This is a genomic window from Klebsiella sp. D5A, assembly GCF_001620885.1.
Classification (GTDB): domain Bacteria; phylum Pseudomonadota; class Gammaproteobacteria; order Enterobacterales; family Enterobacteriaceae; genus Klebsiella; species Klebsiella variicola.
This window is the reverse complement of sequence record NZ_LOAR01000016.1, coordinates 1-56540: the sequence shown is the minus strand read 5'-3', so window position 1 is coordinate 56540 and position 56540 is coordinate 1. Positions and strand designations below refer to the sequence as shown.

Sequence of the window (56540 nt, the reverse complement as noted above, 5' to 3'; positions counted from 1 at the left end):
TCTTTCGTGCCCAACCGATAGATTCCAGCCCCATAAGGGAAATCTGATTAATGTTGGAGAACACTCGGCCAACGAACTCTACAATATCATCCAATTCTGTATAGTTAGCCAGTGTCGGAATAACTCTAAGTTCGATATTAATCCCTGAGTTTCCTGCATTGATTAACCCCTTAACCGTTTCATTAAATGCGCCATCACTCCCTACCAGATGATCATGCACAAGTGGTCTTGATGAGTAGAGCGGGATACCAAAGGTGATTTTGATCTTTTTGCTTCGCTTTGCCATTTCCTGAGTAAAGTTGATATCAGCAAATTTGCGTCCGTTTGTTAAAACATGCAAAGCAGTATCTGGTGAATTCTCGATGATAAAATCAATGAAGTGAAGGAAATCATCTCCATACAGCAAAGGTTCTCCACCGCTGACCCCAACAACTCCATCCAAACCAAATGAAGCTATAGCAAGAGCTGATTGGGTAAGTAGCCAGTCATCATTTGATTTCTTTGGTGGCTGCGAACAAAACAGACACAAGTTATTGCAGCGTTCTGTTACTAAGACAGTATTATGATTGGCTCTGCGGGACAGAATTACGCGTATCATATTGCCATTGTTGATTATCCCAATATCTCCATCTTCAATTGACTCATATAATTCAGTGCTAATAACAGAGAAATCAAAGCATGGTTGAATGGCATCATTATTGCCTTCAGCAACTACCAGTAAATTGGGCAAAAAGAATAAAGGGTTCATTGGTTTTTGTTTGCATAACCGATAGAACCCCGTGGGCACATTCTTTTTTGAAGCAAAATGAAAGATATCGTTCCTAATAACCTCAGACATATGCCCATCCTTTTAGCATCTCAGCCTTCCGACCACCTTCTGAGATGCAGTTCATCAGATACCTGAACATCCCCTTGTGATACTGACAAAACGTTGAACGACTCCTATCACCAACAGGCTCACCCTGTACACTTATGTTCTGGCATGGATCTGCACCGCAAAATGGTTGATATGCACATGTATCACAACCTGGCAGAGCAAAATTGAACGATGAACTCAACACTGCGTTATAGTAAGGACTCTTAGAAAATGATAGCGTTTTAACCTCACCCGCACTGAACTCCGTTTCAGGGTTCACCTTCTGCAACATACGGCTCTCATCGCTACCATATACTCGACCGTCATAATTGAAAAGAATACTGTTAAGCACGACCCCGCTTGGCGACTTTAAATCCGCATAACCACTAAAGCCGGGATTGAAGATCCTTTTCAGATGAATGGAGGCCGAATGTTCCACAACCCTTATCCCTTCATTATTCATCTTAAGGATTTCATCTATCAACGAGGCATAGAAACTGAAGTATTCCTCCATAGAAAATGTGAACGATGCTTTTTGTGCAAACCCATAGGGACTAACAGGTCGGATAAACATGTCCTTGAGGCCAAGAGACAAGTGAGCCTGGACAATCGATTCAGGATGCCTAATGAGATCTTTAGTAACTGTAGTAACCGTTGCAACGCGACCAGCGCCTAAAGACCGTTTGATAGCCTCTACCCCTGACACTGTTCTACTGTACGCAAGCCCATGACCAAGAATTCGATTACTGTTGTGAACAACTTCCTCACCATCAAGCGAAACAGAGAACGTTATGTTCCTATCTCTCGACCATTCAAGCATATCCTCATTCAAGACAGACAGGCTTGAAGCTACCACCATCTCAAAATCGGTGCTTCCCAGCGTTTCAGCACATTGCTCATAGATAGACTGAATTAAATCGAACCGCAAGAGTGGCTCTCCACCCTGTATCTCTACCTTGTAAGGTGGAGTTGATAGTTTTTTGATAGTAGAAATGATATCAGGGATGAGAGCGGGATCTAAATCATAACCAGAGGCGTTCACTGAAGCTCTACTGACCTGACAATACTTGCAGGTATGGTCGCAACGTAATGTGGGCACAATCATGAAAATTGGTCTGATCGCCAGTTCATTCATCAATCGTTTTGCAAAAGCAGAACTTAAAGCATAGGGAGCAATACCTGATGAGCTTTCGTTGGTTATGAACAGCTTGCTTTCTAGTGCGTTTGATTGCTCCGCATTGATTTGCTCATTAGAAAGATCAAGCAGCTCTTGCTCATCAATGAAGTGATGAAAACCAGCGAGGTTGCTTATAAACACCTGTCCATTAGGCAATCTGTCAAAATTGAATGGCATCAATTCCATTACGATAGCCTTTCATCGACACTGCGAAGCACTTTATGGACAATAGAATCTCTCAACGCCCCAGTTTTATGCTGTAGTTTTTCTCGCAAAGTATAATCATTCAGCAGCCTCTCGAACTCATAGAGGCATTCGGGACTATCGTTTTCAAAAGAGATTGTCCAGGAGGATATATCTTCACAGAGTTTCCACTGAGTAAGCGAAGTCATCCAGTACAGGCTATTGCGTATAACCCATTCAGAATAAACATCTTTTTTTAACACCCTTTCGCACATTGCCATTGCCCCACAAAACTAATAATCACAATCAGCAACCGCTTTAAAGCGGATTTTTCCTATAGAAATGAGGATACACTATTTGAATTAAATGTTACAGGATGTTAGCAGTAGAGTACCTTTTATGGTAGTGAGGTAAGCGGAGTGAACACGAGCATAGAAAAAAAGATGTATTCGTATCTATTAAATTAAATACCAAATTATAAAGCTTTGAACTCCAAAATGACATTTATGAATACGGCTTTAATAATTAGTTTCTGTATAACGGAATAAGATCGTTTGATTGCAGATTTCTACTATAAACTTCATTAAGTTAACCTTAACATACGCACTCGATATTTTTAACAGTGTAAGGAACCATCGGTTTATGAAAAAGTAATGTAAAAACTTTAAGTTACGCTCTATCGAACTAGAAAAAATGCTAAATCGCTCCAGCTATCAAAAAATGAAAATACCTCTTAACGCAGTTAAGATTTATCTTAAAACTGGTAATGTATGTTGGTGTCTTGCATCGACACATTTAAACCTCTGGAGAAGTTAATAATGGCAAAAGCACCACTTGGAACGACTGGCACCACAGGCGGTACATGCCCTGAAAGTGGAATCTGGACTGTTGTAGGAACTCCTTCAACAACTGCCCCGATTGCCAAGAACAATCGGTTTCCACCCTATGCAGGCAAATCGGTTACCTGGAAGCTAACACAATATGCTTAACATTGAGAGACCGCATCGCGGTCTCTCATCATAACTTGATTAGGTTGTTTTCATATGGTTTATATTGTTGCTGATAAGTTCTACTCAACAAAAGAAGAGATTAAAATCGAAGCCCAGCGGATACTTAATAAAAGTGTTATGGGAAGTAAAATAGAGGGCGATGATTATCTTTTTTTGTTAAGCTTATTTCAAAATCATAGCGAATGGGAAAATAAAAGCAAAGGTGGATTTTCCGAAATTATTACTGGCAAAGCATCGCATGGTACTACTTGTTTTTATTTGAAAAAGGAAAGGAATTTAGAGGATATATCTTTTATACATGCAATAAAATGTTTAAAGCCTAAAAAAGAATAGTAATAAATGTGAGCTTTACTAACTAATTCCATACACTCCCTAAGCGTATGGAATGCTCTCAAACCAAGAATAGAAATTAACTATAACCAGCCATACTTTAATCTATCATACAAGCAAGCCAATTTTTTAAAATATGTTGCATAACTTGAATTATCAGGGTTTATTTTTTCAATATTACCTAAAAGAAACTCATAGGTAACATCGTGATCAAGTTTATCCCAGAGGAATGGAAGATAGATTGCAGCAGATTCAGGGGTACAATGTTCAATTATATATTGAGCATCCTTACCTTTGAACTTTCTAACAAATGATCTAAAATAATTAGAGCATTGATAATTTTTGTCAAATCTTAAAACCCATTTATCAAGTTTTAATGATGACCTTTTGTATTCATCTAAATTTGTAATGCCTATTTCTTTTAAATATTTAAAGATGGGGATATTTGGCGAGTGTTTGCCTGCATTAGGGATAACGTTTTCAATGATACTACTGGCGTTATAACGTTTATTATCCCTCAACAAATCTTCGAATAAATCCAAATTTTTTATTTGCGTGTACCCGATCATCCCTACTTCGTCTTCCTTTTTCTTAGCGGCTGCCACTCCCACACCAACAACAAATTCAACATCTTCATGTTTTTCGACCTCATCAATATCTACTACATAGATCTTTTTCTCAGGTTCATTAGATTGAACTAAATTATAAAGCTCCTCCTTACAATACCTTAGTATTCTTGCAGGTATTTTCCTTTTATTTTCGTCTATAGCTTCATAAATTGGTAAAAAATCATCAGTTCGGATTAACGTAATAGGAATCTGTACACCATCAATCGCAGTATAAGTATCAGAGACAGTTGGTTCGTCGATACCTTCTTCGCGCTGAACAAATATCAAATTATTTCGAAGTTGATGTAGGTTCTCGCTGCCAATACATACAGAAATTGCACTAAGTAAATCGCTAATATTTTTATCAGAAAGAGAATATCCAAGGAATACTACAGGGTGCTCGACAAAAATCGTTATCAGTTTTGCTGCAAGATAAGGGTTTTTTAAATTAAAATCCGCATAATCATAGTCAGTTAAAACCAATGATTTGGGTTTATGTGCGCTACCATGTATTTTATATATTTCGGCAATAGATTGAGGGTTAGAAAAAAGCAATTCATTCTGACCTGTATAGACTTTATAGTCAGGGAAAAGTTGCTCTAAAAAACAATCCCAGTTTGTTGTTATTAACCCATCAACATTAAGGTTAGATAGTAAATTTATTTCCTGTAAATATTGGCTTTCATTAAAAGGCTTTTGAATTGCTTTAGTCAAAATATCACATATCTCAAATCGCATAGCAGAGGTTTTATCGGTAACCTTCTTACTAAACTTATCACGGCTTGAAGAATATAGATCGTCTGTCCACCATTCATTATTGAAATCTTCGGCTATAAGCCGAGCTGCTGTAGGGTAAGTACCATCACCACTTGAAAGATAATATTCAAAAGGCTTTTTTACAGTGCAAAAAACTGATAGCAATGCGGCCCAGTCAGGCAGCCCAATGTACCTCCTTGAAAATCCAGAACCTACAAAAAGGAAGGGGCCTGCACTGCGTTGTCTAAAGATATTAACTAAAATTTCTTTTAACTCATTGTTAGTCATTGTAGCGCTCCACACATAAACTCTATGGTATAAAAACCCATAACCCACTGTTTTACAAGAACTAAAGCAACAAAACAAAAATAAGTCTTTACTTTCCACCCTAAATTTATAAGATAAATCTGTATAAAAATCATCATAAAATTTATGTCTTATGTCTAACCTCTGAAGTTACCTTATCTATGAAGTTACCTAAATGCAGGAAGCTATATGAGCCAAAGTAAAAGCACCAAAACTAATGAACTAAAAGAAAATAAATTTGAAAACTTAAAAAAATTAGACTCCCTTTTCGTTCTTTTTATAATTGTTGGTGCATGGATTTTCGGTCAAATAATTTTAAAAGACCCTCGTTTAATATTATTTTTTGAAAAAATTGGAAACATACCCGATCTTTTAAGCCTTTTCCCAATTTTTTCTAGCAGCTTGCTTATAGCCACTTGGTTTCTTTACAGAGGTAAATCCGTTAAATCACTAAATGATATAATTCTGTTTTTTTCTGTGAGTTATGCATTATATCTTTTCCTGTTCGACAATCAAGAATATGAAAAACTAAATAATTTAAAAGAAGTGGTTAGTAACTTACCCCTTTTCTTAGCAAAAATAGCAATACTTAATTGCTCCGTTGCAAAAACAATAATTACGCTATTCGAATTCATCATTGAATGGGCTAAAGAGAATTCAGAAAAAAAGATTACTTTGCAAGAAAAACAAAATGCCGAGGACAACAAAGCATCATCCTCATTCGATAAAGATGGTAAAGTGGAAAATTTTGAATTTAATTACAAGTATGAAAAAACACAAGGAAACAAAATTGAGCATGAAGAAATTTCCATAATGAAATTTGAAAGCAATCTGCAAAAAGATAGCAACTCAAGTGTTAAAAAACCAAGCAAAGATGATCAGAACTCAATCAACCAAATAAAAACAAACCCTATCAAAGATAAATTAATAACTTCTTTAATTATATTGTCTTTGATAATTTTAGCCTTCCCATTTTTATATAACATATTTATTCACTTTCATCGCTAGACATTATATCGCCATAAAGTATGGCTATGGCCATAGCAAAGGATAATAAATCTATAGCCACAAGGCTTTCCTTAATCTCTGGGTGAAAAAAAAGAACATAGACATTAAGCATACTAACTAAAATTATAAATATAAATGCTCTAATAAATAATCTCATAACCTTCCCCTAATAATGATCGTTTTAATATTGATAACAGTTTAATGTAAGATGTCAATATTTACAGTAAATAAATTAAAGCAAGGGCTAACTCATCGAAGCGCTACGCTGCTTCTTCGAGTTCCCCTTGTTTTTTCCGCCCTTCGGTTGAAAAAAAATCAAAAGCAAAATCAAGACACTACATTGACATTATTAGCATCTATCATATAAATAAATTAAGCATAAGGAATATGCTTTTATTTAATTATATGAAAAGGAGTTCATATGGTCGAAAGTAATACTTTTAATAAGATCGTTGTAAGTAAGCATTCCCGTAATGGAAGCGTTAACGAAGCGAAGCTCTCACACAACCAGCTTCGTTCTCATTGCGTCAGTGTCAGATTAAATGATGAAGAGCTAACGCTTCTCAATGAGAAACGAGGCCGTCATCGTAAAGGCGAGTGGCTTCGCTTATCTTTAATTAATAAACTTCCTGCTGTCGTTCCAGCCATCAATTTTGAAGCCTGGAAAACCCTTGGTGAGATTTCGCAGAAGCTAAACAAGCTTGTGGCTCATCTTGATAGCAAGAGCTATGAAAGCCCTCTGACGCAAACTGAACTCTTCGCCGTAAAGCGCCAGGTCTCAGAGCTTCGCTTGCATTTAATTACCGCTGACCTGTGGAGAGCTTCCCATGAAGGGGATGCAGAAGATAAAGCGAGGTAAGAACTTCGCTGGCGTAGTGTTTTATGCATTGAGGCCAGCTTCGCATCATAAAACTCCCCCATCAGTAATTGGTGGCAATATGGATGGAAGCAATGCCGGAGAGTTGATTGCAGAATTCAATGCGACTAAAGCGCTTCGCCCGGATGTTGCTAAACCCGTCTGGCACAATTCGCTTCGCTTGCCGAAAAACGAAGCGCTGACAGATGCTCAGTGGTCAGAGATTGCTGATGATTACATGTCCCGAATGGGCTTCTCTGAAACGCACCTCAGATGCTATGTCCTCCATGATGATGCGGCCGGCCAGCACATCCATATCATCGCCAGTCGCATCGAACTCAGTTCGGGGAAGCTCTACTTAGGTAAAAATGAGAACCTTATCAGCACCCGTATCATCCAGGATCTTGAACAAGACTATCAGCTAACAAGAACCAAAGGACCGAAAGCATCTCCAGCAGCGCCCTCACCTAAACCGAAGCTCAAAAAATCCCGTAATGAGATGATGATAGAAAAGAGAACTGGTGAGCTATGCCCAAAAGGAATCATCCAAAACGCCCTTAACGAACTGCTTGATACTAGGCAATCGATTACCGACTTCGTGCAACAGCTTGTGGCACAAAATATCAGGCCAATCCCTAACATTGCCTCTACTGGACGCATGAACGGCTTCTCATTCGAATACAACGGGATTGCTTTCAAAGCATCTCAATTGGGAAAAGGGTATTCTTGGTCTGCCTTGCAAAGCAGAATCGACTACCAACAGGAACGTGATAATGCTTTCCTGTTTAAACTGAAATCATCTGTCAGAGAAACATCTGTTAGTGCAACTCATGATATGGTCATAACTATAGATGCTCCTGAAACCACGACAGAATACGTTAACCGCCCCATAGAAGCACTTATCCTCGATAAACGAGCTGCTGGTCAGGACGAATACTCTATCGCTTCTGTCGAAGCGCTTCTCCCAGAAGCTGTTGCAACTAACAAAGAAGCGATAGCAACCGAAACGTTAAAAGTAGCGCCCAAGCGAAGCTATAGGGCTTCAACGTTCAGATGGTTAGAGACCATCCCCTATCTCAATACCATTATTACCATCTTCAAAAACCTCAAAATCCCAACCCTTAAACGCCCTCAAAAACACAAAACCATCACTAGCGTGAGAATGGTAGAGATTACGCCTCTCCCCCAAAAAAATCTCATTGAATCAGCACCTCAATCCAGAAGAGCTTCGCTTTCGATGTAAGGCTGGCAAGCCTTTTTGATAGATACAGGTCAATAAATTGATCGTTTATACCGATCGATATTCTTATGCTGATAGTCTGAATCTATCATTAATCTTTAATCGATCGGTACAAGTGATTTGCCTTTCCTGTAAACCCAGTCAAAATGTGATTTCACACCAAAGAATATAACAGACTGATTTAACTAGCCTATTTACGTATTCAACTAACATGCAGGTTTTGAAATGGCAGATACCATCTCATCTGTAGTCCCTGATTTCTTCATACATCGAATATGAATTTAACATCTAACACAAAGGAACTTGTATGAGCATCTCCACCACGAAACGCCGCAATGAAGAAGTCAACGTTGGTCTTTCTGATCGTCGGAAAGCAGAGATTACAGCCCCAAAGTTTGATCTGTTTGGTGAAACTTTCGAGTTTGCGGAAATTTTCTCTGCGACTGTCATCAGTTCCAACCCAACAAATGCTCAGATCTTGGTAAAAACAAATGATGGCGATGAAAAGCAGATTTCAGCCTATGGTATCGCGGTCAGGAACTCACACAGGATTCGTCTATACGAGCTTCGAAAGTATAGCAACGATAACTCCTGTGTCGTATATGCCGATGCGCTCATTATTAATTCAAACACGGGTGAGTATAAAGTAAACTTAAACAGGAAAACCGTCATTATTCCAGCTTTTCTGACAATGCTATTTCATAATGCTTCGACAGCATCTTTCTTCAGAGTAATGCCAGTTCCGAAGTGGTTTTATATTCTCTTCACTTTGCTTTGTTTGGCTTCTTTCATTGCATTTTGCTCATTGCTTGTGGGATTCAAAGATGGATATGTGTGGGATGAGCACAAGTATATGTGGCTCACATATTTCCTATCAAGGATCGGAAGCTTCGTTTGTATCAAATGGATTAAAAGAAGAAGCGCTAGATTTGATCATGAAATCAGAAATCTTATCGATTTAGTAAAAAAATAAAAATAATAAGCAACAAAGAGTTAGCCCGTAGATTCGTACTACGGGCTTTTAAAATAATCACAACCCATATTTTCTTTTCTTCTCTTTGATGGATAACGATCTTTTTAGGGTCGAAGCCTCATATTTCCTTTTCTCATTAGCATAGACTTTCTCTGTTCGGCTACCATTACTGACTATAAAGTTAATCAATGAAGAACATACATGCTTCATACGCTCTTTGTTGATCAAATCATCATCCAGTTTATTTATATGACTATAATATGAAAGTAGCAGAAAGGTTAAAACAACCTCCCTGTTGGAGAAGGTCATTTTTTCGATACCACTTTGGTATTTGATATAAAATCCTGCACAAAAAAGATATGATTGTTCTATAATTCGTTGCTCTGAGAAACCAGATTCAGCGAGTTTATCAACGAATCGATCAAGCAGAAGTAGATACCTTTCCATTAAGTTAATATTTGTTCTATCCATAATATGCATCCTTGCAATAGTGAAATTTTGTCGTCCTGACAAGAAAATAAATAACATAATATTTTACCATGTCAATAGCTAAAACCTATCAATTCTATTAAAGGTAATTTGCAGGTAACGGATTATTAAGTTCTTCAATCGTTATTTGTTTAAGATGAGCATTATAAAGCCATACTTTGAACTGTTCTAAATAGCGTTCATTTAATGCCTTCAAAGCTTCATTTTCTGCTTCAAGTCTTCTAATTCGTTGAGAAGCCACTTTTAAATTAGCAGGTTTTACAGTGTGTATTGCACCAGATTTGATAGTGGCTTTTTTCACACTGAAGCTTTCTGCAATCCTTACATGACTACTTAAGGATTGTCTTGATGGTCTTTTCCCAATAATCCTTACTAACCTGTCGCACAAAGCATCCCAGGTTAGTTTTTCATCTATAGACCATGTGTTAATAACATCTACAATCTTCTTCTCATGATAACCATTTATATGCTTAGCCATTTATTCTCCTTTTTTTATTCTCTTATGGAATTCATACCATCTATCAGCATTTATGTTCCCATCATTTTTATCATACAGTGTTCTTTTTAAAATTTTATCGTGAATGTTTGAAATCGTTTCGTTATCTAAACCAGAATTCTCAATCGGATATTGTTCACACGGCTTAAACGCATATGAGTGCTTGCAGTAGCCATGTTTTGATACATGTACTGCGCCACTACTAAGTGATTCAAACTCATTAAGATCAACTACTGGAGCCTCCTTTATTCTATGCTCGTTAACACACACTAATAACTTTTGTTCTCTAATTGCTTTAGACATTTGAAGATGCGATCTGTGGTCATAAGAAACATTTTGAGAAATGAGCTTACGTCCAGACCAGCGAGCAATACTAAATTCATCCATACCATTTATTTGAGCAAATGTGTTGAGAAGATGCCTTAGTTGATGTGTTCTTAGCAAATATGGGCTACCATCTTCATTTATATAACCATGTCTTTTAAAGAGATTAAAATGTCCTTTTATATAATCAGAATCAATAATGTCAGTTTTAAAATAACTCATTGTAGGTCTGAATAACTTATCTAACATTCTCTTTTTCTTTTGATTTAATTGTCCTTCAGTTAACAAGCAAAGCGCATTAGAATATTCAATTTTCTTCTCTCTATCATACCAAGGGAAATCTTGAGGTATATTCTCTTTAAGAGTTCCCATCGTTGAATTAGAGTAATTTTTTTGAATTTCAGCAGCCAATAACCTCGCTTGACTTGATAATTCTTTTAATCTGCTAATAGCTCTTTTAGCTACAGGTATCATTAAACTTGGAATCCATTTTATATTACCTTCATACCCTTTTGCTGAAAAAAATCTCAATCCGTATCTTTGAATGCCCTTTCTATCAAATTCTGTAATTTCACAATCCGCTGGCAAAGCTAAAATTTCTGATATCCTACTCGGTGCGCACATAAGTAAAGCAAGCACAGATGTAGTAAATATATCTCTTGAAGATAATTGTTCATCCTGCTTTGAAAAAATCTCAGCAATCGCAATAACTGATTTGATATCAGGCATTCTAGAATGGCCTTCCAGTGAAGAATCATAACCAGTCCAAGACTGAGTAATCTTATACCTAATTGGACTTACCCAAAATAAATAAGATGAGTTAGTCATCCTATTATCATTTAAAAATGAACTCAATTTTTCAAGTTCTTTCCCAATAGCAAATGCATGTGCTTTAGAATACTTTTCAGAGGCTATTCTTATGCATTCATCAAAAACTGAATTGTTGCAATAGTTTACATTAGCTTCCATATTGGTTTTAAGTAAAACGAATTCGACAATCTTCAACATTGATAATGTTGAGTGTTTCGTCTTAGATTTATTGAATGAATGCACATGCAACATATATGCTTTAGCAAAATTAATAAAGCTATCATCCAAGCATTCTTTGCTGTTTAGGTTGTTTTTTGAGTTAAACTTAGTAAACCTATATAAACCTTTCCATTTATTGCTTCCCCAAGAAGTTGTTAAATTATTATTAGAAATAGTACTCTTACAAAACTGGATGAACTTAATAACATTATCGTGAGGGTTGTTTTTATTGCTTGGTTCAAAAATAAATATATTGTTCATAATGCTCTCCAGGGATTGAATTTTTTACACGTTAAACATTTCAAATCCTCTTTCGTATCTTCTAATAAGAAAAATGCATTTGAAACATACTTGATAAAAAAGTTCTTGTTTTCTTCAATCTCTATGCCCATAAGTATATTAGATAAGGGGTTAAAAAACGCACTTAGTCTCTTATCGATGTCATAAACGTTTTCAGAATTATTTTTTATATATATCATAGAAGAGTTTACTGATTTATGATCTAACGCTTTAGCAATCACCTCAATTGAGGCTCCTTCGTTAGCCAGTCGACTTCCTAACGTATATCTGAATCTTCTGGCATTAAGCTCTATATAGCTGTTAGTCCTTTCTGACCTAACATCGAATTTTGACGGAAAGTGTTTTAATAGTTTTGACATAACTGAATTTTTCATATGGAAATAATCTGTTGTTAAATCAGATAAAAAATCATCAATCCTTTTTGTTTCCGTAACCTTATCTAAATTCATGAATATTGGTAATTCGCCTCTATAGTTACTAATCCCAACACTGAATTTATCTTCAACAAATGCCTGATTTTGATTAATTAGCATTGATAAGCTGTCATATAAGAACGGTTCTATCATAATCATGTTAAATTCTTTTCTGAAACATTTTCTTTGTTTTACTTTAGGTACATTCAAAAAGCACCCTCTCTCATTTTTAATGAGATCTTTAGCTTTTAGAGATATTAATTGCAATGGCCTTCTTCCTGTTATTGCCAGCAAAAGGATATAACAATACAAAAAGCATTGAATTTTCTTCTCATGATAAAATTTTCCAACGGCGTTAATAATGTTATTGAATTCCGTTTCAGTTAAAGGTCCTTTATTTGGATCTCGTCTTTTAACTGCCTCTCCTGTTTGGTTTGGAATGATCTTTATTTTCTCCAACATTCTAAGGGCAGTCGCTTCTACTCCAGGGTAATTGAGTTTTTTCCATTTAGTGATGAAAGCCTTAACTATGTTTAGCTTGTAGTTTCTCGCTGAACCTAAATAAACATTCAATTGATATATGGCTTTGTCATCAATTGTATCGATAGTCATCGCACCAAACCACTTATAAAATAGATTGTTAATGCTTTGAATATAAAAAGAACTATATTCAGACGCATAGTAAGCCAATGTTTTTAAGTAGCTAAGTTTCATTTTTGTAGGCATTCTATCTACAACTTTATGAGGGTATACACAGTTTTCTTTATCCAGTTGCCATTTCTTATCTGACAGTTTGAAACTATACCTATTCATCTTAGCAAAAAAGATTTGCTCACTTTCAATATGTTTGTTTTCCATACTAAACTCCACTAATTATTTTACTTACTGATTTATAGACCTTTAGGACGACATCCTTCTCTTGTTGCGATATGTATCTATAGTTGTATCTATCACACATTATTGACTCCTTTGACCAACCCATTAGATAATTCCTTAAATCTTTCCTTCTACTATATTCTAATTCAGCACCTTCTATTCCTTTAGAATACATATAATTCCAAGAGTGCCTTAACCTATGGCCTGAAAGATTATATAGCTCTGGACTTGCTCGTTTCAGTGTTGATATCACCTTCTCATAAGCTGAAATGCTTAAGGGTTCTCCTGCGTTTTTTCCGGTGCAATGAGCCACCAATAAGAAATTATGCTTTTTTCTTTTTGTCATTTTTTCTCTGCTATTGCTTATGTAATCAAAAATTTCACAGGCTAACTCATCAGATAACGGAATAACCCTTTCTCCAGTCTTTACTAATGGTTGATAAGATCTTCCATCTTCTTTTGAATCATGTCTTCTGACTACACTTAACGTGTTGTCTCTGAGATCAAAATCATCTATTTTAAGATTGAGCAACTCTCCAGCCCTTAAACCTAAATTTAAGAGCAAGGTAAATATTAGTCTGTTCCTGACCTGTACTTCCTTATGGAAAGGGTTTTTAATCCCGCCAATTTCTAATAGACGGAAAAGCACTTTGATCTCTTCTTCATTTAACGATTTTTCAGATACTTCATTCATATTCAATGAACTGTTTCTTGGAATATGTGCTCTGATACTTTCAATAAATACGTCTACTTCATACTTTGCATGAATCCCCTTTGACGAATGAACTAATCCACATAACCACTTAAGGTAGCGTGAAAAAACGTGTATTCTATAACTAAAGGTTCTCTTCGCAATAAACCTATTACTTGCTGATTTTATATTTATAATTTTTTGTCTATCGAATCTTTGTTTCGCATATCTTACCAGATCATCTATTTCTGCAACGCTGAGATACTTTTTAAGCTCAATTCTCTCAACTATATTAATTTTCCTACTATCTAAGAAATTACTAAAAATTAGTAAGTTAGTTGCAACTATTTCCATAGTTGAGGCGGTTGCGCCTCTATTTCTTATGTCTGTAGTAAGAAATAAATTTTGATAGTAAGCTGGTAGATTACTATTTTTATCAAGGATCAGGCATCCTCGCTCGCCATTACTCATGATGAATTTCTTTACTTTATATCCCATTTTGACCTCATTCTTTACAAAATAATATCACTCTCACTTATTAAATATATTCCAATTCAAAATAATTCAAATTTTTTACAATGACTTTAGTTTATTTAGTATATATATTAATGGCTTGAAAAAATTTATTTGACGTCAAATAAACAGGTACGGCTAGTATTTAGTATCCATACCCGATATTAAGAAAACCATCTCTAAACCTTATAGCAAAAGCTCTGCCAGAAAAAAAGTAAAGAATTCCGTTAAATATAGTAATTTTTTAGATTGAAACTTTACAAAACCTCGTTTTTTTTGAAACTCAGTCAGTGAACTTATAAGGCCTATAAATTTATTTTCTTAATATTATTAAAAGTTAAAAGATCGATGTAGCAACATTCCTCTTAAGCAACATGCTTTCTTGAATTCTCTATAGTTAATTGAATCCATTCATCGATTTCGCTTTCGATAAAAGCAATAGCACGAATACCGATCTTTACAGGCTGTGGAAACCGATTTTGGCTGATAAGACGATAAATCCAAGCCTTACCAAATCCGGTTTTATTCATCACTTCTGACAGGCGGATAAGACGTGTGCATGGCTGATTCATGGTATTTCCCTCATCTATGTTGACGGAAATGAATATACGATTGAATCACCAGCAAAAAGAGCGATCTTCAGATCGCCAAGGGTATGGATATCAGTCTTTATCAGAATCCGCGATTTTCATCACGTCTGAAACTCTGATGTTTTTGAGATGACTGTTTTTGTTGATGAACAGATGGAACTGACGGATGAAAGGTATACTGGCTGCTTTTATCGCCAGTGGTCTGTCTGTGTCCCGAATTTGGTGATTGAGGCGGGTCTGTTCTTCATCATCATCGTCGGTGTAAAGGAGGCGTGAAAGTCGATCTTCTGATATGCGAACCTTGTGCAGAGTAGACCATACAAGGATGTCAATCATGGGTATGAGTCTGTAATTGATGATTTTCTTGATGGTTCCATAGCCAAACCTGATCGAATCAGATGTATCGGCTTCAATGCCCCGTACTTTACGCCATTGAGGTAGCGCGGCTTTCAAAGATTCAGCTATTTCCTCATCAGTTCCATTCGCAAGGTCTATTTCGACCATGACAGTATCTCTGAACAGCTTAGGGAGAGCTTCGGATACAGGGCTATCGAGAAATTCACGGTTAACCGAATACTCATCACTTCCATCCCAGAAAAATAATGAATTCCGTAATCCAACGATGCTGAGCTGAGCCAGCCGTTCTGTCGTGGTCAAAAAGAAATGTGGGGGTTGGTAAAGGGTGTCCTCTCTCGTGAGGTATCCGAGATGTTGCTCTGTAATAAGAAACGGTTTTCCGCTGAAAATTCGGTCAATATAGAGGTTCACGGCTTTCGCTTCGAATTCCTCATGATAAGGCTTAAAGAACAGTGTCCTTGCAAGCAGCTCATGGTAAAGCTGTATGAGAGTCAGATCTTCAAATCCTCGATAGGTATTGATATCCAACCATTTTTTAACTTCTTTGGTGTGTTCCGTTGACCAGTTTCTCATGATTGCCATTTGGTGCCTTTGTTATTCCATTCAGAAATGGATAGTTGAACTCATCTGAGCGACCAGAAGCAATAATTATAAAAAATGCAGTCATAAAAAAGAGCTACGCTCTACCGAGACGTAGCCCTTAGTTCAGCATCAGCTTCCTCTATGCACGTCGATTAAACGTCCCATGCATCACATTGCCACCATTCTCAAGGCTATCCATATAGTCAGCATACCATTGCAGCATCTCACGTCTGCCATCAAGATATTGCGCATGGTTATAGGTACCACGGATAGCATTCTTATCAAGATGCGCAAGCTGGGTTTCAATCCATGCGGTGTTGTAGCCTTGTTCATGAAGAACGGTGCTCATGGTATGACGGAATCCATGCCCCGTAACGCGGCCGGTATAGCCAATTTGCTTAAACACCTGATTGATACTGGCTTCGCTCATTGTTTTACTTGGATCATTACGACCGGGGAACATTAGATGAAAATTACCAGTCATTGCCCTGATTTTTTCAATAATTTCCAATGCCTGCACGGATAACGGAACAATATGAGGACGCCGCATTTTCATGCGTTCGGCAGAAATTTCCCATAACCCTTTATCAGTATAAATTTCAGACCATAACGCACCACGTAATTCACCCGTTCGAACACCAGTGATGATCATTAGTCGGGCGGCTAACACTACCAACTCACTACCAGAGTAGCCAGCAAGGGCTTTAAAAAAGGCTGGAAGCTCCTCAATGGTCAGGAATGGATAATGTTTAGACTCATGCCCCTGCATAGCACTGGTGAGATCTGGTGCGGGGTTATACTCGGCTCTGCCTGTAACTATGGCGTAGCGAAACACTTCACCACACCGCTGACGTACTTTCTTAGCTTTCTCAGTCGCACCTCGCTCTTCCATCTTTTTAAGCACGTTAAGCAATTCCAACGGCTTGATGTCTGCAACAGGACGTTGACCGATGAACGGGAAGACATCTTTGTTGAAGGCTTCAAGAATGTCAGAGGCATATCCCGCAGACCATTTCTTCACTTTCATGTTGTGCCATTCGAGCGCAATTTGCTGAAAGGTGTTTTTTACTTCTTCGATTTGGGCTAGTTTGCTTTCTTTCTTAAACGCACTCGGATCAACGCCATTAACCAGCAGCTTTTTAGCATCATCTCTTTTGCTTCTGGCATCAGCTAAGGTAATGGTCGGGTAAACACCAAACACCACACGTTTTTCTTTACCTGCGATACGGTATTTCATGCGCCAGCTTTTGGTGCCGTTAGGGAACACCTCCAGATACATGCCCCCACCATCTGCTAACTTATAGGGTTTATCTTTAGGCTTGGCAGTCTCGACCTGTCTGGCATTGAGCTTCATTTGGGGGCATCTCCTCTAGACCGAATACAACATGCCCCCACCGATGCCCCCAACTCACCGTAGATTTTCGTGAACGTGAGTAGACGAGCAGAGACAACAAGGGCCGTGAAACGGCATATTATAAGGATTTAAAGGGTGTTTGAGTAGACTTAGGGAGACGTTAAAATAGGTAGGATGGTGCCGATAATAGGAGTCGAACCTACGACCTTCGCATTACGAATGCGCTGCTCTACCAACTGAGCTATATCGGCCCTGCAAGAGGTGTTCACGAGCGTGAATCACGAGGCAAAAGGTTAGAACTTAGCGGGCGATGCGTCAATAGCCAGTGGAATCAACTGCCTATTTTTGCATCGCCCGTTCTCATTTACGCACGAATGGTATCGTCGCCGAAACCAATCCACTTATAGGTGGTTAACGCTTCCAGCCCCATCGGGCCGCGGGCGTGCAGCTTCTGGGTGCTGACCGCCACCTCCGCGCCAAGGCCGAACTGGCCGCCGTCGGTGAAGCGCGTGGAGGCGTTCACGTAGACGGCGGAAGAGTCCACTTCATTGATAAAGCGGTTGGCGTTACGCAAGGTGCGGGTCAGGATGGCGTCGGAATGCTGGGTGCCATGTTCGCGAATATGGGCGATAGCCTCATCCATATCGGCCACCACTTTGACGTTCAGATCCAGCGACAGATACTCGTCGTCATACTGCTCCGCTTTCACCGGCTCGACTTTCGCCGGGCCGTTCTGCAGCGTGGGGAGGGCGGAAGGGGCGGCATGCAGGGTGACGCCGCTCTCGGCCATCTGCTTGCTCAACGCCGGCAGGAAGGTGTCGGCGATGTTGCGGTGCACCAGCAGCGTTTCCACGGTATTGCAGGTGCTCGGCCGCTGGGTCTTGGCATTGACGATGATCTTCAGCGCAGGGGCGATCTCGGCGGTTTCATCAACGAAGATATGGCATACGCCAATCCCGCCGGTGATCACCGGGATCGTTGACTGCTCGCGGCACAGCTTGTGCAGGCCAGCGCCGCCGCGGGGGATCAGCATATCGATGTATTTATCCATCTTCAGCATTTCGCCCACCAGCGCGCGATCCGGGCTCTCAATGGCCTGTACCGCGGCGGCCGGCAGACCGCACTCCTGCAGCGCTTGCTGGATCACCTTCACCGTGGCGGCGTTGGTGCGCCATGTCTCTTTCCCGCCGCGCAGGATCGCCGCGTTGCCGGTTTTCAGGCACAGGGAGGCGACGTCGACCGTCACGTTGGGACGCGCTTCATAAATCACGCCAATCACCCCCAGCGGGACGCGGCGACGTTCAATACGCAGACCGCTATCCAGCAGCCCGCCGTCGATCACCTGGCCGACCGGATCGGCCAGATTGCACACCTGGCGCACATCGCTGGCGATGCCGCTCAGACGCGCCGGGGTCAGCGCGAGGCGATCAAGCATCGCTTCACTCAGGCCATTGGCGCGAGCTTCGGCTAAATCTTCCGCGTTGGCGCGCAGAATATCGTCGGTCTGCGCTTCCAGATAATCGGCGATCTTTTCCAGTACCTGGTTCTTTTCCCGGCTGGAGAGTAACGCCAGCTGCCAGGAGGCCGCTTTGGCGGCAATGCCCATTTGTTCCAGCATTTTCAGCTCCTTAACGGATGATCATATCATCGCGGTGGACGGCCACCGGGCCGTATTCGTAGCCCAGAATGGCATCGATTTGCTGCGAGTGCTGGCCGGCGATAAGGCGCAGCGCGTCGCTGTTGTAGCGGCTGACGCCGTGAGCGATATCGCGTCCTTCGCTATTGCGGATGCGGATCACTTCGCCGCGGGAGAAGTTGCCGCTGACGATTTTGATGCCTTTTGGCAACAGCGAGCTGCCTCTTTCGAGGATCGCTTGGGTCGCGCCCGCATCGACGGTCAGTTCACCGGCCGGCGGGGCGCCGAAGATCCAGCGCTTACGGTTCTCTAGCGGAGACTCCTGAGCGTGGAAGCAGGTGCCTACTGGCAGGCCTGCCATCGCATGGCCGATGACGTCCGGGCGGTTGCCAGCGGCGATAATGGTATCAATCCCCGCGCGGCAGGCGACGTCCGCGGCCTGCAGCTTGGTGCCCATGCCGCCGGTGCCGAGTCCGGAGACGCTGTCGCCGGCGATGGCGCGCAGCGCGTCGTCGATGCCGTAGACGTCTTTAATCAGCTCCGCCTGCGGGTTGCTACGCGGGTCGGCGGTGAACAGTCCTGGCTGGTCGGTTAACAGCAGCAGCTTATCCGCCCCGGCGAGGATCGCGGCCAGTGCGGAGAGATTGTCGTTATCGCCCACTTTGATTTCCGCGGTGGCGACGGCGTCGTTTTCGTTAATGACCGGGACGATGCTGTTATCCAGCAGCGCGCGCAGAGTGTCGCGGGCGTTGAGGAACCGTTCTCTGTCTTCCATGTCGGCGCGGGTCAGCAGCATCTGGCCAACGTGAATGCCATAGATAGAAAACAGCTGTTCCCACAGCTGGATCAGACGGCTTTGTCCCACCGCCGCCAGCAGCTGCTTGGAGGCGATGGTGGCGGGCAGTTCCGGGTAACCAAGGTGCTCGCGCCCGGCGGCAATGGCCCCGGAGGTCACGATGACAATACGGTGTCCCATGGCGTGCAGCTGTGCGCACTGGCGCACGAGCTCGACGATATGGGCGCGGTTCAGGCGGCGGGACCCGCCTGTTAAAACACTGGTGCCCAGTTTTACCACCAGCGTCTGGCTTTCACTCATGATTCTCTGCCGTTCAAAAGGAATATCGATATCGAGCTGATGTTGTAGCAGGAGTCGGCCCGCTTGCCAACACCCGGGGCGGCGGGCGCGCCATTTTATTGCGCGGGATCGGGCATTCTGGAGAGGGGATGTGACAAAAATATGTCAGATACATTTAAATACTCTTTTTTATAAAAAGTTCCACCTTGTCATAAATATTTAATCTCCCGGCGTTAAAAAACCTCCTGTTTTTGATGGGCGAGCGCCCGCAATTGAATAGCGCGTATAAATAAATCACCAGGACTGAATAATGAAAAAGAGTACTCTGGCATTAATGATGATGGGCTTTGTGGCTTCAACAGCGACGCAGGCAGCGGAAGTTTATAACAAGAACGCGAACAAACTGGATGTGTACGGCAAGATCAAAGCCATGCACTACTTCAGCGATTATGACAGCAAAGATGGCGATCAGACTTACGTGCGTTTCGGTATTAAAGGCGAAACGCAGATTAACGACGACCTGACCGGCTATGGCCGTTGGGAATCTGAATTCTCGGGCAACAAAACCGAGAGCGACTCGAGCCAGAAAACCCGTCTGGCATTCGCCGGGGTGAAGCTGAAGAACTACGGCTCCTTCGATTACGGTCGTAACCTTGGCGCCCTGTACGACGTGGAAGCCTGGACCGATATGTTCCCGGAGTTCGGCGGCGATTCCTCTGCCCAGACCGATAACTTTATGACCAAACGCGCCAGCGGCCTGGCGACCTACCGCAATACCGATTTCTTCGGTCTGGTGGATGGTCTGGATATGACCCTGCAGTACCAGGGTAAAAACGAAGGCCGTGAAGCGAAGAAACAGAACGGCGACGGCGTTGGCACCTCATTAAGCTATGATTTCGGCGGCAGCGACTTCGCCGTCAGCGCGGCCTACACCAGCTCCGACCGTACCAACGATCAGAACCTGCTGGCCCGCGGCCAGGGTTCGAAAGCGGAAGCCTGGGCGACCGGCCTGAAATATGACGCCAACAATATCTACCTGGCGACCATGTATTCTGAGACCCGCAAAATGACCCCGATCAGCGGCGGTTTTGCCAACAAAGCGCAGAACTTTGAAGCGGTGGCGCAGTATCAGTTCGACTTCGGTCTGCGTCCGTCCCTCGGCTATGTGCTGTCGAAAGGGAAGGATATCGAAGGGGTGGGTAGCGAAGATCTGGTTAACTACATTGACGTGGGCCTGACCTACTACTTCAACAAAAACATGAACGCCTTCGTGGATTACAAAATCAACCAGCTGAAAAGCGATAACAAACTCGGCATCAACGATGACGACATCGTCGCGCTGGGTATGACCTACCAGTTCTGATTGACCGCAGAACCACCCGCCGCAGCCCTGGCTGCGGCTTTTTTTTAGCGGCGATTCTTCGCCAGATGCAGGGTGTCGCTGTTCATGGTGATCTGCGCGTTATACTCCTTCGGCAGACGACGCGCCTGATAGAACGCCGATTCCCAGTAAGGGTTGTCCAGCGAAGAGCGCATCACGCCCTGGCTGCTCGAGGCGTGAAGGAAATTATGATCGGTATCGTAAAAGCCAACGTGCATCCCGGCCCGGGTGCGGAAGAAAACCAGATCGCCGGGACGTAAATCGCGTTTATTGACCCGCACGCCCATGTGCAACAGCTCGCGGGTGGTGATCCGCTCCATCGGCAGGTTAAAGCGATCCTTCAACGTGCGCCAGACGAAACCCGAGCAGTCGACGCCGCTTTGTTCAGTACCGCCCCATTCATAGGGGGTTCCCTGCCAGGTGTGCATCTGATCATGCAGGGCCGCCACCACCGGGATCAGATCGTCCGATCCGCCGTCAATGGTCATATCCGCATGAGATTTTGTGTTCTTTGCCTGTTTCGGTGAGGAGGAGCATCCTGCCAACAACAAAAAAGGAATTAAAAAGAGAGCATGCGTCAGTTTTGGCTTCATATCGTTATTTTCGAAGTAGCAAGCAGACTGCTTTGTTTTATAGCCGATTAAAAAGAACGGCTGAATAAGCCGAGGCCGCCTTTACGTTTATTTACGATTAAAAATAAACAATCAGGCGAGAGATCACCCATAAAAGGCAGTTGTCACTTCCGAACGGCCTGTGCCAGGATTCTGATTAAACCTTTCACGAGGCATTCCATGACGCATTACGCCATCTCTGGTGAGACTTTGCCCGGCGCCGCTTTCGACGCGGGGTGGATGACGTCTGCGCTTCATCATTGCTTCACCACGCTCTGCCCACCGCCTCCCCCTCCAGACCGGGTTGTTTTCGACGCTTAACGCCGTCTTTAGCAGGCGCTTACCTGCCGGTATGACGCTTGATACCTTGTGTTTGACGTTCTGGAGCATGCTATGCACGTTCGCTATTCTCTGCTCGCCTCGCAGGCGACAACGGCCATTTTTGTGCTGCTGTGGGGCAGCGCGGCCATCTTCACCCGCTGGGGACTGGACAACGCTTCGCCGATGGCGCTGCTGGTCTTTCGTTTTCTGATTGCCCTGGTCGCGCTGGCGCCGCTGACCATCGTCCGTCGGCGCTGGCTGCCCGCGCCGGGCACCCGCCTGCAGACAGCGGCCACCGGCCTGATGCTGATTGGCGGCTATTCGGTCTGTTACTTCGAGGCGATGGCTAACGGTGTGACGCCGGGACTTATCGCCACCATCATGGGGATCCAGCCCATCCTTACGCTTTGCGTGGTGGAGCGTCGCCTGCAGGGGCGGCGGCTGTCAGGACTGCTGATTGCCCTGGCGGGGCTGGTGCTGCTGGTGTGGCGCAGCCTGGCGGCCTCGCCGATGGCGATGGTGGGGATCCTGTTTGCGCTGGCGGCGCTGCTGCTGATGACCTTTGGCGCGCTGTGGCAAAAGCGCAGCCGTCAGGCGCCGGCGGATGTCCTGCCGCTGCAGTACGCCGTCAGTCTGGGGCTGTGCCTGCTGATTGCCCCGGTCAGCGGCTTCCAGTTTACTGTTAACGCCGGGTTGATTATTCCGGTGCTGTTTCTCGGGCTGCTGATTTCGGTGGTCGCCCAGCTGCTGCTGTATCGTCTGCTGAGCGCGGGAAATATTGTCAATGTCACCAGCCTCTTTTATCTGGTGCCAGTGATCACGGCGCTACTGGATTATCTGCTGCTGGGCAACCGGCTGCCGGCGGCGGCGATGGTCGGTATGGTGGCGATCATCGGTGGGATCGTGCTGGTGTTCCGCACCGCGAAGGTCCGCGCCGGCTGATGGCGAGCCGGGCGCTTTGGCGTCCGGTTCATTTTCCTGTCATCTTTTTTACGCATGCTCCCGGCAGCTTATTTTGACCAGTAAGGGAAAGTACCATGGGCAACACGCTGACGATTTTTGATCTCGATAACACCCTGATACAGGGCGATAGCAGTACGGTCTGGAGCCAGTTTATGGTTCGCGAAGGGCTGGCGACGCAGAAGGGGTATCTTGCCCGCGAGGCGCGGCTAATGGCGGATTATGACCGGGGAGAGATGAATATCGCCGATTATGTGGCCCTGATCCAGGCGCCGCTGGCCGGAATACCGAAGTCGGACGTTGACGCGCTGGTGGCCCGCTGCGTGCGCGAGGCGATCCTGCCGCGGGTCTATCCGCAGGCGTGGGAACTTATTCGTCGTCTGCGGGCCGAGGGGGAGCAGATGCTGATTATCTCCGCCTCGGTTAGCCTGCTGGTGCAGGCGGTGGCCGCCGCGCTGGAGATTGATCAGGCGCTGGGCATTGACGTGGCGATGGTCGACGGCGGCTACAGCGGGGTCATTGCCGGGATCCCTAGCTATCAGCAGGGGAAGGTGGCGCGTCTGGCGCAGTGGCGCGAGGCGCATCCGCAGTATGACGGCGAGGTGACTTTCTATACCGATTCCATTAACGATCTGCCGCTGTGCCTGCATGCGGATCGCGTGCGGCTGGTCAATCCCTGTCCGCAGCTGCAGGCGGCGGGTGCCGGATATGGCTGGCCGGTGCTGAGCTGGCGGCTGGAATAGCGGAGCGGATAAATATTTCTTCGGGTTCAGCCGTTCCAGGCCGGATAAGCCCTGTAGGCCGGGTAAGGCGCCAGCCGCCACCCGGCATAAAAGCAGCTCCGTGCCTGATGCCATCGCCCGGCGGCGCTGTGCTTGCCGGGCCTACAGACAGTCGGAGCCGGACGAGTAGGCCGGGTAAGGCGCCAGCCGCCACCCGGCGAAATATCGGCGCAACCGGAAATGTCCCTGCTCGCGCTACGCTTAGCAGGGCTACCACTCCTGTGTTATTTCCGGGCACATTGCGCTCCCGGTTAATTTTTCTGCATTCTGTTTTTCGTGGCGCAGGGAGCGCACAGGGGGTGGCCAGTCGCCGCCGCCCCCTGTCCCCCGGCCTTCCGGGAACGTCTCAGCGATGTTGAGGCCGCCAGTACCGGCAGTTTCAGCTGCCCCAGGCCCGGCGGTGAGTCAACAGCCAGTCCTGGACGAGTAGGCCGGATAAGGCGAAGCCGCCATCCGGCGCAAAGGTGTGCTAGCGTCCGCCCTGATACAGCGGCACCGCGGCGCCGCCGATATAACGACGGCGCAGCCAGGCGGAAAGGGTGTCCATGATCATCACCACCGCCACCAGCAGCAGGGTGATAAACATCACCACATCCCAGTTCCACAGGCGCATGTTCTCGGCATAGATAAGCCCGATACCCCCGGCGCCGACGAAGCCCAGCACCGCCGCGGAGCGGGTGTTGGATTCAATCTGATACAGGCTCAGGGCGAGGAAGGTTGGGAACGACTGGGTAAAAATGCCAAAGCGATGCTTTTGCAGGCCGTTCGCGCCCACGGCGGTCAGCCCGCGCCCGGGCGAGCGGTCCACGGCTTCGTGTCCTTCCGCGTACAGCCGTCCCAGCAGACCGGTGTCCTGCATGATGATCGCCAGCACCCCAGCCAGCGGCCCGAGGCCGACCGCGCGCACGAAAATCAACCCCCAGATAGCCATGTCGATCCCGCGCAGCACATCAAACAGGCGGCGCATCAGCAGGGCAAGGGTCCCCAGCACCACGCCGCGCATGATGTTGCGGGCGGCAAAGAAGGAGAGCAGCAGCGCCAGCACCGTGGCGGTCAGCGTCCCGGCGAAGACGATAGCCAGGGTGATGCCGATTTGCGTGAAGTAATAGCCGAACGGCCAGTTCCAGAAGTCGTGCCAGACGAACATCCGCGCCAGGTAGCGGCCAATCTGCTGCAGACCGGTGGTCAGCTGCTCGCCGCTGATGCCAAACTGCAGAAAAAACCAGACGTAATAGAGCACGCAGGCCAGCGCTACCAGCCCGACGTAGCGCAGGTAGCGCCCCTGGACCTGATAGAGCTGTTTATGCTGCCGCCGGCTGGCGGCGATATCCGGTTGCATGTGCCAGACGCTCATTTCTTACCCTCCAGTACCCACAGGCGCAGACGACCGGACAGCATGTCCAGCGCCGACACCACCAGAATGATCAGCAGCAGGGTGATGCTCACCTGATCGTAGCGGTCGAGCTTGATGTTGGTCATCAGCTCCTGGCCGATACCGCCCGCGCCCACCAGCCCGAGAATCGTCGACGAACGGAAGTTGATTTCAAGCCGCATAAAGCCGTAGGAGAGAAACAGCGGTTTCACTTGCGGCCACAGGGCGAAGCGGATTTTCTGCAGCGGCGACGCGCCGCAGGCCGCCAGGCCGCGTACCGGTTTGTTTTGCGCGCTCTCCACCGCCTCGTAGAACAGTTTGGTCAGGCTGCCGACGGTGTGCAGCATCAGCGCCAGAAATCCCGGGATCGCGCCGATGCCGAACGCCATGACAAAGATCACCGCCCACGCCAGCTCGGGCATGGTGCGCAAAAACGCCACCAGTACCCGAATGGCAAAGCGTACCGGCGCTGGGGTCCAGGCGTTGTTGGCGGCGAGGAACGCGAAGATGGTGGCAATGGCGACCGCCACCAGCGTCGAGGCCAGCGCCAGCTGCAGGGTTTCCCAGATGAGCGGCAACTGGATCGGCAGGCGATAGCCCCACCAGGCCAGCGAGCCTTTGGTCTGCACATCGGCGAACAGGTTACCGGCACTCAGAGGCGGAATGGTCTCTGCCATATAGTCAAAGAAGTGGGGCAGCGAGTGCCAGATGGTCAGCAGATTAAATTCTGCGGCGCTGCCGGCGGCAAAATAGAGCGCCAGCAGGAGTAACGACCAGCAGACGGTATCACGCTTTTGCCGCGAGCGTACCTGCTGGTAATAGCGTTCAAATTCGGTGTGGGTCGTCTTCATGCGTCGGGGATCTTCAACGTAGCGCCGCCGCTCACCCTGGGGCAAGCAGGCGGCGTTGAGGCAGGATTAACGCGCGCTCACCAGCTCGCGTTTCATGTCGATAATCTGCTGGAAGTCAGCCACGCTGCCCGGACCGATGTGCTGGGTACCGCCCATCGCTTTGATAAAGCAGGCGTGATCCTCGGTGTCCAGTTTTTTCACCGCCGCCACGACCTTCGCCTTAAAGTCCGCCGGCAGCGCATTGCTCACCAGGATCGGGCCGTTCGGGATCAGCGGCGATTGCCAGATAATGCGGATCTGCTTCATCAGATCCGGATGATCCATGCGAATCAGACGGTTGAACGCGCCGGTGGTGTAGCCGGTGTTGTAATCGCCGACCATCGAGGTCCAGGTGACCGCGCCCGCGAACTGGCCGTTCAGCACGCCGAGAATGTCCTGCTCGTGGCCGCCGGAGAAGGTGACGCTGGAGAAGGTATTGTTGTATTTGTTGTCGGCGTTACCGCCAAATTTTTCTTTAAACGCATGGTTAGGGATCAGATACCCGGAAGTGGAATCCGGATCGGCGAAGCCGAAGGCTTTGCCTTTTAAATCGTCCAGCGTTTTGTACGGGGAGTCGGCTTTGACGATCACCACGGAGTGATAGCCGCGAGACTGATCTTTATCGTCCACGGCGATGCCGACGATATCCACCGCTTTCGGGTTATTGATATAAACCGAAGCGTAAGAGGAGGGGGACATGCTCAGCACCACGTCGACTTTGCCCCCCAGCAGACCCTGGATCACCCCGGAATAGTCGGAAGAGTTACGCAGTTTGGTATCCACGTTCAGCTCTTTATCGAGGAAGGTCTTCACACACTGGTTATCACCGATTTGCTGGGTGGCGTTCTGCCCGCCGAGAATGCCCAGATTCAGCTCTTTCGGCTGCGCTGCCGCCGCCTGCCATGCCATCATCATGCCCGCGACCACTGCGGATAAACGAACTGCGCCAGTCATATATTTTTTCATTATGTTGCCCGTGTGAGTGAAATTAATGCAATTGGCTAACTTCATCGCCGTACAGCTGCTGCAGCACATCCTGCGTCAGCCGGGAGGGGTGATCGTCAAAAATAAGCTGGCCGCTGGCGACGCCGATAACCCGGGTGCAGTAGGCCTTCACCAGCTCTACCGAATGCAGGTTCACCATCACGCTAATGCCCTGCTCGCTGATCTCGCGCAGCACATCCATGATGCGCTGGGTGTTCTTCGGATCCAGCGAGGCGACAGGTTCGTCGGCCAGCAAAATGCCGGGGTTTTGCATCAGCGCCCGGCAGATTGCCACCCGCTGCATCTGTCCCCCGGAGAGATTCTCCGCCCGCTGCAGCGCGTGCGGCAGCATGTTCATCCATTCGAGCAGCGCAATGGCGCGCGCCCGGTCGGCGGCGGGGAAAATTTTAAACAGCGACTTCAGGGTTGAAGTCTGGCTGAGGCGACCAAGCAGGACGTTGGTGAGCACGTCGAGGCGCGGTACCAGGCAGAAGTCCTGAAAGATCATCCCGCACTGACTGCGCCAGGCGTTGAGTGAGCGGCCTTTCAGCTTTGAGACATCGTGTGGCATACCGACTTCCGGATAGCTAAGAATTTCACCGCCGCTGGCGCTGTGCGTACCATTAAGGACATGCAGGAGCGTCGATTTGCCGGCGCCGGAGCGGCCAATGACCCCGACCATTTCACCGGCGTGCAGGTCAAAGCTGATGCCGTCCAGCACCTTGTGCTGAGCATGATAGGCTTTAGTCAGGTTACGCACGCTTAAGACCTTCCGCTGCAGGCCGGCATCGAGATCGGTGAACGGCTGGAAATCAGTTTCGGCCACCGCGGCAAGAGAGCTGTTCATAAGAGTGTCCAGGTTCGTCATTAACTGGGCACTATTAATAGGTCTTTATATGAAATTTCGATGACGGTATTGCGAACAAAGCGTGAACAGGCGGGAAAAGGCGGGGATGACAGGCCGACCGCGCGGCTTGCTGACCGCTGGCGAAGCCTTGAAAAGCGGCTATGCTTTCGGGGGGCGCGAAGGCAGGCGCACCCGTGACGGCAGGCACCTATCGGCAAAACTCGTTTTATCTTGCTAATGAGGTCTGTTTAATCGAATAGATAATGCTTCTACCTTTGTTTAGCATTCATCATTCCGCAGAATTAACATATGCATAACTATTTTGTGCGGCAGGTTAATCTATTCATGTGGCTTATGAATTGGTAAATCATCCTGGTTATTGCTTATATTCAGATTTATATTCTTTATTTTGTTGTTAATTTGGTTTATTTGACAACTCCATCCTGCCCCTCATTAAGAATATTCCTAACATAATAGGGCGAAGATCCTGGGTAATATAAAGCACAAGTAAGAATTGAGGGTAATATTGCCAATAACCTCATGAAAATAAATGTCTTTTTCCACTCCTCAAAAATCCGATATTTTCAGTTTTTGTAAATATTGACCCAGGCACGAAATTGATTGCCTGTCCGCGTGTTGACACTCCATAGGAAAAAACTTAAATTCAACGCCATGCAGAAATAATTAAAATTAAACCCGGCTTATCAAATATTGATAAGTAATGCGTGTCTTATTTAATGGCGATTTATTAAAGGAAGCGAATACGCCAGTTAACTTTGTAGGCCTGGCAAACAGTGAAGTTGTAAAAATGATTACTTCAAGGACTATGAGGTTAAAAACTATATGGAATATAAATGCTGTTCCGATAAGTACATTTGGTCTGCCCATGACTCCTACTTCTATAAAGGACTATCCGAACTCATTCTGGATATCGATGAATTAATTTATCTGTCGCAGGAGAAGATTAGAAAGGATTTTGTGTTTATCAATCTCAATACGGCTTCTTTAAATGAATTTATCAGGCGCGATAGCGAATGGCTATCCGCGGTAAAGGGGAAACAGGTCGTATTGATTGCGGCCAGGAAATCAGAAGCCTTAGCAAATTACTGGTATTACAATAGCAATATTCGCGGCGTGGTATATGTTGGCCTGAGTCGCGATATTAGAAAAGAACTGGCCTACGTAATTAATGGCAGATTTCTCCGCAAAGATATTAAGAAAGATAAAATTACTGACCGGGAAATGAAAATAATCCGCATGACCGCTCAGGGCATGCAGCCGAAATCGATCGCCAGAATTGAAAATTGTAGCGTGAAGACAGTATATACCCATCGGCGCAATGCTGAGGCCAAACTGTATTCCAAAATATATAAGTTAGTTCAGTAACACCCAAGCAATATTGTTTTTTAAATGGTTCACCGGGACATCATGTCCTTAATTCAACTCAGGATGAAAAAGCGATGAAAAAAAAGGTTCTGGCAATAGCTCTGGTAACAGCGTTTACCGGTATGGGTGTGGCGCAGGCTGCTGACGTAACGGCTCAGGCTGTTGCGACCTGGTCGGCGACCGCTAAAAAAGACACCACCAGCAAGCTGGTTGTGACCCCGCTCGGCAGCCTGGCATTCCAGTACGCCGAAGGCATTAAAGGCTTTAACTCGCAGAAAGGTCTGTTTGACGTGGCGATTGAGGGTGACGCAACGGCGACCGCCTTTAAGCTGACCTCGCGCCTTATCACCAACACCTTAACCCAGCTGGACACTTCCGGCTCCACGCTGAGCGTGGGTGTGGATTATAACGGCGCCGCGGTCGAAAAAACGGCAGATACCGTGATGATCGATACCGCTAACGGCGTGCTGGGCGGCAACCTCAGCGCGCTGGCTAATGGCTACAACGCCAGCGGCCGTACCACCGCGCAGGATGGTTTCACTTTCTCCATCATCAGCGGCACCACCAACGGCACCACCGCAGTGACCGATTACAGCACCCTGCCGGAAGGGATCTGGAGCGGCGACGTCAGCGTCCAGTTCGACGCCACCTGGACCAGCTGATCCTTCTGATGCACCAGCAGGGGGGGCTCCCCCTGCTTTTTTCACGGACGGAATTGTTATGAAAAAGCACCTTCTGGCTCTCGGGCTGCTGCTTGTCGGGGTGTCGCCGGCGCAGGCGCTGGATGTCGGCGATATCTCATCTTTTATGAACAGCGGCAGCAGCACGCTGAGCAAAACAATCAAGAACAGCACAGACAGCGGTCGACTGATCAATATCCATCTCGAACGGCTCTCTTCCCCGCTGGATGGTGGGCAGGTTATCCCGATGGATAAACCGGATGAGGTGCTGCTTACCCCCGCCAGCCTGCTGCTACCCGCTCAGGCCAGCGATGTCATCCGTTTCTTCTACAAAGGCCCGGCGGATGACAAAGAGCGTTACTACCGCATTGTCTGGTTCGATCAGGCACTCAGCGATGCCCAGCGCGATAACGCCAACCGCAGCGCGGTAGCGACGGCGTCCGCCCGCATCGGCACCATTCTGGTGGTGGCGCCCCGGCAGGTGAATTACCGCTTTCAGTACGCCAACGGCTCTCTGACCAACACCGGGAATGCGACGCTGCGGATCCTCGCCTACGGCCCTTGCCTGAAGGCCGCCGACGGTAAGGAGTGTAAAGAGAATTACTACCTGATGCCGGGTAAATCGCGCCGTTTTACGCAGGTGGACACGGCGAATAAAAAAGGACGGGTTGCGCTTTGGCAGGGTGAGCAGTTTGTTCCCGTGAAATAGACAGTTGTGCAGATGGATAACGACGATGCCTCTACGACGGATTTCCCCAGGACTGAAAACGCAGCTTGCCTTCGGCATGATCTTTTTGTTCGTTCAGCCCGACGCCAGCGCTGCTGCCGTACGTGCCCAGCAGATTGGCGGGGTGATTATTCCGCAGGCCTTCAGCCGGGCGCTGCAGGACGGTATGAGCGTCCCGCTCTATATTCATCTTGCCGGCAGCCAGGACACCCGTGACGATCAGCGGATCGGCAGCGCCTTTATCTGGCTGGACGACGGCCAGCTGCGTGTCCGGCAGATCCAACTGGAGGAGAGCGAGGGGAACGCCAGCGTCAGCCAACAGACCCGACAGCAGCTGATCGGCCTGGCCAACGCCCCGTTCAGCGAGGCACTCACCATTCCCCTGACCGACAGCGCGCAGCTGGATCTCAGCCTGCGCCAGCTGCTGCTGCAGCTGGTGGTCAAACGCGAGGCGCTGGGCACCGTGCTGCGCTCGCGCAGCGAAGATATCGGTCAGTCCAGCGTGAACACCCTCAGCAGCAACCTGAGCTATAACCTCGGCGTCTATAACAACCAGATGCGCAATGGCGGGAGCAACACCTCCAGCTACCTGTCGCTGAACAACGTCACCGCGCTGCGGGAGCATCACGTGGTGCTCGACGGCTCGCTGTACGGGATCGGCAGCGGTCAGCAGGACAGTGAATTATATAAGGCCATGTATGAGCGCGATTTCGCCGGCCACCGCTTTGCCGGCGGGATGCTCGACACCTGGAACCTGCAGTCCCTGGGACCGATGACCGCTATTTCGGCCGGCAAGATTTACGGCCTTTCCTGGGGGAATCAGGCCAGCTCCACCGTCTTCGACAACAGTCAGTCGGCCACGCCGGTGATTGCCTTTTTACCGGCGGCGGGCGAGGTGCATCTCACCCGTGACGGCCGGTTGCTGAGCGTCCAGAACTTCGCCATGGGCAACCATGAAGTGGATACCCGCGGCCTGCCGTACGGTATTTACGACGTGGAAGTGGAGGTGATCGTTAATGGTCGGGTGGTCAGCAAACGCACCCAGCGGGTCAATAAGCTGTTCAGCCGGGGACGCGGCATCGGCGCGCCGCTGGCGTGGCAGGTATGGGGCGGCAGTTTCCATATGGATCGCTGGTCGGAAAGCGGCAAAAAGACCCGGCCGGCAAAAGAGAGCTGGCTGGCAGGCCTCTCGACCTCCGGGTCGCTCAGCACCCTGAGCTGGGCGGCAACGGGCTATGGCTACGACAACCAGGCGGTGGGGGAAACCCGCCTGACGCTGCCGCTGGGCGAGTCGATCAACGTTAACCTGCAGAATATGCTGGCCAGCGACAGTTCCTGGAGCAGCGTCGGCAGCATCAGCGCTACGCTGCCGGGAGGCTTCAGTTCAGTGTGGGTCAACCAGGAGAGAACCCGCATTGGCGATCAATTGCGGCGCAGCGATGCCGACAACCGGGCGATCGGCGGCACCCTCAACCTGAACGCGCTGTGGTCGAAGCTGGGGACGTTCAGCGTCAGCTACAACGATGACCGCCGCTACAACAGTCATTACTACACAGCGGATTACTATCAGACGGTCTACAGCGGCGCGTTTGGATCGCTCGGCCTGCGGGCGGGGATCCAGCGCTATAACAATGGCGACAGCAGCGCCAACACCGGGAAATATATCGCTCTCGATCTCTCGCTGCCGCTGGGCAACTGGTTCAGCGCCGGGATGACCCATCAGAACGGCTACACCATGGCTAACCTCTCAGCGCGCAAGCAGTTTGATGAAGGCACTATTCGCACCATCGGCGCCAATCTGTCGCGGGCCATCTCCGGCGATACCGGGGATGACAAAACCCTCAGCGGCGGAGCGTATGCCCAGTTCGACGCCCGCTACGCCAGCGGCACGCTGAACGTCAACAGTGCGGCGGACGGCTACGTCAACACTAACCTCACCGCCAGCGGCAGCGTCGGCTGGCAGGGCAAAAACATCGCCGCCAGCGGACGAACCGACGGTAACGCCGGAGTGATCTTCAACACCGGGCTGGAGGACGATGGTCAGATTAGCGCCAGGGTTAACGGGCGGATTTTCCCGCTCAGCGGCAAGCGTAACTACCTGCCGCTCTCTCCCTATGGCCGCTATGAGGTGGAGCTGCAGAACAGCAAAAACTCGCTCGATAGCTATGACATCGTCAGCGGGCGTAAGAGTCATCTGACCCTTTATCCGGGCAACGTCGCAGTGATTGAGCCAGAGGTGAAGCAGATGGTCACCGTCTCCGGTCGTATTCGTGCAGAAGACGGCACGCTGCTGGCGAATGCGCGGATTAACAACCATATCGGCCGTACCCGGACCGATGAAAACGGCGAGTTTGTCATGGACGTGGATAAGAAATACCCCACTATCGATTTCAGCTACGGCGGCAATAAAACCTGCGAAGTGGCGCTGGAGCTCAGCCAGGCACGCGGCGCCGTCTGGGTCGGGGATGTGGTCTGCAGCGGCCTCTCGTCGTGGGCGGCGGTGCAGCAGACAGGAGAAGAGAATGAAAGTTAATGCACTGATGGCGCTGGCGATCCTCGCGCTGCTTTGGCCGGCAGCCGCACTCAGGGCGGCGGTGACCAAGACCACCTGGTCGGATGCGCCGGCGCGCGAGTTTGTGTTTGTTGAAAACAACTCCGACGACAACTTTTTCGTCACCCCCGGCGGGGCGCTGGATCCGCGTATGACCGGCGCTAACCGCTGGACCGGCTTAAAATACACCGGCTCCGGCACCATTTATCAGCAGAGTCTCGGTTATATCGATAACGGCTACAACACCGGGCTCAATGCCAACTGGAAGTTTGATATGTGGCTGGAAAACTCGCCGGTTTCGCACCCCTTAACCGGCCTGCGCTGCATCAACTGGTACGCCGGGTGCGATATGGCCACCAGCCTGATCCTGCCGCAAACCACCGACGCCAGCGGGTTTTATGGCGCGACGGTGACCAGCGGCGGCGCGAAGTGGATGCACGGCATGATGTCGGACGCGTTTTATCAATATCTGCAGCAGATGCCGGTCGGCGGCAGCTTTACGATGACCATCAATGCCTGTCAGACCTCGGTGAACTACGACGCCAGCAGCGGTGCGCGCTGTAAGGATCAGGCCTCCGGTAACTGGTATGTGCGCAACGTCACCCACACCAAAGCCGCGAACCTGCGGTTGATTAATACCCACTCGCTGGCGGAGGTGTTTATCAACAGCGACGGCGTGCCGACCCTGGGAGAAGGGAACGCCGACTGCCAGACGCAGACCATCGGCAGCCGCGCAGGATTAAGCTGTAAGATGGTCAACTATACCTTGCAGACCAACGGCTTAAGCAACACCTCGATCCATATTTTCCCGGCGATCGCCAACTCGTCGCTGGCCTCGGCCGTCGGGGCGTACGATATGCAGTTCAGCCTCAACGGCAGCTCCTGGAAGCCGGTGAGCAATACCGCTTATTACTACACTTTCAACGAGATGAAGAGCTCAGACTCGATCTATGTTTTCTTCTCCAGCAACTTCTTTAAGCAGATGGTGAATCTCGGGATCAGCGATATCAACACCAAGGATCTGTTCAACTTTCGCTTTCAGAACACCACCTCGCCGGAGTCAGGCTGGTATGAGTTTTCCACCTCCAACACGCTGATTATCAAGCCCCGTGATTTCAGCATCAGCATTATCTCGGACGAATATACCTCGGCGCCGTCGCGCGAGGGATATGTCGGCAGCGGCGAACCGGCGCTCGATTTCGGCTACATCGTCACCACCAGCGGTAAAACGGCCGCCGATGAAGTGCTGATCAAGGTGACCGGACCGGCGCAGGTGATTGGCGGGCGTTCCTACTGTCTCTTCAGCTCTGATGACGGTACGGCGAAAGTGCCGTTCCCGGCGACGCTCTCTTTTATCACCCGCAGCGGCACGACGCAGACCTACGATGCCGGGTGCGATGACAGCTGGCGGGATATGACCGATGCGCTGTGGCTGACCACGCCATGGACCGATATCTCCGGCGAAGTGGGGCAGATGGATAAGACCACGGTGAAATTTTCGATTCCGATGGATAACGCCATTTCGCTGCGGACGGTAGACGATAACGGCTGGTTTGGCGAAGTCAGCGCTTCAGGAGAGATTCATGTCCAGGCGACGTGGCGCAACATTAACTAAGGCCCTGCTGACGGTGGGCTGCCTGCTGGCAGCGCCGCTGGCGCAGGCGATCTCGGTCGGCAACCTGACCTTTTCCCTGCCGGCCGAAGCGGATTTCGCCAGTAAACGGGTGGTCAACAACAATAAAAGCGCGCGGCTGTACCGCATCGCCATCAGCGCCATCGATCGTCCGGGCGGCAGCGAAGTACGCTCCCGGCCGGTGGATGGCGAACTGCTGTTTGCCCCCCGCCAGCTGGTGCTGCAGGCAGGTGAGAGCGAGTATTTTAAATTTTACTATCATGGCCCGCGGGATAACCGCGAGCGCTACTATCGGGTCTCGTTTCGCGAAATCCCCACCCGCAACCTGACGAGGCGCAGCCCGACCGGCGGCGAGGTCAGCATGGAGCCGGTGGTGGTGATGGATACCATTCTGGTGGTGCGCCCACGCGAGGTGCAGTTTAAATGGTCTTTCGATAAGGTGGCCGGGACGGTGAGCAACACCGGCAATACCTGGTTCAAGCTGCTGATTAAACCCGGATGCGATTCGACCGAAGAGGAGGGGGACGCGTGGTATCTGCGTCCTGGCGACGTGGTTCGCCAGCCGGCATTGCGCCAGCCGGGGAACCACTATCTGGTTTATAACGACAAATTTATTAAGATCAGCGATACCTGCCCGGTGAAGCCCCGTCCCGCGGAGTGAGCCTTATCCGGCGGTCGCGCGGCGGGTAAAACGCCGGCTGGCCAGCAGGCTCAGACCGCAGCACAGCAGGTAGTACACCGCGCCGGTGAAGACGAAGATCGCCAGGGGATAGATTTGCACCCGGTTGTTGACCTGACCGGCCACGGTGGTCAGCTCCGGGACGTTGACGATAAACGCCAGCGACGTGTCTTTCAGCAGGCCGATAAAGATCCCCACCAGCGAGGGCTGAACATTGCGCAGCGCCTGCGGGAGCAGCACCAGGCGCAGCGTTTGCCCGGGGGCGAACCCCTGGGTCAGCGCCGCCTCATACTGTCCTTTCGGCAGCGACTGCAGCCCGGCCAGCACCGAGTGCATCACCGATGCGGCGGTAAACCACGCCAGCGCCAGGGTCACGGTCACCGCGCCGGGCAGATCGCCGCCGGTCAGCATCGGCAGCAGATACCACAGCCAGAAGATGACAAATATCAGCGGGATGCCGCGAATAATTTCCGCCCACAGAAACAGCAGACGCCGCACCAGCCCCCCGTAGCGCCAGGCCAGGCCCGCCAGCGCAATGCCTCCCGGCAGCGCCAGCAGGGTGGCGCCGATGGCCATCAGCAGGGTCAGCGCCACGCCGCCGGGCTGGCCCTCCGCCAGTCGGCCCCACAGCAGGTAATCGAGGTTATCGGCGATCACCGCCAGATTAGCGTTCATGTTGGGCGCTCCGTTGCAGTTTTCTTCCCGGGCCGAGACGCGTTAGCGCCACGCCCATCGCCACCCCCAGCGCCAGGTACAGCGCGGTACCGACGGCAAACGCCTCCAGGGCGTGCGCGTTATAGCTCTCAATCTGTCGTACCTGATAGGTCAGTTCCGCAAAGCCGATGCCGCTGGCCAGCGATGAGAGTTTCATCAGGTTAAGATACTGGCCGACAATCGGCTGCCAGGCGTTGGCCAGCCCCTGCGGCAGGAGGATAAAGCGCAGCTCCTGCCACGGGGTAAAACCCTGCGACAGCGCGGCTTCCCGCTGCCCGTGGCTGACGGCGCGCAGTCCGGAGGCGATCTCTTCCACCAGAAAGGCGGAGGTAAAGACCCCCAGCCCCCACATCGAGCAGAGGAACTCCGGCGTCAGCCACCAGACGTTACCCGGCAAAATGGACCAGGCGTGTTCGTCGTTCACCACCTCCTTCACCGCCAGTGGCAGCAGGTTCCAGGCGGCAAAGTACCAGAACAGCAGCTGGACCAGCAGCGGAGTGTTGCGAAACAACGAGACCCACGCGGCCACCAGTCCGCGCCCCGCGCGGCCGCCGCCGAGGCGCAGGGCCAGCAGCAGGACCGCCAGCAGGGTGGCGAGCAGGATCCCGGCGACGCTGACCCAGACGGTGGTGAGAAAACCAGAGATAATCCATTGCAACGGCTGCCCGCTCAGGACGCCGTGCCAGTCAAGCATCGGCGTCACTCGAGGCTCTCCTGGTGCAGCGGATCCAGCACCTTCTGCAGAAAACGCCGTGCGCGGGCATGCTGCGGATGGGCGAAAAACTCAGCCGGCGGGGCGACCTCGAGAATGTCGCCGCCGTCGATAAACACCACCCGGTCGGCAATTTCGCGGGCAAACTGCATCTCATGGGTCACCACCAGCATGGTGATCCCGCTGTGGGCGAGGGTTTTCATCACCTGCAGCACTTCGCCGATCATCTCCGGGTCGAGCGCCGAGGTGGGCTCATCGAACAGGATAATCTGCGGCGAGGAGGCCAGGGCGCGGGCGATCGCCACTCGCTGCTGCTGGCCGCCGGAGAGCTGCGCCGGCATCTGCTGCGCTTTTTCTTCCAGTCCGACCTGGCGCAGCAGCGCCAGCGCCCGCTCCTGAGCCGCGCTTTTCCCCCAGCCGTGAACGCGCTCCAGCGCCAGCGTGATGTTCTCCTGCGCCGTCAGGTGGGCGTAAAGGTTGAACTGCTGGAAAACAAAGCCGACGCGGCTGCGCAGCTGGCGCAAGGCGCTGCCGCTCAGCCGGCTGGTCGGTTTATCGTCGATCAGGATCTCGCCGCCGCTTAAGGATTCGAGCTGGTTGATCAAGCGGATCAGCGTCGATTTTCCCGAACCGGAAGGGCCGAGGATCGCCACCACTTCGCCGGGCTCGACCTGCAGGTTGATGGCGTTTAGCACCTGATGATCGCCGTAGCGCTTGGCCACATCACGGAACGTAATGCTGGCGCGCTGCAGACGTGAAAAATCCGCGGCTGGGGCCGCGGAGTGGGAGAGTAAACCCGAGAACATATTATTTCGCTTCTATGGTAAAGGCGCGCGGCTGCGGCGTTTTAGTGGCAGGTCCAAACCAGACATCATAGATTTTCGCGGCTTCGCCGGTTTTCTCCAGCTTCACCAGCTCATCGTTAACGGCTTTCAACAGGGCCGGTTCGCCTTTCTTCACGCCCACGCCAATCTCTTCTTTGCTGAGCAGGTCGGGCAGAATTTTAAACTTGGCTTTATCCGGCGCTTCCGCCAGCAGACCGGCGAGGATGGTGCTGTCCTGGGTGATGGCCTGGACGTTGCCGTTGCGCAGGGCGGTCAGGGCCAGCGGAATATCGTCATAGGAGAGGACGCGAGCCTGCGGGAAACGCTGGTGCAGGGCCTGTTCGCCGGTGGTGCCTTTCACCGCGCCGATGCGCGCTTTGCTGTACTCATCAAGCTTATCCGGAGAGCCGGCAGGCACGAGGAACTGCTGGCCGGTGACGAAATACGGCGTTGAGAAATCAATAACCTGGGCCCGCTCCGGGGTGATGGTAATGTCGGCGACGATCAGGTCGGCTTTGCCGGACTGCAGCAGCGGAATACGGTTGGCCGGGTTGGTGGCCACCAGCTCGAGTTTGACGCCGAGCGCTTTCGCCAGCGCCTGGGCAAAGTCGACATCATAGCCGACGATATGGTGGGTTTTGGCATCCACGGAGCCGAACGGCGGGTTGGCGTCGAAGGTGGCGACTTTCACGACGCCGGCGGCTTTGATGTCAGCCAGCTGGTCTGCCTGTGCCTGAGACGCGAGCAGCAGCATACCCAGCGCCAGTGCAATTTTTGTGGTTTTATTGCGCATGTTTTTTCCCCTGAATCCCTGTTTTGTTTTGTGGACATCACGCTCCCACAAATTCCCCGTCGGCGGCAAAGAAGAAAAAATTCTTATCTATAACGAAAAAGAACTTAACAAACCTGTGGGTATTCTTTATGCGCCGCTGGCGTTTTACCGGCGCGGCAACGATTGCCGGGCGGCCCTCACTCCCTCCGGAGAGAGGGAGAGGGGATAGGGGTAATTTTCCGTTCATCGTGCGCATGGGCGTTAGCCCCGCGGTGTATACCGGGGCTGTAACGATTGCCGGGCGGTTCCCTCTCCCTCAGGGAGAGGGTTAGGGTGAGGGGATAGGAGCGGGCGTAATATGCGCCAGCCAGGATTGCAAATTCGGAATTAATATTTCCCGCGCCCGGCCAACTGTGGTTGAAATAGACCCAGGCGATTCGCTTCCCGACAGAGGAGAAAATGAAAGTGGCATTGTGGCAACGGTTAACGGGCTGGCTGGCTTTTTTGTCCAACGGTGAAGCCGGACAGCAGGATACCCAGCGCGTCATGGAGGCGATACTGCCGGTGGCCAGCCTCTACGGCGTGGACATTGGCAACGTGGAAACCCGGTGGTTCCGTCATGATAAGACATACTGAGCGACGCAGGACGCGAGAAGCCTACTGGAACGAGGTGTGCTTTGTGTAGCAAGAGACTGCCTGAGGTTGCGGCAACACAGGATGCGCCGCCGCAGCCCAGGCAGTTTTGACCACGCTTATCCCCCCAGATACATCCGCTTAATTTCCGGGTTAGTCAGCATCTCCCGCGCCGCGCCTGACAAGGTGATCCGGCCATTCTCCAGGACATACGCCCGATCGGCGATAGCCAGTGCGGCCGTCGCATTCTGCTCCACCAGCAGCACCGTCATATTCTCTTCGCGCAGTTGCTTAATGATGCCGAACAGCTCGCCGACAATTTTCGGCGCCAGCCCGAGGCTCGGTTCATCCAGCATCAATAACACCGGCTCGCTCATCAGCGCCCGGGCGATGGCCAGCATCTGCTGCTCGCCGCCGCTCATGGTGCCCGCCATCTGATGGCGCCGTTCCTTGAGCCGAGGAAAGAGGGCGTACATGCGATCGCGCAGGCGGGTGTAGCCGGCGAGATTATTGTAAGCGCCCATGCGCAGGTTCTCTTCGATAGTCAGGTTGGTAAAGACCCGACGTCCCTCCGGCACCAGCGCCAGCCCGCGGCGTACAATCTGGTGGGTCTGGCTGCGTGAGATATCGTCGTTGAGGAAGCTGACGCGCCCGCTGGAGCGCACCAGGTTGACGATCCCGTTGAGGGTGGAGGTTTTACCGGCGCCATTGCTGCCGATCAGGGTGACGATCTCCCGGTCATAGACGTCGATATCAACGCCTTTCAGCCCCTGGATCACGCCGTAAAAGACCTTCAGTTCCCGGGCGTTAAGCATAATTGGCTTCTCCCAGATAAGCGGAAATGACGTCAGGATGCTGGATCGCCTCGGCCATCAGGCCGCTGAACAGCGGCTTACCATACTCCAGCACCATCACCCGCTCGCACAGGCGATTGACGAAGGGCATATCGTGCTCAATCAGCAGGACGCTGAGCTGATAGTCATGTCGCATGCGGAAGATAAGCTCCGCCAGGTCCTCGGTTTCCTTGGGGTTCATCCCGGCGGCCGGCTCATCGAGCAGCAGCAGCTTCGGCGCGGTGGCCAGCGCGCGGGCGATCTCCACTTTGCGCTGGTTGCCATAGCTCAGGTTTGTGGCTTGCATATGCGCGAAGTGGGCGATACCGATGTCCTCCAGGATGGCCATGGCTTTGGCCTTCGCCGCCCGCTCGGCCGGAAAGTAGCGGCCAATATGCAGAGCTGCCTCCAGCAGCGAGTAGCGGCTGGCGCGGTCGAGCCCGACCATCACGTTCTCCAGCACCGTCATGGAGTTAAACAGACGGATATTCTGGAAGGTACGGGCGATCCCGGCGTTCACCACCTGGTTGGGCTTCAGCCCCTTCAGCGACGTACCCGCCAGGGTGACGTTGCCGCTGGTGGGTTTATAGTTGGCGGTGATGACGTTAAACAAAGTGGTTTTGCCCGCGCCGTTAGGGCCGATAAGGCCAAAGATCTCCGCTTCATCAACATGGAAGCTGACGTTGTCGATGGCCCGCAGGCCGCCAAACTGCATGGTGACGTCCTGCACCTGCAGGATAACGTTATTTTCCGCCATAGCTGCTGTTCCTTCTTCCCATCTGCCAAATCTCTTTTTTCCCCAACAGCCCTTCGCGGGCGAAGAGCATGATGATCAGCAACAGCAGGGAGAAGACCACCATTCGCAGGCCCGGATAGGCGCCAAGATCGTGGCCGAAAAACTGCAGCGGCTGGTCGAGGAAGCGCAGCCATTCGCCGCTGCCGACCACCAGTACGGTGCCGAGCAGGGCGCCGGTGGTGCTGCCGAGTCCGCCGAGGACGATAATAATCAGCAGCTGGAAGGTGAGCATAAAGTCGAACAGCCCCGGGGAAATGGTGGTCAGCAGCGAAGCCAGCAGACCACCGCCGATCCCTTCGAAGAAGGCGCTGGTGGCGAAGGCGCAGGTTTTGATGCGGAAGGTGTTGACCCCCATGGCGATCGCCGCATCTTCATCGTCGCGAATGGCTTTCATCATCCGGCCATACTTCGACCACACCAGCTGAAGGATCATGCCGGTGGCCAGCAGGGCGAACAGCCCGCACCAGAACAGGAGATGCGGCTGCTGCGGAATATCGTTCAGCCCGATGGCGCCGTTGGTGATTTGCGGATTGTTAATAGCGAGGATCTTGATGATAAACCCAAAGCCGAGGGTGACAATGGCCAGGTAGTCGCCACGCACCCGGAAGACCGGCACGGCGAGGCACACCGCCAGCGCCGCCGCGCACAGGCCGCTTATCAGCAGGGCAGGGAGGAAGCCTGCGTGCAGGCTGAGGATCCACGGGCTGGGGGCGGCCATTTCAAACATGTCTACCTTGCTGTCGCTGGAGAGGATCAGCAGGGCGGTGACGTAGGCGCCCACCGCCACGAAGCCGTTCGGCTCCAGCGACAGCTGGCCGGTCACGCCGTTGATCAGGTTGTAGCTGACCGCAAGGATCATAAAGATAAAAATGGTGCTGATGACACGAACAATGTAGTCATTGAAAACCACGTTGATTCCGGCCAGCAGCGCGATACAGATGACAATAATGGCCAGGTTGCGCAGCTGCGCCCCGGCGGTCGTCGTCGCGTTGAGCATCAGAAACGGCTCCTTTCCAGACGTTCGTCGCCCATAATGCCGACCGGGCGGAACAAGAGGACCAGAATCAAGAACAGGAAGGCGAAAGCGTCTTTATAGCCGCCCAGTTCGGGGAAGATCGCCACGGCGACCACTTCGGTAAAACCGAGGATAAAGCCGCCCAGCACCGCGCCGGTGACGCTGCCGATCCCGCCCAGCACGGCGGCGGCGAAGGCCTTCAGGCCGATAAGCACGCCCATCAGGGGATCGATAGTGGGGTAGCTGATGGAGTAGAACACGCCGCCGAGCGCCGCGAGACTACTGCCGAGGGCGAAGACCAGGGAGATGATCCGGTTGGCGTCAATGCCCATCAGGCGCACGGTGTTGACGTCAAAGGCCACCGCGCGGATCGCCATCCCATAGCGGGTGCGGTACAGCAGCCAGAGGATCGCCAGCAGCAGCAGGACGGTGATCAGCGGCACAATCCACGCCACGTTGGTAATGATGACGCTGCCGAAGGCGCGGGTCTGGTTGAAAAAGTCAGGGGCGGAGAAGAAGCGTGAGCTGCCGCCGAACAGCACGTTAAACAGGTTTTCGAGGAAGAAGCTGACGCCGATGGCGGTGATCAGCATGGAGATTTTCGAGGCCTGACGCAGCGGACGATAGGCGACCCGGTCAATCAGCATACCAAACAGGCCGCACAGCCCGAGGGTCAGGAAAACGGCTACCCCGAAGGGTAGCCCAACTGAAGAAAATAAAAACAGCGTACTAAACGCGCCGACCATCATCACGTCCGCATGGGCGAAGTTGATCAGCCGTAGCACGCCATAAACCATCGTATAACCGATGGCAATCAGGGCGTACATGCCCCCAAGACTCATTCCATTGACCACTTGCTGGAGAAAAATGGCGCCGTCCATTTTGTAGCCTCGTCACAACTTAAGGGTTAACCACGGTACGAAACGCCAGCTTGCCATCTTTCACTTCGTTGATGACCGCGCTGCGAATGGCATCGCCGTTCTGTAACGTCAGCGTGCCGGTCACGCCCTGGAAATCTTTGGTGGCGCGGATTTTTTCATTCACGCAGACCCGATCGTGGGGATCGCTGCACTGGTTCATGGCGTTGACGATGACGTTATAGGCGTCCGCCGCCATTGCGCCCCAGGTATGGGTCGGCTGCTGGTATTTGGCTTCCCAGGCTTTGATGAAGGTTTCCCCGGCCGGGGTCTGCTCTTTGGCGTTCGGCGAGTAATAATCGGTGGTCATATAGCCGTTGACCGCGTCTTTACCGACATCGAAGAAGACCTGATCCGCGGCCAGACCGTCGCCGCCCACCACCGGTTTGTTGAGCCCCAGTTGTTTAGACTGCACGGCAATCAGCGCCCCTTCGGTGTAGTAGATCGGCATGTAAATCATGTCGACATTCTTCGCCTTGACGCTCGCCAGCTGGGCTTTAAAGTCCTTGCTGCCGCCCGGGGCCTGTACCTCGATGGGAATGGTGCCGCCGTTTTTCAGGAACTGGGTGCGGAACGCTTTCGCCAGGCCGACGGAGTAGTCGTTGCTGCTGTCAAACACGATGGCGGCGGTTTTGGCTTTCAGATCGCGGGAGGCCAGATTGGCCCCGACCACCCCCTGGAAGCTGTCCGAGAAACAGACCCGGCTGACGTACGGATGGTTACGGGTGACGCGGTCGTTGGTGGCGGTGGAGGAGACCAGCGGCGTTTTGCTGTCGTCGGCGATCTTGGTCATCGCCAGGGTGTTGGAGGAGGTGACTTCCCCGATCACGGCATCCACTTTATCGCTGGAGACCAGGCGCTGCATGGCGTTGGCCGCTTCGACTTTGTCGCTTTTATCATCGATAACGATAAGCTTGATGGTATCGCCATTTTTTAACGTCGGGGTGATGGCCTGAATAATGTCCAGCCCTTTCTGCGACGGCTGGCCGTAGCCGCTGAGGGCGCCGCTCAGGGGTAATACCACCCCGATTTTAATTTCCGCTGCCTGCGCGCTGCTGGCGCCGACCAGCGCGGCAACCAGCGTGGCCATTAAAGACGCTTTCCCGGAAAACGATTTCATTGGTATTTCTCCGTCGGTCGATTATTTATCTTTAACCATCAATGACTGCATAACATTGAGGAATAATTCGCCAGCGTGTCCGACGAATTATTGGCTGTTATGTTGAATAGATAACGAGATATATACCCTAAATAATTCGAGTCGCATGAAGGCGGCAAGTGAGCGAGTCCCCAGGCGCTTACAGAAGTCAGTGACTGGGGGGAGAGAACGCAGCCAACGCACATGCAACTTGAAGTATGACGGGTATTTTTAATGCGCTGATTTACCTTACAACGTCCGTTTCGTTTTTACTCATGCAATATTCTTATTACCTGCTGGGAGGGGCATAAGGCTGATGACAACACGGTTTTTGGTACGGTGAACGCATTTTGCCGGGGGGCGACTGGCGCCTTACCCGGCCTGAAAAATCCACCATATAAACCGGTTGAACGGTTTGCGCAGGCCCGCGCAAGCGAAGCGCCGTCGGGCAATTTCAGCGCGCACCCGAATATAATATTCAGGTGCGCCCGGTAGTATTAAAATTTATTCTGCTGCTGGTGTGACTTATTCTTTTAAAGGGGGCAATGGTTTTATTTTTCCATGCAGCGCCGGATTATCACTTTCATCTTTTAACTGCACGCCGGTGACGCGGCGTAAAAAAGCCTGCTCCAGCAGCCAGGCCAGTTTAAAGGCGGCGGCGTCATGGCTTAATCCCTCCGGACGAATATTGGAGATACAGTTGCGCTCAGATTCCAGACGCTGACGATGGGGCTGCCAGGTAAGGTAAACGCCGAGGCTGTCCGGCGAAGAGAGACCCGGTCGTTCGCCAATCAGGATCGCCACCGCGCGGGCTTTCAGGGTTTCGCCAATATCATCCCCCAGCGCCACCCGCGACTGATGCGCCAGCACTACCGGCGCCAGGCCGATACCCAGCGTTTGCAGATAGGGCAGCAGGGCGCGGATCAATGGCACCGCCTGGCGCTCTACCGCCCAGGAAGAGAGGCCATCGCCGATCACCAGCAGCAGATCGGCGGGGCGGACGCCGCTGGCGGCGAGGTCGGCGCGGCTTTCGTCGGCGAGCTGCCGCCCGAGATCCGGACGCCGAAGATAGGTGTGACGGTCCGGCGCGGCGCTGCGCACCGTCAGGGCGTCGAGGCCGAGCGCCGCCAGCGGCGCCACCAGCTGCTGGCTGGCGAACGGCTGATGAATGGCATCCCGCGCTCTGGCGTGGGCCAGACCAAAGTTGAGGACTTCGCGGGTCGGCAGGCTGGCGCCGCTGCGGCCCAGGGCGATCCGCGCATCGGTAAATTCACGCAGCGGGTTCCAGGCATCGGGACGATTCATACGGAGGCTCCTTGCGGAAGGACGGACAGCAGCGGATGGCGGGCGTCGGTGAGCCGCAGCGTGCCGTGCGGATCGATAATCTGCATCTTCGCCAGCCAGTCGGCGAACTCCGGGGCATGTTTTAAGCCCAGCAGGCGACGGGCGTACAGCGCGTCATGGAACGAGGTGCTCTGGTAATTGAGCATGATATCGTCCGCTCCGGGCACACCGATCAGGAAGGTGAGCCCGGCGGTGCACAGCAGAGTCAGCAGGGTGTCCATATCATCCTGATCCGCTTCCGCGTGGTTGGTATAGCAGACGTCGCAGCCGATCGGCAGGCCCATCAGCTTGCCGCAGAAATGATCCTCCAGCCCGGCGCGAATAATCTGCTTGCCGTCGTAGAGATACTCCGGACCGATAAAGCCGACCACGGTATTGACCAGTAGCGGTTCAAAGTGACGGGCGACGGCGTAGGCCCGCGCCTCACAGGTCTGTTGATCGACGCCGTGGTGGGCGTTGGCCGACAGGCAGCTTCCCTGGCCGGTCTCAAAATACATCACATTGTTGCCGAGGGTACCGCGCCTGAGGCTGAGGGCCGCCTCGCGGGCCTCCTGCAGCATGGCAAGATTGATGCCGAAGCCGCTGTTGGCCGCTTCGGTTCCCGCCACCGACTGAAACACCAGATCCACCGGCGCGCCGCGCTCAATCAGCTGCAGCGTATTGGTGACATGGGTCAGAATGCAGGACTGGGTGGGAATGGCGAAGCGCTGAATAATATCGTCCAGCATGACGTTCAGCTGCGCCAGCACCGGTAAGCTGTCGCTGGCCGGGTTGATGCCGATCACCGCGTCCCCGGCGCCGTACAGCAGCCCGTCGAGCATACTGGCGGCGATGCCTTTCAGGTCGTCGGTAGGATGGTTGGGCTGCAGGCGTACGCTGAGGTGGCCGGGCAGGCCGATGGTGTTGCGAAAGCGCGTCACCACCTGGCATTTGCTGGCGGCAAGGATCAGATCCTGATTGCGCATCAGCTTACTGACCGCCGCCGCCATCTCCGGGGTGATGGCGCGGGCGACCCGCTGCAGCGTGGCGGTATCGGTAGCATCATCCAGCAGCCAGTCGCGAAAATCGCCGACCGTCAGATGGCGCAGGTCGGCAAAGCCCTGCGCATCATGGGTGTCGAGGATCAGGCGAGTCACTTCGTCCTGCTCGTAAGGGATAAGCGGGTTGTCGAGAATGTCGGTCAGCGGCACCTCGGCGAGGGCCATTTTCGCCGCCATCCGCTCTTCGGCTGAGGTGGCGATAACCCCTGCGAGGGCGTCGCCGGAGCGGGCTGGCGACGCTTTCGCCATCAACGTTTTCAGACTATCAAAGCGCCATACCTGGCCCGATAGCGTGGTTTTATACATGCCGCCTCCTCAGGAGACCGTGCGCAGTTGAGGATCCACTGGCGCCCGTTCACGGGCCGCTGCGGTTTTGCGGAACCACAGGTAGCCGCCGAGCATCATCGCCGCGAAAATCAGCGCCAGCAGCAGGTTATACCAGACCATCGCCACCAGGCAGAGCACCGCCATGCCGAGGGCAAAGGCCGGCGCCAGCGGGTAGAGCGGGGCGCGGAATGGGCGGATCAGCTTCGGCTCGCTACGGCGCAGTTTGAACAGCGCCGCCATGGAAGTGATATACATAACAATAGCCCCAAATACCGACATAGTGACGATACAGGCGGTCAGCGGCATGCCGCTGATGGTGATCAGCGAGTCGGAGAAGATCGCGGCGATACCGACCACCCCGCCGGCGAGGATCGCCAGAAGCGGGGTGCGGGTGCGGCGGTTGAGGGTCGCCAGCCCGGCGGGCAGATAGCCGGCGCGGGCGAGGGAGTAGATCTGCCGCGAATAGCCCATAATGATGCCGTGGAAGGAGGCGACGAGGCCAAACAGCCCCAGCCACACCAGCATATGCAGCCAGCCGCTGCCATTGCCCACCACCGTCTTCATCGCCTGGGGCAGCGGATCGTTAATATTGGACAGCGCGCGCCAGTCGCCGACGCCGCCGGCGAAGACCATCACGCCGATCGCCAGCACCGTCAGCGTCAGAATGCCGCCGCCCAGGGCGCGCGGAATGGTGCGCTGCGGATCTTTGGCCTCTTCGGCCGCCATGGAGGCCCCCTCAATGGCGAGGAAGAACCAGATGGCGAACGGAATGGCGGCGAACATCCCCGGCAGCGCCAGGCCGCTGAAGCTTTCCGCGCCCGCCCAGCCGTTAGTGGTGAAGTGGCTCCAGGAGAAGCCGGGCGCGACCACGCCCATGAACACCAGCAGCTCGAAGATGGCCAGCAGGGTGACGATCAGCTCGAAGGTGGCGGCAATGCCGACGCCGAGAATATTGAGCGTCATAAAGATCACGTAAGCGCCGCAGGCGACCCATTTCGGATCCAGCGCCGGAAACTGCACGTTGAGGTAGGCGCCGATGGCCATGGCGATGGCCGGCGGGGCGAAGACGAATTCAATCAGGGTGGCAAAACCGGCGATAAAGCCGCCGGTGGGCCCGAAGGCGCGGTAGGCATAGGCGAAAGGGCCGCCAGCGTGCGGGATGGCGGTGGTCAGCTCGGTAAAGCTGAAAATAAAGGCGCAGTACATCGCGGCGACCGCCAGGGCGACGACCATAAACCCCATCGTGCCCGCCTGCGACCAGCCGTAGCTCCAGCCGAAGTACTCCCCGGATATCACCAGTCCGACGGCGATCCCCCATAAACGAAAACTGCCGAGCGTTCTTTTTAAGGTGGTGGTTTGCTCTGTCATACGTGTTGCCTCGCCAGATAGAAAGGTTCTGAACGACAGGCTGCAAAGAGAGTGCCAGAACGTGGTCCGTCGCGATGAGGCGTCAGCGCGTGGCGCGCCCGCTGGCGCTGCGCAAAAATGGGGCAGGCTGCACGCTGTCGGCGCGTGCCCTGGTGCAGCGGCTTTGCTTTTTCCGCGGCGGCACGGTATAACACTTCTTCTTTTGGATGTTTAGATGTCTATACGTTTATACGCATCATGACCCGGGCAAGCGGGCTGGCGTGAGAAAATAAAATGCAAAGCACAACACAACAACAAGGTGGGCAACTGAAGCGCACCATGAAAACGCGCCATCTGATCATGCTGTCGCTCGGCGGCGTGATTGGCACCGGCTTATTTTTTAATACCGGCTATATCATCTCCACCACCGGCGCGGCCGGGACGCTGCTGGCGTATCTGATTGGCGCCCTGGTGGTCTGGCTGGTGATGCAGTGCCTCGGTGAATTGTCGGTGGCGATGCCGGAGACCGGCGCCTTCCACGTTTACGCGGCGCGCTATCTTGGCCCGGCGACGGGCTATACCGTGGCGTGGCTCTACTGGCTAACGTGGACGGTGGCGCTGGGTTCGAGCTTCACCGCGGCGGGTTTCTGCATGCAGTACTGGTTCCCGCAGGTGCCGGTCTGGATCTGGTGCGTGGTGTTCTGCGCGGTGATCTTCGGCCTTAATATCATTTCGACGCGCTTCTTCGCGGAAGGCGAGTTCTGGTTCTCGCTGGTGAAAGTGATCACCATCATCGCGTTTATTATTCTCGGCGGCGCGGCCATTTTCGGCATCATTCCGATGCAGGATGGCTCGCCGGCGCCGGGCCTGCACAATATCACCGCCGAAGGCTGGTTCCCGCACGGCGGCCTGCCGATCCTGATGACCATGGTGGCGGTGAACTTCGCCTTCTCCGGGACGGAGCTTATCGGCATTGCCGCCGGAGAGACGGAAAACCCGCATAAGGTTATTCCGGTCGCCATCCGCACCACCATCGCCCGGCTGATTATTTTCTTTATCGGCACCGTGTTTGTGCTGGCGGCGCTGATCCCAATGCAGCAGGCGGGGGTGGAGAAAAGCCCCTTCGTGCTGGTGTTTGAAAAGGTGGGCATCCCTTACGCGGCGGATATTTTCAACTTTGTGATCCTGACGGCGATCCTCTCGGCGGCCAACTCCGGCCTGTACGCTTCCGGGCGGATGCTGTGGTCGCTGTCGAACGAGAAGACGCTGCCGGCCTGCTTTGCCAAAGTCAATAAACGGGGCGTGCCGGTGACCGCGCTGTCGGTGAGTATGCTGGGCGGCGTGCTGGCGCTGTTCTCCAGCGTGGTGGCGCCCGATACGGTGTTTGTGGCGCTGTCGGCGATCTCCGGTTTTGCGGTAGTGGCGGTGTGGTTGAGCATCTGCGCCTCGCACTTTATGTTCCGCCGCCGCCATCTGCAGCAGGGTAAGGCGCTGAGCGATCTGCAGTATCGCGCTCCCTGGTATCCGGTGGTGCCCGTTCTGGGGTTTGTGCTGTGCCTGGTGGCCTGCGTGGGCCTCGCCTTTGACCCGAGCCAGAGAATTGCGCTGTGGTGCGGGATCCCCTTTGTGGCCCTGTGCTATGGTGCCTGGTATCTCACTCGTTCACGGAATATGACTCAGGAGTCCCAACATGTCGCAGACTAACCCGTTCACTGCTCTGCTTGCCGCCCAGCCTTATGTCCTGCTGGACGGCGCCATGGCCACCGAGCTGGAGGCCCGCGGCTGCGATCTGGCCGACAGCCTGTGGTCGGCGAAAGTGCTGCTGGAGAACCCGCAGCTGATCCGCGATGTGCATCTCGACTACTTTCGCGCCGGGGCGCAGGTGGCGATCACCGCCAGCTATCAGGCCACCCCGGCGGGCTTTGCCGCGCGCGGGCTGGATGATGCGCAGTCCCGGGCGCTGATCGGCAAAAGCGTCGAACTGGCGCGCAAAGCGCGCGAGGCGTACCTCGCCGAGAACCCGCAGGCCGGCACGCTGCTGGTGGCCGGTTCGGTAGGGCCGTATGGCGCGTTTCTCGCCGACGGCTCGGAGTATCGCGGCGATTATCAGCGCAGCGCGGCAGAGTTCCAGGATTTCCACCGCCCGCGCGTCGAAGCCCTTCTGGATGCGGGCGCCGACCTGCTGGCCTGTGAAACCCTGCCGTCATTTGCTGAGATCCAGGCGCTGACGGCCCTGCTGCAGGACTATCCCCGCGCCTGCGCCTGGTACTCTTTCACGCTGCGCGACGCCGAACATCTCAGCGATGGGACGCCGCTACGCGAGGTGATGGCTGCCCTGGCGGATAACCCGCAGGTGGTGGCGGTGGGCATCAACTGTATCGCCCTGGAAAATACGCCCGCGGCGCTGGCGCATCTGCACAGCCTGACGGCCCTGCCGCTGGTGGTCTATCCTAACTCCGGCGAACATTATGATGCGGTGAGCAAGACCTGGCACCATCATGGCGAAGCCTGCGCCACCCTGGCGGATTATCTGCCGCAGTGGCTGGCGGCCGGGGCGAAGCTGATTGGCGGCTGCTGCCGCACCACGCCGAAGGATATCGCCGCGCTTAACGCGAAGCGCTGAGTTTTGTGCCGGGTGGCGCTGCGCTTACCCGGCCTACACTTTGCGCGATCCGTCGCCGCCACCCGGCGCCAACCGTCTGCCACTCACCAACCGCTCAAAACCAACTATCCTTTCCCGCTTTTGTTCTAAAAACGATTCGCTATTAGCCAGAATTTTTAATTACTTCATCTCCCTCCTGATGCCGGAAATACTGCACCTATAACAACTCAGGGGAAGCAGACATTATGGCATTCACATCGCGAATTACTCTTCTGGCGGCGCTGGCTGTCGCCGCCTTCCAGGCGCAGGCGGTCAACGTGACCGTGGCGTATCAAACCTCCGCTGAGCCGGCGAAAGTCGCCCAGGCGGACAACACCTTCGCCAAAACCAGCGGCGCGACCGTCGACTGGCGGAAATTCGACAGCGGCGCCAGCGTGGTGCGCGCCCTGGCCTCCGGCGATGTGCAGATCGGTAATATCGGCTCCAGCCCGCTGGCGGTGGCCGCCAGTCAGCAGGTGCCGATTGAAGTGTTCCTGCTCGCTTCAAAGCTCGGCAACTCCGAAGCGCTGGTGGTGAAAAAAAGCATTACCAAACCGGAAGATCTGATCGGCAAGCGCATCGCCGTGCCGTTTATCTCCACCACCCACTACAGCCTGTTGTCGGCGCTCAAACACTGGGGCATCAAGCCGGGCCAGGTGCAGATTATTAACCTGCAGCCGCCGGCGATTATCGCCGCCTGGCAGCGCGGGGATATCGATGGCGCTTACGTCTGGGCGCCAGCGGTTAACGAACTGGAAAAAGAGGGCAAGGTGCTGACCGATTCCGCGCAGGTTGGGGAGTGGGGCGCGCCGACCCTCGACGTTTGGGTGGTCCGTAAGGACTTCGCCGAGCAGCATCCGGAGATCGTCAAAGCCTTTGCTAAAAGCGCCATCGACGCCCAGCAGCCCTACATCGCCAACCCGGAAACATGGCTGAAACAGCCGGACAACATCAGCAAGCTGGCGCGCCTGAGCGGCGTGCCGGAAGCCGATGTCCCCGGGCTGGTGAAGGGGAACACCTACCTGACCGCCGCTGAGCAGGCGCAGGCGCTGAATGGTCCGGTCAATCAGGCCATCGTCGATACCGCGCGCTTCCTGAAAGAGCAGGGCAAAGTGCCCGCGGCGGGAACCGATTATCGTCAGTACGTCACTGACCGTTTCGTGAAGTAAAGGAGGCGGCGATGCTGCAAATCTCGCATCTTTCCGCCGACTACGGCGGTAAACCGGCGCTGGCGGATATCAACCTGACGCTGGAGAGTGGGGAGCTGTTGGTGGTGCTGGGGCCGTCGGGCTGCGGTAAAACTACCCTGCTGAACCTGATTGCCGGATTCGTGCCCTATCAGCACGGCAGCATCACCCTCGAAGGTCAGCGGGTGACCGGGCCGGGCGCAGAGCGCGGCGTGGTCTTCCAGAACGAAGGCCTGCTGCCGTGGCGCAATGTGCAGGATAACGTGGCGCTGGGCCTCCAGCTGGCGGGCGTGGATAAAGCGCAGCGCCGGCAAGCGGCGGCGCAGATGCTGAAGAAGGTGGGTCTCGAAGGGGCGGAAAAACGCTTTATCTGGCAGCTGTCCGGCGGTCAACGCCAGCGGGTGGGCATCGCCCGGGCGCTGGCGGCGAATCCGCAGCTGTTGCTGCTGGATGAGCCCTTCGGCGCGCTTGACGCCTTTACCCGCGAGCAGATGCAGACATTGCTGCTGAAACTGTGGCATGAGACCGGCAAACAGGTGCTGCTGATCACTCATGACATTGAAGAGGCCATCTTTATGGCCACCGAGCTGGTGCTGCTGTCGCCGGGGCCGGGACGGGTGGTGGAGCGGCTGCGGCTTGATTTTAGCCGTCGCTTTGTCGCGGGCGAATCCTGCCGCAGCATCAAATCCGACCCGCGGTTTATTGAACAGCGGGAATACATTCTGAGCCGGGTGTTTGACCAACGGGAGGCTTTCTCATGAGCGTGGTACTGAACGACAAACCGCGTCAGACGACGCTGAAGTGGCGCTGGCCGCTCTCCCGTCAGCTCACCCTCAGCGTGGCGACTCTGGCGGTATTGCTGGCCGTCTGGTGGGCGGTCGCGGCGCTGCAGCTGATTAGCCCGCTGTTTCTGCCGCCGCCGGGTCAGGTACTGCAAAAGCTTATCACCATCGCCGGGCCGCAGGGTTTTATGGATGCGACGCTCTGGCAGCATCTGGCGGCGAGCCTGACGCGGATCGTCATCGCCTTGCTGGCGGCAGTGCTTATTGGCGTACCGGTGGGGATCGCCATGGGGCTCAACTCGACGGTGCGTGGGATCCTCGATCCGCTGATCGAACTCTATCGTCCGGTGCCGCCGCTGGCCTACCTACCGCTGATGGTGATCTGGTTTGGCATCGGTGAAACCTCGAAGATCCTGCTGATCTACCTGGCGATTTTCGCGCCGGTAGCCATGTCGGCGCTGGCAGGGGTAAAAAGCGCGCAGCAGGTGCGCATTCGCGCCGCCCGTTCGCTGGGCGCCAGCCGGGCGCAGGTGCTGTGGCTGGTGATCCTCCCCGGCGCGCTGCCGGAGATCCTCACCGGGCTGCGCATTGGTCTCGGGGTGGGCTGGTCAACGCTGGTGGCCGCTGAGCTGATCGCTGCCACCCGCGGATTAGGATTTATGGTGCAGTCTGCCGGCGAGTTTCTCGCCACCGATGTGGTGCTGGCGGGGATCGCGGTGATTGCCATTATCGCCTTTTTACTGGAACTGGGTCTGCGCGCGCTGCAGCGTCGCCTGACGCCCTGGCATGGAGAAGTACAATGAGTGAACGTCTGAGCATTACCCCGCTGGGGCCCTATATTGGCGCGCAGGTGACCGGGGCGGATTTAACCCGTCCGCTGAGCGACAACCAGTTTGAACAGCTGTATCACGCGGTGCTGCGTCATCAGGTAGTATTCCTGCGCGAGCAAAATATCACCCCGGCGCAACAGCGCGACCTGGCTCTGCGGTTTGGCGACCTGCATATCCATCCGGTCTACCCTCACGCCCCTGGCGTGGAAGAGATTATCGTCCTCGATACCCACAACGATAATCCGCCGGATAATGACAACTGGCATACCGATGTCACCTTTATCGACACGCCGCCCGCCGGCGCCATTCTGGCGGCGAAAGAGCTGCCGACGACCGGCGGTGACACCCTGTGGACCAGCGGCATTGCCGCCTGGGAAGCGCTGTCAGAACCTTTCCGGCAGCTGCTGAGCGGCCTGCATGCCGAACACGATTTCCGCAAATCGTTCCAGGAGTATAAGTACAACAAGACCGAAGCCGAGCATCGGCGCTGGCAGGAAGCGGTGGCGAAGCATCCGCCGCTGCTGCACCCGGTAGTGCGTACCCACCCGGTGACCGGCAAGCAGGCGCTGTTCGTTAATGAAGGGTTTACCACGCGAATTGTCGAGGTGAGTGAGAAAGAGAGCGCAGCGCTGCTGAACTTCCTGTTTGCTCATGTCACTAAACCGGAGTTTCAGGTGCGCTGGCGCTGGCAGCCGAACGATGTCGCTATCTGGGATAACCGGGTGACCCAGCATTACGCCAACGCCGACTATCTGCCGCAGCGGCGGATCATGCACCGGGCGACGATCCTCGGCGATAAGCCGTATTACCGGGCGGGGTAATGCTTGTAGCCGGTTAAGGCATCAGCCGCGAGCCGCGGAGAAAAGCGGATGCTGCATTGCCCGCTGCTTCCCGGAGGCGGCGCCTGACGCGCCTTTTCCGGGCGACCGATCCGTCGGAAATGGTGTACCGTAGCCCGGCTAAGGCGCAACGCGCCGCAAGCCGGGAAAAAGCGTTTATGCCGATTTTTGCGCACCCAGATGCGCGCCAATATAGCGCTGATAGCGATTGGCCTTCAGGTAGGTGAGATCCACCAGCACCAGACCATCCACGCAGTTATTGAAATCCGGATCGCTGCCGAAATCGATAAACTGCACGCCGCCCGGCTCGCACACTTCCGAGTACTGCTTATACAGCGGCGGGATCGCGCAGCCGAGATTGCCGAGCAGGGACTTCAGCCGGGCCAGGTCGTCGTTGTAATCCTCCCCGCCAAACTGCGCCAGCACGTCGGGCAGCGACGCCGGATAAGGTCGACGCGACTCCGCCAGCGGATGCGTCGCCGGGAACCACAGCCGGTAGAACGCCACCAGCAGATCGCGGGCGGCGGGCGGCAACCCGCCAGAAATCGACACCGGACCAAACAGATAGCGATAGTGCGGATAGCGCGCCAGATAAGCGCCGATGCCTGACCACAGGTAGTCCAGCCCGCGACGCCCCCAGTAGCGCGGCTGGATAAAGCTGCGCCCCAGCTCAATGCCGTGCTGCAGGACATCGTCCATCCGCCCGTCGTAATGGAACAGGCTGTAACTGTAGATCCCTTCCAGGCCGCGCTTTGCCAGCTGGATGGCCGTCGGCATAAAGCGGTAAGCGCCGACGATTTCCAGATCGTCTTCATCCCACAGGATCAGATGCAGATAGTCGTCGTCATACCCGTCGATATCCCGCCGTTTGCCGCTGCCTTCCCCGACCGCGCGGAAGGCGATTTCCCGCAGACGTCCCAGCTCGCGCAGCAGCGGCGCGTCCTCCTGGCCGTTGCGCTGCCAGAGGTAAATCACTTTGCCGTCGGTGGTGCGGCCCAGACACTCGGCCTTATGCAGTTCGCGTTTGAGCAATGCCCGGTCTTCCGGACGGGCGATGGCGCTTTCGGTTTTGAACTGCCCCGGCAGCCCTTTGCGCAGTTGTTCCAGGTGCTGATAGCAGCGGCCGGTAAGCTCGCGAGCGCTGGACTTGGCATCGAACCAGCTCGACCAGGGGATCTGCTGGCCGATGCGCACCGGCAGGCTGCTGTTGCGCCGGCGAAACATCTGCTGCATCAGCAGGAGCAGCGGCAGGTTGTCGGAGACCAGCGTGCTGGCGTAAAACAGGGCGCTGTTGTGGGCGTTAATCCACGCCGGCAGCAGCGGGGCGCGATATTTTGCCGCCAGCTTAATAAAGCCGGAGTGCCATTTTTTATCGCGGATACCGCGACGGGTGAGGCGGGAGACTTCCCCCGCCGGGAAGAAGATCAGCACCCCGCCGGCCTGCAGCTGGTGATCCATCTGCTGCAGCGCCGCTTTAGCGGTGCGGCCATGAATATTATCTACCGGGATAAACAGCGAGCTCAGGGGCTCAAGGTGGGTGAGCATGCGGTTGGTGACCACTTTGACATCGCGGCGCACGCGGGATACTGCATACAGGAGCGCCAGGCCGTCGAGGGTGCCGGTGGGGTGGTTGGCGATAATGACCAGCGGGCCATATTCGGGGATTTGTTCGAGATCGTGCGCCGGGATGGCGCAGCGGATATTGAGGTATTCCAGTACCTGTTCGACCGTATCAAGCCCCTTCAGGTGGCGATGACGATCGGCAAATTGTTGAAACTCTTCCTCATAAAACAGCTTTTTTAACAGTTTCTTTTGCCAGGGGGCGGGCCTCGCCTGAGGCCACAGGTCATCGAGTACGTTGTCGAGACTAAACATAGTGGCTCCTCCTCCGTCCTGCCCAGACAGTAGAAGGTGGAGATGTCGTTCAGATTACAGTTGGGTGAAGTTTCGGTCGCAGCGGGGGAGACGACGGGTAGGGAGCCGTTTTTGTGCCGGGTGGCGGCTGCGCCTGACCCGG

Annotated in this window: 55 protein-coding genes and 1 tRNA gene (1 of these 56 running past the window's edge); 23 read left to right on the top strand and 33 right to left on the bottom strand. The window is 52.8% G+C overall.

From position 1 onward, the window contains the following. The 3 genes in view from hxsC to hxsD are tightly spaced (each overlapping or abutting the next) and all read right to left on the bottom strand, a layout consistent with a single transcriptional unit that may run on beyond the window. Window positions 1-838: the 5' portion of a His-Xaa-Ser system radical SAM maturase HxsC gene (gene hxsC / locus AS136_RS21090; RefSeq protein ID WP_012134292.1), read on the bottom strand. It extends 275 nt beyond the left edge of the window; 838 of the gene's 1113 nt are visible here — the first part of the coding sequence; the start codon lies at window positions 836-838; the stop codon falls past the left edge of the window. Further along, window positions 831-2219: a His-Xaa-Ser system radical SAM maturase HxsB gene (gene hxsB, locus AS136_RS21085; RefSeq protein ID WP_032739145.1), complete on the bottom strand. Its 1389-nt coding sequence runs from the start codon at window positions 2217-2219 to the stop codon at window positions 831-833. The genes hxsC and hxsB overlap by 8 nt, the downstream gene beginning before the upstream one ends. Beyond that, window positions 2219-2491: a His-Xaa-Ser system protein HxsD gene (gene hxsD, locus AS136_RS27250; protein WP_000333421.1), complete on the bottom strand. Its 273-nt coding sequence runs from the start codon at window positions 2489-2491 to the stop codon at window positions 2219-2221. Before hxsD ends, hxsB begins: the two co-directional genes overlap by 1 nt. 768 nt (window positions 2492-3259) lie before the next feature. On the opposite strand from hxsD, the gene AS136_RS27240 reads away from it, so the two are divergent. Then, window positions 3260-3559, top strand: coding sequence for a DUF3223 domain-containing protein (locus tag AS136_RS27240; protein WP_063916567.1), 300 nt, complete (start codon window positions 3260-3262; stop codon window positions 3557-3559). Between the two features lie 80 nt (window positions 3560-3639). On the opposite strand, the gene AS136_RS21080 is transcribed toward AS136_RS27240, so the two are convergent. Further along, window positions 3640-5208 (bottom strand): SIR2 family protein, encoded by a 1569-nt coding sequence (locus AS136_RS21080; protein ID WP_032739147.1) that lies wholly within the window; start codon window positions 5206-5208, stop codon window positions 3640-3642. Window positions 5209-5415: 207 nt separating this feature from the next. Here AS136_RS21080 and AS136_RS21075 point away from each other — a divergent pair, with 207 nt between their 5' ends. The 4 genes from AS136_RS21075 to AS136_RS21060 all read left to right on the top strand — a co-directional run bounded on the left by AS136_RS21075 (window position 5416) and on the right by AS136_RS21060 (window position 9303). Then, the gene (locus AS136_RS21075; RefSeq protein ID WP_063266955.1) at window positions 5416-6234 is read left to right on the top strand and encodes a hypothetical protein; all 819 of its coding nucleotides are present in this window, start codon (window positions 5416-5418) and stop codon (window positions 6232-6234) included. 421 nt (window positions 6235-6655) lie between these two features. Next, window positions 6656-7093, top strand: coding sequence for a hypothetical protein (locus tag AS136_RS21070; RefSeq protein ID WP_032739149.1), 438 nt, complete (start codon window positions 6656-6658; stop codon window positions 7091-7093). Beyond that, entirely contained in the window at window positions 7062-8333 is a 1272-nt protein-coding gene (locus AS136_RS21065) for a relaxase/mobilization nuclease domain-containing protein (protein WP_032739150.1), read from the top strand. Before AS136_RS21070 ends, AS136_RS21065 begins: the two co-directional genes overlap by 32 nt. 304 nt (window positions 8334-8637) lie before the next feature. Continuing rightward, a complete protein-coding gene (locus tag AS136_RS21060) occupies window positions 8638-9303 on the top strand; it encodes a hypothetical protein (protein WP_032739152.1) in 666 nt (221 codons plus the stop codon). 57 nt (window positions 9304-9360) lie between these two features. On the opposite strand, the gene AS136_RS21055 is transcribed toward AS136_RS21060, so the two are convergent. From AS136_RS21055 to proB, 11 genes are all read right to left on the bottom strand, one after another. Then, a complete protein-coding gene (locus tag AS136_RS21055; protein WP_032739153.1) occupies window positions 9361-9774 on the bottom strand; it encodes a hypothetical protein in 414 nt (137 codons plus the stop codon). Window positions 9775-9871: 97 nt separating this feature from the next. Beyond that, entirely contained in the window at window positions 9872-10270 is a 399-nt protein-coding gene (locus AS136_RS27235) for a hypothetical protein (protein ID WP_074158367.1), read from the bottom strand. After that, entirely contained in the window at window positions 10271-11902 is a 1632-nt protein-coding gene (locus AS136_RS27230) for a DNA-binding protein (protein WP_047367572.1), read from the bottom strand. Beyond that, window positions 11899-13212, bottom strand: a complete 1314-nt coding sequence (locus AS136_RS21050; protein WP_044067885.1) for a tyrosine-type recombinase/integrase — start codon at window positions 13210-13212, stop codon at window positions 11899-11901. Before AS136_RS21050 ends, AS136_RS27230 begins: the two co-directional genes overlap by 4 nt. A gap of 1 nt (window position 13213) precedes the next feature. Further along, on the bottom strand, window positions 13214-14419 hold the full coding sequence (locus AS136_RS21045; protein WP_032739159.1) for a site-specific integrase: 1206 nt from the start codon (window positions 14417-14419) through the stop codon (window positions 13214-13216). A 380-nt stretch (window positions 14420-14799) separates the two neighbouring features. After that, window positions 14800-15006, bottom strand: coding sequence for a helix-turn-helix transcriptional regulator (locus AS136_RS27225; RefSeq protein WP_001075424.1), 207 nt, complete (start codon window positions 15004-15006; stop codon window positions 14800-14802). Window positions 15007-15096: 90 nt separating this feature from the next. After that, window positions 15097-15954 (bottom strand): DUF6387 family protein, encoded by an 858-nt coding sequence (locus tag AS136_RS21040; RefSeq protein ID WP_001412615.1) that lies wholly within the window; start codon window positions 15952-15954, stop codon window positions 15097-15099. Window positions 15955-16102: 148 nt separating this feature from the next. Beyond that, the gene (locus tag AS136_RS21035; RefSeq protein ID WP_063266954.1) at window positions 16103-17317 is read right to left on the bottom strand and encodes a tyrosine-type recombinase/integrase; all 1215 of its coding nucleotides are present in this window, start codon (window positions 17315-17317) and stop codon (window positions 16103-16105) included. A 175-nt stretch (window positions 17318-17492) separates the two neighbouring features. Continuing rightward, window positions 17493-17568, bottom strand: a tRNA-Thr gene (locus AS136_RS21030). A gap of 113 nt (window positions 17569-17681) precedes the next feature. Continuing rightward, window positions 17682-18935 (bottom strand): glutamate-5-semialdehyde dehydrogenase, encoded by a 1254-nt coding sequence (gene proA / locus AS136_RS21025; protein ID WP_016160355.1) that lies wholly within the window; start codon window positions 18933-18935, stop codon window positions 17682-17684. Window positions 18936-18945: 10 nt separating this feature from the next. Beyond that, window positions 18946-20049, bottom strand: coding sequence for a glutamate 5-kinase (gene proB, locus AS136_RS21020; protein WP_004204699.1), 1104 nt, complete (start codon window positions 20047-20049; stop codon window positions 18946-18948). Window positions 20050-20338: 289 nt separating this feature from the next. Between proB and phoE the strand changes: the two genes are divergently transcribed. After that, window positions 20339-21391 carry a phosphoporin PhoE gene (phoE, locus tag AS136_RS21015; protein WP_008805307.1) on the top strand — a complete coding sequence of 351 codons (1053 nt, stop codon included), beginning with the start codon at window positions 20339-20341 and terminating at the stop codon, window positions 21389-21391. A gap of 44 nt (window positions 21392-21435) precedes the next feature. Here the strand turns inward: phoE and AS136_RS21010 are convergent, their stop codons facing one another. After that, window positions 21436-22002 (bottom strand): NlpC/P60 family protein, encoded by a 567-nt coding sequence (locus tag AS136_RS21010; RefSeq protein ID WP_004222859.1) that lies wholly within the window; start codon window positions 22000-22002, stop codon window positions 21436-21438. Between the two features lie 411 nt (window positions 22003-22413). Here AS136_RS21010 and AS136_RS21005 point away from each other — a divergent pair, with 411 nt between their 5' ends. Together AS136_RS21005 and AS136_RS21000 are read left to right on the top strand one after the other, a co-directional pair. After that, window positions 22414-23283 (top strand): DMT family transporter, encoded by an 870-nt coding sequence (locus tag AS136_RS21005; RefSeq protein WP_012968867.1) that lies wholly within the window; start codon window positions 22414-22416, stop codon window positions 23281-23283. 95 nt (window positions 23284-23378) lie between these two features. Next, window positions 23379-24044, top strand: a complete 666-nt coding sequence (locus AS136_RS21000) for an HAD family hydrolase (protein ID WP_023322122.1) — start codon at window positions 23379-23381, stop codon at window positions 24042-24044. Window positions 24045-24552: 508 nt separating this feature from the next. Here the strand turns inward: AS136_RS21000 and phnE (AS136_RS20995) are convergent. From phnE (AS136_RS20995) to phnC, 4 genes are all read right to left on the bottom strand, one after another. Then, a complete protein-coding gene (gene phnE, locus AS136_RS20995) occupies window positions 24553-25437 on the bottom strand; it encodes a phosphonate ABC transporter, permease protein PhnE (protein WP_012968865.1) in 885 nt (294 codons plus the stop codon). Further along, window positions 25434-26306 carry a phosphonate ABC transporter, permease protein PhnE gene (gene phnE, locus AS136_RS20990; RefSeq protein ID WP_012968864.1) on the bottom strand — a complete coding sequence of 291 codons (873 nt, stop codon included), beginning with the start codon at window positions 26304-26306 and terminating at the stop codon, window positions 25434-25436. The genes phnE (AS136_RS20995) and phnE (AS136_RS20990) overlap by 4 nt, the downstream gene beginning before the upstream one ends. Before the next feature lie 66 nt (window positions 26307-26372). Beyond that, entirely contained in the window at window positions 26373-27311 is a 939-nt protein-coding gene (gene phnD / locus AS136_RS20985; RefSeq protein WP_032691132.1) for a phosphonate ABC transporter substrate-binding protein, read from the bottom strand. Between the two features lie 22 nt (window positions 27312-27333). Further along, the gene (gene phnC, locus AS136_RS20980) at window positions 27334-28176 is read right to left on the bottom strand and encodes a phosphonate ABC transporter ATP-binding protein (protein WP_012542738.1); all 843 of its coding nucleotides are present in this window, start codon (window positions 28174-28176) and stop codon (window positions 27334-27336) included. 843 nt (window positions 28177-29019) lie between these two features. Here phnC and ecpR point away from each other — a divergent pair. The 6 genes from ecpR to AS136_RS20950 all read left to right on the top strand — a co-directional run bounded on the left by ecpR (window position 29020) and on the right by AS136_RS20950 (window position 35814). After that, on the top strand, window positions 29020-29562 hold the full coding sequence (gene ecpR, locus AS136_RS20975; RefSeq protein ID WP_008805314.1) for an ECP biosynthesis operon DNA-binding transcriptional regulator EcpR: 543 nt from the start codon (window positions 29020-29022) through the stop codon (window positions 29560-29562). Window positions 29563-29636: 74 nt separating this feature from the next. Further along, complete coding sequence (gene ecpA / locus AS136_RS20970) at window positions 29637-30224, top strand: common pilus major fimbrillin subunit EcpA (protein ID WP_012542737.1); 588 nt, start codon at window positions 29637-29639, stop codon at window positions 30222-30224. 58 nt (window positions 30225-30282) lie between these two features. Next, a complete protein-coding gene (locus tag AS136_RS20965; protein ID WP_008805316.1) occupies window positions 30283-30951 on the top strand; it encodes a fimbrial chaperone EcpB in 669 nt (222 codons plus the stop codon). A 25-nt stretch (window positions 30952-30976) separates the two neighbouring features. Next, on the top strand, window positions 30977-33502 hold the full coding sequence (gene ecpC / locus AS136_RS20960) for a fimbrial usher EcpC (RefSeq protein WP_012542736.1): 2526 nt from the start codon (window positions 30977-30979) through the stop codon (window positions 33500-33502). Beyond that, entirely contained in the window at window positions 33492-35135 is a 1644-nt protein-coding gene (gene ecpD, locus AS136_RS20955) for a fimbrial adhesin EcpD (RefSeq protein WP_012968862.1), read from the top strand. Before ecpC ends, ecpD begins: the two co-directional genes overlap by 11 nt. Next, a complete protein-coding gene (locus AS136_RS20950; RefSeq protein WP_012542735.1) occupies window positions 35104-35814 on the top strand; it encodes a fimbria/pilus periplasmic chaperone in 711 nt (236 codons plus the stop codon). The genes ecpD and AS136_RS20950 overlap by 32 nt, the downstream gene beginning before the upstream one ends. Window positions 35815-35817: 3 nt before the next feature. Here AS136_RS20950 and AS136_RS20945 read toward each other — a convergent pair whose 3' ends face one another. The 4 genes from AS136_RS20945 to AS136_RS20930 are packed head-to-tail and all read right to left on the bottom strand — an operon-like array spanning window position 35818 to window position 38875. Then, on the bottom strand, window positions 35818-36507 hold the full coding sequence (locus tag AS136_RS20945) for an amino acid ABC transporter permease (protein WP_008805320.1): 690 nt from the start codon (window positions 36505-36507) through the stop codon (window positions 35818-35820). Further along, a complete protein-coding gene (locus AS136_RS20940; protein WP_012968860.1) occupies window positions 36497-37249 on the bottom strand; it encodes an amino acid ABC transporter permease in 753 nt (250 codons plus the stop codon). The genes AS136_RS20945 and AS136_RS20940 overlap by 11 nt, the downstream gene beginning before the upstream one ends. Further along, window positions 37246-38064, bottom strand: a complete 819-nt coding sequence (locus tag AS136_RS20935; protein ID WP_008805322.1) for an amino acid ABC transporter ATP-binding protein — start codon at window positions 38062-38064, stop codon at window positions 37246-37248. The genes AS136_RS20940 and AS136_RS20935 overlap by 4 nt, the downstream gene beginning before the upstream one ends. 1 nt (window position 38065) lies before the next feature. Beyond that, window positions 38066-38875 (bottom strand): ABC transporter substrate-binding protein, encoded by an 810-nt coding sequence (locus tag AS136_RS20930; RefSeq protein WP_002890106.1) that lies wholly within the window; start codon window positions 38873-38875, stop codon window positions 38066-38068. Between the two features lie 438 nt (window positions 38876-39313). Here AS136_RS20930 and AS136_RS27205 point away from each other — a divergent pair, with 438 nt between their 5' ends. Beyond that, a complete protein-coding gene (locus AS136_RS27205; RefSeq protein ID WP_012542732.1) occupies window positions 39314-39490 on the top strand; it encodes a hypothetical protein in 177 nt (58 codons plus the stop codon). A gap of 116 nt (window positions 39491-39606) precedes the next feature. Here AS136_RS27205 and AS136_RS20920 read toward each other — a convergent pair whose 3' ends face one another. Genes AS136_RS20920 through AS136_RS20900 form a run of 5 tightly spaced genes read right to left on the bottom strand, consistent with a single transcriptional unit; the run spans window position 39607 to window position 44138 of the window. Next, on the bottom strand, window positions 39607-40302 hold the full coding sequence (locus tag AS136_RS20920; protein WP_004204908.1) for an ABC transporter ATP-binding protein: 696 nt from the start codon (window positions 40300-40302) through the stop codon (window positions 39607-39609). Then, on the bottom strand, window positions 40295-41077 hold the full coding sequence (locus AS136_RS20915) for an ABC transporter ATP-binding protein (RefSeq protein ID WP_008805323.1): 783 nt from the start codon (window positions 41075-41077) through the stop codon (window positions 40295-40297). The genes AS136_RS20920 and AS136_RS20915 overlap by 8 nt, the downstream gene beginning before the upstream one ends. After that, window positions 41064-42113, bottom strand: a complete 1050-nt coding sequence (locus AS136_RS20910) for a branched-chain amino acid ABC transporter permease (protein WP_008805324.1) — start codon at window positions 42111-42113, stop codon at window positions 41064-41066. The genes AS136_RS20915 and AS136_RS20910 overlap by 14 nt, the downstream gene beginning before the upstream one ends. After that, window positions 42113-43012 carry a branched-chain amino acid ABC transporter permease gene (locus AS136_RS20905; protein ID WP_002890128.1) on the bottom strand — a complete coding sequence of 300 codons (900 nt, stop codon included), beginning with the start codon at window positions 43010-43012 and terminating at the stop codon, window positions 42113-42115. The genes AS136_RS20910 and AS136_RS20905 overlap by 1 nt, the downstream gene beginning before the upstream one ends. 19 nt (window positions 43013-43031) lie before the next feature. Beyond that, window positions 43032-44138 carry an ABC transporter substrate-binding protein gene (locus AS136_RS20900; protein ID WP_004147267.1) on the bottom strand — a complete coding sequence of 369 codons (1107 nt, stop codon included), beginning with the start codon at window positions 44136-44138 and terminating at the stop codon, window positions 43032-43034. On the opposite strand from AS136_RS20900, the gene AS136_RS28830 reads away from it, so the two are divergent. Then, the gene (locus AS136_RS28830) at window positions 44131-44274 is read left to right on the top strand and encodes a hypothetical protein (RefSeq protein ID WP_046881799.1); all 144 of its coding nucleotides are present in this window, start codon (window positions 44131-44133) and stop codon (window positions 44272-44274) included. The two genes, AS136_RS20900 and AS136_RS28830, sit on opposite strands and share 8 nt — an antisense overlap. A gap of 437 nt (window positions 44275-44711) precedes the next feature. On the opposite strand, the gene eutC is transcribed toward AS136_RS28830, so the two are convergent. The 3 genes from eutC to eat are packed head-to-tail and all read right to left on the bottom strand — an operon-like array spanning window position 44712 to window position 48265. Beyond that, window positions 44712-45491 carry an ethanolamine ammonia-lyase subunit EutC gene (gene eutC / locus AS136_RS20895; RefSeq protein WP_008805326.1) on the bottom strand — a complete coding sequence of 260 codons (780 nt, stop codon included), beginning with the start codon at window positions 45489-45491 and terminating at the stop codon, window positions 44712-44714. Further along, window positions 45488-46876, bottom strand: coding sequence for an ethanolamine ammonia-lyase subunit EutB (locus tag AS136_RS20890; RefSeq protein WP_023322126.1), 1389 nt, complete (start codon window positions 46874-46876; stop codon window positions 45488-45490). The genes eutC and AS136_RS20890 overlap by 4 nt, the downstream gene beginning before the upstream one ends. Window positions 46877-46885: 9 nt before the next feature. Continuing rightward, entirely contained in the window at window positions 46886-48265 is a 1380-nt protein-coding gene (gene eat / locus AS136_RS20885) for an ethanolamine permease (protein ID WP_023322127.1), read from the bottom strand. Between the two features lie 74 nt (window positions 48266-48339). Between eat and AS136_RS28825 the strand changes: the two genes are divergently transcribed. The 7 genes from AS136_RS28825 to tauD all read left to right on the top strand — a co-directional run bounded on the left by AS136_RS28825 (window position 48340) and on the right by tauD (window position 54505). After that, window positions 48340-48456, top strand: coding sequence for a hypothetical protein (locus AS136_RS28825; RefSeq protein WP_012542728.1), 117 nt, complete (start codon window positions 48340-48342; stop codon window positions 48454-48456). Window positions 48457-48538: 82 nt separating this feature from the next. After that, complete coding sequence (mmuP, locus tag AS136_RS20880; RefSeq protein WP_008805329.1) at window positions 48539-49948, top strand: S-methylmethionine permease; 1410 nt, start codon at window positions 48539-48541, stop codon at window positions 49946-49948. After that, a complete protein-coding gene (gene mmuM, locus AS136_RS20875; protein WP_063266953.1) occupies window positions 49935-50867 on the top strand; it encodes a homocysteine S-methyltransferase in 933 nt (310 codons plus the stop codon). The genes mmuP and mmuM overlap by 14 nt, the downstream gene beginning before the upstream one ends. Window positions 50868-51091: 224 nt before the next feature. Next, a complete protein-coding gene (gene tauA / locus AS136_RS20870) occupies window positions 51092-52054 on the top strand; it encodes a taurine ABC transporter substrate-binding protein (protein ID WP_008805331.1) in 963 nt (320 codons plus the stop codon). Between the two features lie 11 nt (window positions 52055-52065). Continuing rightward, entirely contained in the window at window positions 52066-52833 is a 768-nt protein-coding gene (gene tauB, locus AS136_RS20865; protein ID WP_004893960.1) for a taurine ABC transporter ATP-binding subunit, read from the top strand. Beyond that, window positions 52830-53657, top strand: a complete 828-nt coding sequence (gene tauC, locus AS136_RS20860) for a taurine ABC transporter permease TauC (RefSeq protein ID WP_008805332.1) — start codon at window positions 52830-52832, stop codon at window positions 53655-53657. Before tauB ends, tauC begins: the two co-directional genes overlap by 4 nt. After that, window positions 53654-54505: a taurine dioxygenase gene (gene tauD, locus AS136_RS20855; RefSeq protein ID WP_004144604.1), complete on the top strand. Its 852-nt coding sequence runs from the start codon at window positions 53654-53656 to the stop codon at window positions 54503-54505. The genes tauC and tauD overlap by 4 nt, the downstream gene beginning before the upstream one ends. 174 nt (window positions 54506-54679) lie before the next feature. On the opposite strand, the gene olsF is transcribed toward tauD, so the two are convergent. After that, window positions 54680-56398, bottom strand: a complete 1719-nt coding sequence (olsF, locus tag AS136_RS20850) for a bifunctional ornithine lipid synthase OlsF (RefSeq protein ID WP_012542727.1) — start codon at window positions 56396-56398, stop codon at window positions 54680-54682. Window positions 56399-56540: the final 142 nt, after the last annotated feature.

Bases quoted from the DNA above. Each gene is read 5' to 3' on its own strand.
- hxsB (WP_032739145.1), bottom strand. From the start codon at position 2,219: ATGGAATTGATGCCATTCAATTTTGACAGATTGCCTAATGGACAGGTG.
- hxsD (WP_000333421.1), bottom strand. From the start codon at position 2,491: ATGTGCGAAAGGGTGTTAAAAAAAGATGTTTATTCTGAATGGGTTATA.
- AS136_RS27240 (WP_063916567.1), top strand. From the start codon at position 3,260: ATGGTTTATATTGTTGCTGATAAGTTCTACTCAACAAAAGAAGAGATT.
- AS136_RS21080 (WP_032739147.1), bottom strand. From the start codon at position 5,208: ATGACTAACAATGAGTTAAAAGAAATTTTAGTTAATATCTTTAGACAA.
- AS136_RS21075 (WP_063266955.1), top strand. From the start codon at position 5,416: ATGAGCCAAAGTAAAAGCACCAAAACTAATGAACTAAAAGAAAATAAA.
- AS136_RS21070 (WP_032739149.1), top strand. From the start codon at position 6,656: ATGGTCGAAAGTAATACTTTTAATAAGATCGTTGTAAGTAAGCATTCC.
- AS136_RS21065 (WP_032739150.1), top strand. From the start codon at position 7,062: ATGAAGGGGATGCAGAAGATAAAGCGAGGTAAGAACTTCGCTGGCGTA.
- AS136_RS21060 (WP_032739152.1), top strand. From the start codon at position 8,638: ATGAGCATCTCCACCACGAAACGCCGCAATGAAGAAGTCAACGTTGGT.
- AS136_RS21055 (WP_032739153.1), bottom strand. From the start codon at position 9,774: ATGGATAGAACAAATATTAACTTAATGGAAAGGTATCTACTTCTGCTT.
- AS136_RS27235 (WP_074158367.1), bottom strand. From the start codon at position 10,270: ATGGCTAAGCATATAAATGGTTATCATGAGAAGAAGATTGTAGATGTT.
- AS136_RS27230 (WP_047367572.1), bottom strand. From the start codon at position 11,902: ATGAACAATATATTTATTTTTGAACCAAGCAATAAAAACAACCCTCAC.
- AS136_RS21050 (WP_044067885.1), bottom strand. From the start codon at position 13,212: ATGGAAAACAAACATATTGAAAGTGAGCAAATCTTTTTTGCTAAGATG.
- AS136_RS21045 (WP_032739159.1), bottom strand. From the start codon at position 14,419: ATGGGATATAAAGTAAAGAAATTCATCATGAGTAATGGCGAGCGAGGA.
- AS136_RS27225 (WP_001075424.1), bottom strand. From the start codon at position 15,006: ATGAATCAGCCATGCACACGTCTTATCCGCCTGTCAGAAGTGATGAAT.
- AS136_RS21040 (WP_001412615.1), bottom strand. From the start codon at position 15,954: ATGAGAAACTGGTCAACGGAACACACCAAAGAAGTTAAAAAATGGTTG.
- AS136_RS21035 (WP_063266954.1), bottom strand. From the start codon at position 17,317: ATGAAGCTCAATGCCAGACAGGTCGAGACTGCCAAGCCTAAAGATAAA.
- proA (WP_016160355.1), bottom strand. From the start codon at position 18,935: ATGCTGGAACAAATGGGCATTGCCGCCAAAGCGGCCTCCTGGCAGCTG.
- proB (WP_004204699.1), bottom strand. From the start codon at position 20,049: ATGAGTGAAAGCCAGACGCTGGTGGTAAAACTGGGCACCAGTGTTTTA.
- phoE (WP_008805307.1), top strand. From the start codon at position 20,339: ATGAAAAAGAGTACTCTGGCATTAATGATGATGGGCTTTGTGGCTTCA.
- AS136_RS21010 (WP_004222859.1), bottom strand. From the start codon at position 22,002: ATGAAGCCAAAACTGACGCATGCTCTCTTTTTAATTCCTTTTTTGTTG.
- AS136_RS21005 (WP_012968867.1), top strand. From the start codon at position 22,414: ATGCACGTTCGCTATTCTCTGCTCGCCTCGCAGGCGACAACGGCCATT.
- AS136_RS21000 (WP_023322122.1), top strand. From the start codon at position 23,379: ATGGGCAACACGCTGACGATTTTTGATCTCGATAACACCCTGATACAG.
- phnE (WP_012968865.1), bottom strand. From the start codon at position 25,437: ATGAGCGTCTGGCACATGCAACCGGATATCGCCGCCAGCCGGCGGCAG.
- phnE (WP_012968864.1), bottom strand. From the start codon at position 26,306: ATGAAGACGACCCACACCGAATTTGAACGCTATTACCAGCAGGTACGC.
- phnD (WP_032691132.1), bottom strand. From the start codon at position 27,311: ATGAAAAAATATATGACTGGCGCAGTTCGTTTATCCGCAGTGGTCGCG.
- phnC (WP_012542738.1), bottom strand. From the start codon at position 28,176: ATGAACAGCTCTCTTGCCGCGGTGGCCGAAACTGATTTCCAGCCGTTC.
- ecpR (WP_008805314.1), top strand. From the start codon at position 29,020: ATGGAATATAAATGCTGTTCCGATAAGTACATTTGGTCTGCCCATGAC.
- ecpA (WP_012542737.1), top strand. From the start codon at position 29,637: ATGAAAAAAAAGGTTCTGGCAATAGCTCTGGTAACAGCGTTTACCGGT.
- AS136_RS20965 (WP_008805316.1), top strand. From the start codon at position 30,283: ATGAAAAAGCACCTTCTGGCTCTCGGGCTGCTGCTTGTCGGGGTGTCG.
- ecpC (WP_012542736.1), top strand. From the start codon at position 30,977: ATGCCTCTACGACGGATTTCCCCAGGACTGAAAACGCAGCTTGCCTTC.
- ecpD (WP_012968862.1), top strand. From the start codon at position 33,492: ATGAAAGTTAATGCACTGATGGCGCTGGCGATCCTCGCGCTGCTTTGG.
- AS136_RS20950 (WP_012542735.1), top strand. From the start codon at position 35,104: ATGTCCAGGCGACGTGGCGCAACATTAACTAAGGCCCTGCTGACGGTG.
- AS136_RS20945 (WP_008805320.1), bottom strand. From the start codon at position 36,507: ATGAACGCTAATCTGGCGGTGATCGCCGATAACCTCGATTACCTGCTG.
- AS136_RS20935 (WP_008805322.1), bottom strand. From the start codon at position 38,064: ATGTTCTCGGGTTTACTCTCCCACTCCGCGGCCCCAGCCGCGGATTTT.
- AS136_RS20930 (WP_002890106.1), bottom strand. From the start codon at position 38,875: ATGCGCAATAAAACCACAAAAATTGCACTGGCGCTGGGTATGCTGCTG.
- AS136_RS27205 (WP_012542732.1), top strand. From the start codon at position 39,314: ATGAAAGTGGCATTGTGGCAACGGTTAACGGGCTGGCTGGCTTTTTTG.
- AS136_RS20920 (WP_004204908.1), bottom strand. From the start codon at position 40,302: ATGCTTAACGCCCGGGAACTGAAGGTCTTTTACGGCGTGATCCAGGGG.
- AS136_RS20915 (WP_008805323.1), bottom strand. From the start codon at position 41,077: ATGGCGGAAAATAACGTTATCCTGCAGGTGCAGGACGTCACCATGCAG.
- AS136_RS20910 (WP_008805324.1), bottom strand. From the start codon at position 42,113: ATGCTCAACGCGACGACGACCGCCGGGGCGCAGCTGCGCAACCTGGCC.
- AS136_RS20905 (WP_002890128.1), bottom strand. From the start codon at position 43,012: ATGGACGGCGCCATTTTTCTCCAGCAAGTGGTCAATGGAATGAGTCTT.
- AS136_RS20900 (WP_004147267.1), bottom strand. From the start codon at position 44,138: ATGGCCACGCTGGTTGCCGCGCTGGTCGGCGCCAGCAGCGCGCAGGCA.
- eutC (WP_008805326.1), bottom strand. From the start codon at position 45,491: ATGAATCGTCCCGATGCCTGGAACCCGCTGCGTGAATTTACCGATGCG.
- AS136_RS20890 (WP_023322126.1), bottom strand. From the start codon at position 46,876: ATGTATAAAACCACGCTATCGGGCCAGGTATGGCGCTTTGATAGTCTG.
- eat (WP_023322127.1), bottom strand. From the start codon at position 48,265: ATGACAGAGCAAACCACCACCTTAAAAAGAACGCTCGGCAGTTTTCGT.
- AS136_RS28825 (WP_012542728.1), top strand. From the start codon at position 48,340: ATGAGGCGTCAGCGCGTGGCGCGCCCGCTGGCGCTGCGCAAAAATGGG.
- mmuP (WP_008805329.1), top strand. From the start codon at position 48,539: ATGCAAAGCACAACACAACAACAAGGTGGGCAACTGAAGCGCACCATG.
- mmuM (WP_063266953.1), top strand. From the start codon at position 49,935: ATGTCGCAGACTAACCCGTTCACTGCTCTGCTTGCCGCCCAGCCTTAT.
- tauA (WP_008805331.1), top strand. From the start codon at position 51,092: ATGGCATTCACATCGCGAATTACTCTTCTGGCGGCGCTGGCTGTCGCC.
- tauB (WP_004893960.1), top strand. From the start codon at position 52,066: ATGCTGCAAATCTCGCATCTTTCCGCCGACTACGGCGGTAAACCGGCG.
- tauC (WP_008805332.1), top strand. From the start codon at position 52,830: ATGAGCGTGGTACTGAACGACAAACCGCGTCAGACGACGCTGAAGTGG.
- tauD (WP_004144604.1), top strand. From the start codon at position 53,654: ATGAGTGAACGTCTGAGCATTACCCCGCTGGGGCCCTATATTGGCGCG.
- olsF (WP_012542727.1), bottom strand. From the start codon at position 56,398: ATGTTTAGTCTCGACAACGTACTCGATGACCTGTGGCCTCAGGCGAGG.